The 56394-nt window shown below is 62.1% G+C and carries 53 protein-coding genes (2 of these 53 running past the window's edge); 23 read left to right on the top strand and 30 right to left on the bottom strand.

What is annotated here, in order from left to right:
- The 4 genes from QEO92_RS25450 to QEO92_RS25435 form a co-directional block, all read right to left on the bottom strand.
- On the bottom strand, positions 1 to 119 hold the 5' end (the start) of the coding sequence (locus QEO92_RS25450; protein WP_227704874.1) for a hypothetical protein. 139 nt of this gene lie to the left of the window's left edge; 119 of the gene's 258 nt are visible here — the first part of the coding sequence; the start codon lies at positions 117 to 119; the stop codon falls past the left edge of the window.
- Positions 120 to 196: 77 nt separating this feature from the next.
- Positions 197 to 1027 (bottom strand): DMT family transporter, encoded by an 831-nt coding sequence (locus QEO92_RS25445; protein ID WP_152601138.1) that lies wholly within the window; start codon positions 1025 to 1027, stop codon positions 197 to 199.
- A 77-nt stretch (positions 1028 to 1104) separates the two neighbouring features.
- Positions 1105 to 3507, bottom strand: a complete 2403-nt coding sequence (locus tag QEO92_RS25440; RefSeq protein WP_227704873.1) for a PIG-L family deacetylase — start codon at positions 3505 to 3507, stop codon at positions 1105 to 1107.
- Positions 3508 to 3526: 19 nt separating this feature from the next.
- Positions 3527 to 4756, bottom strand: coding sequence for an ROK family protein (locus QEO92_RS25435; protein WP_227704872.1), 1230 nt, complete (start codon positions 4754 to 4756; stop codon positions 3527 to 3529).
- A 259-nt stretch (positions 4757 to 5015) separates the two neighbouring features.
- Here QEO92_RS25435 and QEO92_RS25430 point away from each other — a divergent pair, with 259 nt between their 5' ends.
- Genes QEO92_RS25430 through QEO92_RS25405 form a run of 6 tightly spaced genes read left to right on the top strand, consistent with a single transcriptional unit; the run spans position 5016 to position 11550 of the window.
- On the top strand, positions 5016 to 6281 hold the full coding sequence (locus QEO92_RS25430) for an extracellular solute-binding protein (protein ID WP_227704871.1): 1266 nt from the start codon (positions 5016 to 5018) through the stop codon (positions 6279 to 6281).
- Positions 6282 to 6296: 15 nt separating this feature from the next.
- Positions 6297 to 7250, top strand: coding sequence for a carbohydrate ABC transporter permease (locus QEO92_RS25425; protein WP_227704870.1), 954 nt, complete (start codon positions 6297 to 6299; stop codon positions 7248 to 7250).
- Positions 7247 to 8101 carry a carbohydrate ABC transporter permease gene (locus QEO92_RS25420; protein ID WP_227704869.1) on the top strand — a complete coding sequence of 285 codons (855 nt, stop codon included), beginning with the start codon at positions 7247 to 7249 and terminating at the stop codon, positions 8099 to 8101. The genes QEO92_RS25425 and QEO92_RS25420 overlap by 4 nt, the downstream gene beginning before the upstream one ends.
- Before the next feature lie 4 nt (positions 8102 to 8105).
- Complete coding sequence (gene argH / locus QEO92_RS25415) at positions 8106 to 9614, top strand: argininosuccinate lyase (protein WP_227704868.1); 1509 nt, start codon at positions 8106 to 8108, stop codon at positions 9612 to 9614.
- Entirely contained in the window at positions 9614 to 10654 is a 1041-nt protein-coding gene (locus QEO92_RS25410; RefSeq protein WP_227704867.1) for an ABC transporter ATP-binding protein, read from the top strand. Before argH ends, QEO92_RS25410 begins: the two co-directional genes overlap by 1 nt.
- Complete coding sequence (locus QEO92_RS25405) at positions 10651 to 11550, top strand: carbohydrate kinase family protein (RefSeq protein WP_227704866.1); 900 nt, start codon at positions 10651 to 10653, stop codon at positions 11548 to 11550. The genes QEO92_RS25410 and QEO92_RS25405 overlap by 4 nt, the downstream gene beginning before the upstream one ends.
- A gap of 2 nt (positions 11551 to 11552) precedes the next feature.
- Here QEO92_RS25405 and QEO92_RS25400 read toward each other — a convergent pair whose 3' ends face one another.
- The 6 genes from QEO92_RS25400 to QEO92_RS25375 all read right to left on the bottom strand — a co-directional run bounded on the left by QEO92_RS25400 (position 11553) and on the right by QEO92_RS25375 (position 17843).
- Entirely contained in the window at positions 11553 to 12554 is a 1002-nt protein-coding gene (locus tag QEO92_RS25400) for an ABC transporter ATP-binding protein (protein WP_227704865.1), read from the bottom strand.
- Between the two features lie 11 nt (positions 12555 to 12565).
- Positions 12566 to 13579 carry a Gfo/Idh/MocA family protein gene (locus QEO92_RS25395; RefSeq protein WP_244446894.1) on the bottom strand — a complete coding sequence of 338 codons (1014 nt, stop codon included), beginning with the start codon at positions 13577 to 13579 and terminating at the stop codon, positions 12566 to 12568.
- A 47-nt stretch (positions 13580 to 13626) separates the two neighbouring features.
- Complete coding sequence (locus QEO92_RS25390) at positions 13627 to 14466, bottom strand: carbohydrate ABC transporter permease (protein ID WP_037151726.1); 840 nt, start codon at positions 14464 to 14466, stop codon at positions 13627 to 13629.
- A 10-nt stretch (positions 14467 to 14476) separates the two neighbouring features.
- The gene (locus tag QEO92_RS25385) at positions 14477 to 15427 is read right to left on the bottom strand and encodes a carbohydrate ABC transporter permease (protein WP_227704864.1); all 951 of its coding nucleotides are present in this window, start codon (positions 15425 to 15427) and stop codon (positions 14477 to 14479) included.
- 208 nt (positions 15428 to 15635) lie between these two features.
- A complete protein-coding gene (locus tag QEO92_RS25380; RefSeq protein WP_227704863.1) occupies positions 15636 to 16904 on the bottom strand; it encodes an ABC transporter substrate-binding protein in 1269 nt (422 codons plus the stop codon).
- Positions 16905 to 16928: 24 nt separating this feature from the next.
- Positions 16929 to 17843 (bottom strand): N-acetylmuramic acid 6-phosphate etherase, encoded by a 915-nt coding sequence (locus QEO92_RS25375; protein WP_227704862.1) that lies wholly within the window; start codon positions 17841 to 17843, stop codon positions 16929 to 16931.
- 208 nt (positions 17844 to 18051) lie between these two features.
- Between QEO92_RS25375 and QEO92_RS25370 the strand changes: the two genes are divergently transcribed.
- Genes QEO92_RS25370 through nagA form a run of 4 tightly spaced genes read left to right on the top strand, consistent with a single transcriptional unit; the run spans position 18052 to position 21893 of the window.
- A complete protein-coding gene (locus QEO92_RS25370) occupies positions 18052 to 18939 on the top strand; it encodes a glucosamine kinase nucleotide-binding domain-containing protein (protein WP_227704861.1) in 888 nt (295 codons plus the stop codon).
- Positions 18936 to 19700: a GntR family transcriptional regulator gene (locus tag QEO92_RS25365; RefSeq protein ID WP_037151742.1), complete on the top strand. Its 765-nt coding sequence runs from the start codon at positions 18936 to 18938 to the stop codon at positions 19698 to 19700. Before QEO92_RS25370 ends, QEO92_RS25365 begins: the two co-directional genes overlap by 4 nt.
- 13 nt (positions 19701 to 19713) lie before the next feature.
- Entirely contained in the window at positions 19714 to 20736 is a 1023-nt protein-coding gene (locus tag QEO92_RS25360) for an SIS domain-containing protein (protein WP_227704860.1), read from the top strand.
- A complete protein-coding gene (gene nagA / locus QEO92_RS25355) occupies positions 20733 to 21893 on the top strand; it encodes an N-acetylglucosamine-6-phosphate deacetylase (protein ID WP_227704859.1) in 1161 nt (386 codons plus the stop codon). The genes QEO92_RS25360 and nagA overlap by 4 nt, the downstream gene beginning before the upstream one ends.
- Before the next feature lies 1 nt (position 21894).
- Here nagA and QEO92_RS25350 read toward each other — a convergent pair whose 3' ends face one another.
- The 3 genes from QEO92_RS25350 to QEO92_RS25340 all read right to left on the bottom strand — a co-directional run bounded on the left by QEO92_RS25350 (position 21895) and on the right by QEO92_RS25340 (position 24543).
- Positions 21895 to 23277, bottom strand: coding sequence for a sensor histidine kinase (locus QEO92_RS25350; RefSeq protein ID WP_227704858.1), 1383 nt, complete (start codon positions 23275 to 23277; stop codon positions 21895 to 21897).
- Positions 23278 to 23285: 8 nt separating this feature from the next.
- The gene (locus tag QEO92_RS25345; protein ID WP_227704857.1) at positions 23286 to 23963 is read right to left on the bottom strand and encodes a response regulator; all 678 of its coding nucleotides are present in this window, start codon (positions 23961 to 23963) and stop codon (positions 23286 to 23288) included.
- A gap of 70 nt (positions 23964 to 24033) precedes the next feature.
- A complete protein-coding gene (locus tag QEO92_RS25340) occupies positions 24034 to 24543 on the bottom strand; it encodes a DUF1993 domain-containing protein (RefSeq protein WP_227704856.1) in 510 nt (169 codons plus the stop codon).
- 181 nt (positions 24544 to 24724) lie between these two features.
- Between QEO92_RS25340 and QEO92_RS25335 the strand changes: the two genes are divergently transcribed.
- The 4 genes from QEO92_RS25335 (at position 24725) to QEO92_RS25320 (ending at position 29000) form a co-directional block, all read left to right on the top strand.
- Positions 24725 to 25795 carry an ABC transporter substrate-binding protein gene (locus tag QEO92_RS25335; RefSeq protein WP_037151754.1) on the top strand — a complete coding sequence of 357 codons (1071 nt, stop codon included), beginning with the start codon at positions 24725 to 24727 and terminating at the stop codon, positions 25793 to 25795.
- A gap of 236 nt (positions 25796 to 26031) precedes the next feature.
- Positions 26032 to 26976: a Bug family tripartite tricarboxylate transporter substrate binding protein gene (locus tag QEO92_RS25330; RefSeq protein WP_227704855.1), complete on the top strand. Its 945-nt coding sequence runs from the start codon at positions 26032 to 26034 to the stop codon at positions 26974 to 26976.
- Entirely contained in the window at positions 26973 to 27461 is a 489-nt protein-coding gene (locus QEO92_RS25325) for a tripartite tricarboxylate transporter TctB family protein (RefSeq protein WP_227704854.1), read from the top strand. Before QEO92_RS25330 ends, QEO92_RS25325 begins: the two co-directional genes overlap by 4 nt.
- Positions 27462 to 27482: 21 nt before the next feature.
- On the top strand, positions 27483 to 29000 hold the full coding sequence (locus QEO92_RS25320) for a tripartite tricarboxylate transporter permease (RefSeq protein ID WP_227704853.1): 1518 nt from the start codon (positions 27483 to 27485) through the stop codon (positions 28998 to 29000).
- Between the two features lie 63 nt (positions 29001 to 29063).
- Here QEO92_RS25320 and QEO92_RS25315 read toward each other — a convergent pair whose 3' ends face one another.
- The 8 genes from QEO92_RS25315 to QEO92_RS25280 all read right to left on the bottom strand — a co-directional run bounded on the left by QEO92_RS25315 (position 29064) and on the right by QEO92_RS25280 (position 36794).
- Positions 29064 to 29993 carry a glutaminase gene (locus tag QEO92_RS25315; protein ID WP_227704852.1) on the bottom strand — a complete coding sequence of 310 codons (930 nt, stop codon included), beginning with the start codon at positions 29991 to 29993 and terminating at the stop codon, positions 29064 to 29066.
- A 32-nt stretch (positions 29994 to 30025) separates the two neighbouring features.
- Positions 30026 to 30541 (bottom strand): MarR family winged helix-turn-helix transcriptional regulator, encoded by a 516-nt coding sequence (locus tag QEO92_RS25310; protein WP_037151768.1) that lies wholly within the window; start codon positions 30539 to 30541, stop codon positions 30026 to 30028.
- A 3-nt stretch (positions 30542 to 30544) separates the two neighbouring features.
- Positions 30545 to 31228 (bottom strand): ABC transporter ATP-binding protein, encoded by a 684-nt coding sequence (locus QEO92_RS25305; RefSeq protein ID WP_407721935.1) that lies wholly within the window; start codon positions 31226 to 31228, stop codon positions 30545 to 30547.
- Complete coding sequence (locus QEO92_RS25300; protein ID WP_227704850.1) at positions 31228 to 31977, bottom strand: ABC transporter ATP-binding protein; 750 nt, start codon at positions 31975 to 31977, stop codon at positions 31228 to 31230. The genes QEO92_RS25305 and QEO92_RS25300 overlap by 1 nt, the downstream gene beginning before the upstream one ends.
- Positions 31970 to 32959: a branched-chain amino acid ABC transporter permease gene (locus QEO92_RS25295; protein WP_037151772.1), complete on the bottom strand. Its 990-nt coding sequence runs from the start codon at positions 32957 to 32959 to the stop codon at positions 31970 to 31972. The genes QEO92_RS25300 and QEO92_RS25295 overlap by 8 nt, the downstream gene beginning before the upstream one ends.
- Complete coding sequence (locus tag QEO92_RS25290) at positions 32952 to 33875, bottom strand: branched-chain amino acid ABC transporter permease (RefSeq protein ID WP_037151775.1); 924 nt, start codon at positions 33873 to 33875, stop codon at positions 32952 to 32954. Before QEO92_RS25290 ends, QEO92_RS25295 begins: the two co-directional genes overlap by 8 nt.
- A 9-nt stretch (positions 33876 to 33884) precedes the next feature.
- On the bottom strand, positions 33885 to 35021 hold the full coding sequence (locus QEO92_RS25285; protein WP_037151779.1) for an ABC transporter substrate-binding protein: 1137 nt from the start codon (positions 35019 to 35021) through the stop codon (positions 33885 to 33887).
- Between the two features lie 147 nt (positions 35022 to 35168).
- Complete coding sequence (locus QEO92_RS25280) at positions 35169 to 36794, bottom strand: AMP-binding protein (RefSeq protein ID WP_037151782.1); 1626 nt, start codon at positions 36792 to 36794, stop codon at positions 35169 to 35171.
- Between the two features lie 206 nt (positions 36795 to 37000).
- Here QEO92_RS25280 and QEO92_RS25275 point away from each other — a divergent pair, with 206 nt between their 5' ends.
- Complete coding sequence (locus QEO92_RS25275) at positions 37001 to 37825, top strand: alpha/beta hydrolase (RefSeq protein ID WP_227704849.1); 825 nt, start codon at positions 37001 to 37003, stop codon at positions 37823 to 37825.
- Here the strand turns inward: QEO92_RS25275 and QEO92_RS25270 are convergent.
- From QEO92_RS25270 to QEO92_RS25255, 4 genes are read right to left on the bottom strand one after another with little or no spacing between them, the layout of a single operon-like run.
- A complete protein-coding gene (locus tag QEO92_RS25270; protein WP_227704848.1) occupies positions 37822 to 38343 on the bottom strand; it encodes a winged helix DNA-binding protein in 522 nt (173 codons plus the stop codon). The two genes, QEO92_RS25275 and QEO92_RS25270, sit on opposite strands and share 4 nt — an antisense overlap.
- Before the next feature lie 57 nt (positions 38344 to 38400).
- Positions 38401 to 39390 (bottom strand): TRAP transporter substrate-binding protein, encoded by a 990-nt coding sequence (locus tag QEO92_RS25265; RefSeq protein ID WP_227704847.1) that lies wholly within the window; start codon positions 39388 to 39390, stop codon positions 38401 to 38403.
- Between the two features lie 24 nt (positions 39391 to 39414).
- Entirely contained in the window at positions 39415 to 40731 is a 1317-nt protein-coding gene (locus QEO92_RS25260; RefSeq protein ID WP_227704846.1) for a TRAP transporter large permease, read from the bottom strand.
- Between the two features lie 2 nt (positions 40732 to 40733).
- Positions 40734 to 41318, bottom strand: a complete 585-nt coding sequence (locus QEO92_RS25255; protein WP_227704845.1) for a TRAP transporter small permease — start codon at positions 41316 to 41318, stop codon at positions 40734 to 40736.
- A 207-nt stretch (positions 41319 to 41525) separates the two neighbouring features.
- On the opposite strand from QEO92_RS25255, the gene QEO92_RS25250 reads away from it, so the two are divergent.
- From QEO92_RS25250 to QEO92_RS25235, 4 genes are all read left to right on the top strand, one after another.
- Complete coding sequence (locus QEO92_RS25250; RefSeq protein ID WP_227704844.1) at positions 41526 to 45182, top strand: hydantoinase B/oxoprolinase family protein; 3657 nt, start codon at positions 41526 to 41528, stop codon at positions 45180 to 45182.
- Between the two features lie 20 nt (positions 45183 to 45202).
- A complete protein-coding gene (locus tag QEO92_RS25245) occupies positions 45203 to 46417 on the top strand; it encodes a TIGR03862 family flavoprotein (protein WP_227704843.1) in 1215 nt (404 codons plus the stop codon).
- Positions 46418 to 46517: 100 nt separating this feature from the next.
- Entirely contained in the window at positions 46518 to 47237 is a 720-nt protein-coding gene (locus QEO92_RS25240; RefSeq protein WP_037151799.1) for a YoaK family protein, read from the top strand.
- A gap of 34 nt (positions 47238 to 47271) precedes the next feature.
- The gene (locus QEO92_RS25235; protein ID WP_227704842.1) at positions 47272 to 48060 is read left to right on the top strand and encodes a YdcF family protein; all 789 of its coding nucleotides are present in this window, start codon (positions 47272 to 47274) and stop codon (positions 48058 to 48060) included.
- Here the strand turns inward: QEO92_RS25235 and QEO92_RS25230 are convergent, their stop codons facing one another.
- On the bottom strand, positions 48061 to 48534 hold the full coding sequence (locus QEO92_RS25230; RefSeq protein WP_037151804.1) for a hypothetical protein: 474 nt from the start codon (positions 48532 to 48534) through the stop codon (positions 48061 to 48063).
- A 131-nt stretch (positions 48535 to 48665) separates the two neighbouring features.
- Between QEO92_RS25230 and QEO92_RS25225 the strand changes: the two genes are divergently transcribed.
- Positions 48666 to 49319 (top strand): trimeric intracellular cation channel family protein, encoded by a 654-nt coding sequence (locus tag QEO92_RS25225; RefSeq protein ID WP_227704841.1) that lies wholly within the window; start codon positions 48666 to 48668, stop codon positions 49317 to 49319.
- Between the two features lie 6 nt (positions 49320 to 49325).
- Here the strand turns inward: QEO92_RS25225 and irrA are convergent, their stop codons facing one another.
- Positions 49326 to 49742 (bottom strand): iron response transcriptional regulator IrrA, encoded by a 417-nt coding sequence (gene irrA, locus QEO92_RS25220; RefSeq protein ID WP_227704840.1) that lies wholly within the window; start codon positions 49740 to 49742, stop codon positions 49326 to 49328.
- Positions 49743 to 50048: 306 nt separating this feature from the next.
- Between irrA and fabA the strand changes: the two genes are divergently transcribed.
- Genes fabA through fabI form a run of 3 tightly spaced genes read left to right on the top strand, consistent with a single transcriptional unit; the run spans position 50049 to position 52646 of the window.
- On the top strand, positions 50049 to 50564 hold the full coding sequence (fabA, locus tag QEO92_RS25215; RefSeq protein WP_227704839.1) for a 3-hydroxyacyl-[acyl-carrier-protein] dehydratase FabA: 516 nt from the start codon (positions 50049 to 50051) through the stop codon (positions 50562 to 50564).
- Positions 50565 to 50611: 47 nt separating this feature from the next.
- On the top strand, positions 50612 to 51835 hold the full coding sequence (fabB, locus tag QEO92_RS25210) for a beta-ketoacyl-ACP synthase I (RefSeq protein ID WP_227704838.1): 1224 nt from the start codon (positions 50612 to 50614) through the stop codon (positions 51833 to 51835).
- Between the two features lie 4 nt (positions 51836 to 51839).
- On the top strand, positions 51840 to 52646 hold the full coding sequence (fabI, locus tag QEO92_RS25205) for an enoyl-ACP reductase FabI (RefSeq protein WP_227704837.1): 807 nt from the start codon (positions 51840 to 51842) through the stop codon (positions 52644 to 52646).
- Positions 52647 to 52712: 66 nt separating this feature from the next.
- Here fabI and QEO92_RS25200 read toward each other — a convergent pair whose 3' ends face one another.
- The 3 genes from QEO92_RS25200 to rpsO all read right to left on the bottom strand — a co-directional run.
- On the bottom strand, positions 52713 to 53720 hold the full coding sequence (locus QEO92_RS25200) for a class I SAM-dependent methyltransferase (protein WP_227704836.1): 1008 nt from the start codon (positions 53718 to 53720) through the stop codon (positions 52713 to 52715).
- 90 nt (positions 53721 to 53810) lie between these two features.
- Entirely contained in the window at positions 53811 to 55964 is a 2154-nt protein-coding gene (gene pnp, locus QEO92_RS25195) for a polyribonucleotide nucleotidyltransferase (RefSeq protein ID WP_227704835.1), read from the bottom strand.
- A gap of 337 nt (positions 55965 to 56301) precedes the next feature.
- On the bottom strand, positions 56302 to 56394 hold the final stretch of the coding sequence (gene rpsO / locus QEO92_RS25190) for a 30S ribosomal protein S15 (RefSeq protein ID WP_037151827.1). Its footprint extends 177 nt past the window's final position; only the last 93 of its 270 coding nucleotides appear in the window; the start codon falls outside the window, past its right edge — the gene reads right to left on this strand; it ends in the stop codon at positions 56302 to 56304.

Here is a 56394-nt window from a genome sequence, read left to right as displayed (position 1 = left end):
TTGGCTGCCATTTCATCGCGATAATGCTGCCGATGGGCATCAGCCACCTGCCTGATGACGACCGTAAATACGCCGGCCAGAACCGTGACGCAGGAAAGAATGACGAATAGAGCGGCCATAGGCGCCTCCTTGTCTCTTTGTAACGACAAGGCCGGCAGAAAGTTCGACAACGCGGTCTGATCCCGCTCACATTGGTTCACATCATCTTGCGCACAGCACGAGCGCGGCGCTGCTCAAGCCAAGCTGCTCCTTGAAGCGAGGCAAGTATGATGACCACTCCGGCCACCACCCGAACCTCCGGCACCTCGCCGAAGAAGACGTAACCGACGACCGTCACGAATACGATCGAGAGGTAGCCGACCGGCGCCAGCACGCTGGCATCGGCGATGCGGTAGGCCCGCAGGAAGCAGTATTGTCCCAATTGGGCGAGAAAGCCGATGCCGAGCAGCGGAAGCCAGTCGAACCGAGCCACCGGCTGCCATGTGAAGATGGCCGGCACGGCGGTGATGACGGCAAGGCCGACCGTGTAGAAAACCATCATCACGGTGGTATTCTCATCCTTCAGCGCGCGGGTCTGGATAATTGCCAGCGAACCGAAGACGACAGAGATCAGGACAACCAGGACCTCGATATCAAAGCTCTCGGTGCCCGGCGCCATGACGATCAATACGCCACCAAAGGCTACGGCCGCGCCAAGCCAGCGGATACGGCTCACCGTCTCGCCAAGCAAGGCGACCGCCATGGCCATGGTAATCAATGGCCGCGAAAAGCCGACGGCATTGACCGTGGCGAGCGGCAGCATGGTGATCGCCAGGAAATTGCTGGTGAGCGCGATCGCATTGCATGAGATGCGGAGAATATTCCGCCATGGGTGCTTGATGCGGACCATCTCCTCCCGATGGTGCCAGATGAGCGGCAGGATGAAGAGAAGTCCGATCATCGCCCGGATAAAGACGAGCTGGAACGCCGGGTAGGTTGCCCCTTGCGCCTTGACCAATGCCGTCATGCCGCCGGAAACCAGTGTCATGTCGAGCAGCAGCCAGCCGATCCCGATGCGGGCGTTTGATGCCTGCTCCTGGTCTGTTTCTATCGCCCCTTCCGTGCTCACGCCGGCTGCACGAGGTTCGCCATCAGCCGGAAGGCGCCGGGGACCAGCTTGTCGAGCTGGTGATGCAGCACGAGGCTAGTATGAGTGTGACGCCCCCTGCCGATCGCACCGGAGATCAGCGCGCCCTTCAGCGGCTGTTCGTTGACGTCATGCATGGCGAGCAGCGGTTCGTAGGCGTCATCCCAGCGGGAGACGAAATAGAGCCCGCGCTCCTTGTCCCATCCCTGCCAGTCTTCCGGGCCGATGACGTTGGGTCCTTTCAGGAGGACATGTTCCGGCGCAAGCACAGCAACTTCGGCGCGCGGATCGGTGACGCGCCAACGCAGCGAGGGCGAGCCGATATCGATGCGGCGGACCGGCGTTTCCTCCGGATTCCAGCCGTCGGTCGGCCGGTGATAGAGAGTGACGAGATGGCCGCCCTCTTCCACGAAGCGATGCAGGCGGCCAGTCGCGGCGGCGAGATCCTTGCGGATGCCGAAGGCGAAGATGCCGACGACGATGGTGGTGAACCGCGAAAGATCGCCGGACAGCGCCTGCGCATCGAGTTCGGTGACGTCGAGCCCCATGCGGGCGAGCCACAGGCCGGCGCGATCCGCTCCGCCGCCCACGTAGCCGACGCGGGCGCCTTCCGGTAGCTTCAAGTCGAGCGAGAGGATTTTCAGCATCGCCGGGGCGCGGAAGCTCGCGCGGCCGATATGCCTGTAGGCGATCGGCGTGACTTGGAAGGCAGGGCGGCCATCGACCTGCGGTTCGATTTCGACGAGGCCGGGCCTGACGGCATCGGTCGCGGACGCGATCCAGTCGCCGTCGGCCTTCTTTATCGTCCAGCCGGCCGGCGTCCTGAAGGAGACCGGCGCGTCGACGCCGGAGATATCCGCCTTGACCAGCCATTCGGTCTGCTTCGTGCCGAGCGGAACCACCAGCGCATCGGGCAGCAGGGTCAGCGACTGAGCAGGTGCGACCGCGAACGGTTCTTCCAGATCGAAGGTGCCGGTAACGGTCCGGCCGGCGATTTCGGCCGAGACCTTTACATGCGCATGGCCATTGCCGCCCATCGCCGACCAGGCGGGAAGGTAAAGATCGGAAAGCGGCGCGTCGGAGGCGGCGGTCAGCGCGAAAAGCCGGTCATGGGTGAACGACTGAACGGACGACGAGACACCGGCCGGCAGAACCGGAACGACATCGACCTTGTGATCCGAAGCGCCTTCCCCGAGTTCGACGGTGAGTATCGCTGCACCGCCGGGCGATATGACGGAAGGCACGGCATAGGCGCGCTCGAAGACTGCAGCCGCATCCAGGATCGCCGCATCGACTTCCATCTGCTTGCGCGCGATACGGTGGCCATGCAGGGCCATGAATTCTTCCGGCGCGGAGGAAGCAACAATGTCAAGCCAGCCGGCCGCTTCGGCCAGCGCCTTGATGATCGCCTCGCGATCCGGAAAGGCCGAAATGGCCACCGCAATCGCACTATCCGCCGATCGCAACGCATTCGCTGCATCGCTCGGAAGATCGGAAAAATCGGCAAGCGCTGAAAGCGAAGTCGGCAGGTTTTCAAGAACGGAATGTTCAGCCACCGAACCGACGGCGGAGAGCTTCAGATGCAGCTCCCATTGCCGCTCCGGCCGTTTCGGCCAATGCCCCATGCCCTGGGAGGCATGATAATAGCGCGACCATTCGCCGATCCGGTCGTATTCAGCACCTGTCGCAGGCTCGCGGCCTTCCGCCAGCACCGTCACGGTCGTATCCGGCGGCGGCACCTCGTCGTCGTAAGTGTCACCGCCTCCCGACCACGCCGGCAGGTAATATTTCGCGACCTGCCAGGGCCTCAGGCCCTCGGCGAAATGCTCCGGATAGGCATTGGGGTCGGCGGCGAGTGCAATCGCCGCCTCGGCGGCCCGCGTCATGGCACGGTGATGGCCGTGCTGGCCCGGCACATCGAGGAATGTCGGAATGACAATATCCGGCCGCTCCATGCGGTAGGCGCGCACCAGACGCTCCACCGTGCGGGCTTCGCCCCAGCGGATGAACGTGGCGTCGCCATCCTTGGAGAAGCCGAAATCGTGGACCGGATCGGATGGACCATGGCCAAGCCAGGAAACATCCGAGTCAATCGCGCGGGCCGCTTCCTCAAGTTCGCGGGAGCGCAGCACGCCGAGCGGGCCGAGCCGCTCAGGACCCAGCGCATTCTGGCCGCCCTCGCCGCGGGTCGAACAGGCGATGATGACGCGCATGCCGAGGCCGAGGCGAAACCAGGCGAGCATGCCGTTCTGCTCGTCGTCCGGATGCGCCCCCGTGTTCATCATCGTGACCGTCGCTTTCAGCCGCGAAAGCTTGCGATGGAGCCGGACGAGCGAGGGATCGGCCATCTGCCGTTCAATGCGTTCGCGGGCGGTCAGCATGAAATCTTCTCCCAATATGTCAGACAGGAATATCGGCAAGCCCCGCAAGCGAAGTCTCGAGCTTGGGTGTCACCATGTCGAAAAGCGGAAGGGCCGCAGCGCCGAGCGCGGCCGTCAACTGGCCCGTCTTTCCGCGCAGCACGCGCGGCAGGGCGCGCTGGCGGCGGCTGGCGACCGAGGTGGGCAGGTTGTTGCCCAGGCGGGTGATGATATCGTCAATGACGGCGTCCGGAAGCGCGCCGCCCAGGATCACCGTCTGCGGGTCAAGGATGTTTTCGAGCATCGCCACCATCGGGCCGAGATAGGTGGCAGCCTCGTCCACCCACTCCTCCACGATCGGATGATTTGCGGCATGAAGCCTCTCGATATCGGCGAACTCGCATTCCGGGATACCGGCGCAGCCAAGTTTCTCCTTCAGCACATAGACGGAGGCGTAACCTTCCAGGCAGCCGAGCTGACCGCAGGAAGGGCAGGGTCGTCCCTTGGGAACGACGGTCACGTGGCCGATTTCGCCGGCATTGCCGAAGGCACCGCGATAGGGCGCGCCGTCCTGAATGATCCCCAGCCCGATGCCGACGCCGAAATAGATCATGCAGAAATTGGATATCGTCAGCCCCGCGCCAAACAGGCGTTCGCCGACGGCGGCGGCGGTCGCATCGTTTTCGACCACGACCGTATGTCCGCAGGCCTCGCCCAGCGCCTGCGCCGCATCGAGGCCGGCCCAGCCGGGAAGCGTGGTCGGACCGACCGACGTCATGCCGTCGATCTCGAAGGGGCCCGGCATGACGACGCCGGTGCCAAGCAATTTCGACCCCACAGATTTCTCGACGGTCGAAAGTTCCGACGTAAAGGCCGAAAGAATATGCTCCGGTGTCGTGTCCTTAAGGGAAGTGATCCGCTTCTCCCTTAGCCTGCCGGACAGATCGAGGGCGACAGTCACCATGCGGTCGGCAGCGATTTCCACGCCGATCGTCGCGCCACCCTCCGGATTCACCGCAAACTGGATGGGCGGTTGGCCGCGCCCGGAACGCAGGCGTCCCATTTCCATCAGCAGCCCCTCGCCCACCAGCTCGTCGACGATATTGGCAACGGCCTGGGGGGTGAGCTGCGTGATCTTGGCGATATGGGCGCGTCCAAGCGAACCGTGCCGGCGCACCACATCCAGCACGACGCGGCGGTTGTGATCGCGGCTTCGTTCGGGGTTCTTGCCGATGGCCACCGGGTGCGTGCCGATCGTGTGTATCGTCATGTCGCCGACCTTCCGTTCCAGGCGATTCATAGCGCCGGAAATCGGTTTCCGGCAATAGAATAATTCAAGTAAATTATCTTATTGACAAACGGCCTCAGTCGGGGAACCGTAAGGAGAGGCTGGGGCAAAGGGGTCGCAGCACTTCAAACGGGAGGCATCGAAGCGATCCTTCCGGAAACCAAAAAACGCATCGGATCGCGCAATGCGGCCGAATGCAGGGAACAATCAAACCCCAAGACCGGCGGACCCGGCGGGGCAAATGGAGGCTCACATGCGCAAGGCAGCCTTGTTCGCCGGTCTCGTCGCCGGCTTCAGCACGTTCGCATTCAACGCCGCGCAGGCGGTCGAAATCGAATACTGGCAATATGTGTTCGATACGCGCGTGAAGGCGATGGACCAGCTTATCGCCGAGTTCCAGAAGGCCAATCCGGATATCACCGTCAAGCAGGTCACCTTCCCCTATGCCGATTACCAGACCCGCGTGATCGCCGCCAACATGTCCGGCAACGGCCCGGACGTCATGCAGCTCTTCTATGGCTGGCTCGACAAGTTTGCGGCCGGCGGCATCCTGCAGCCGCTGCCGACCGACGCCTTCCCGCATGACAAGATCGAGAGCGAGTTCTTCCCGATCGTGACCGCGATGAAGCGCGGCGACGACTATTACGGACTGCCGACGGCCGTTCGCTCGCTCGCCCTTTTCTACAACAAGAAGCTCTTCACAGAGGCCGGCCTCGACCCGAACAACCCGCCGAAAACGCTCGATGAATATGTCGCCGCGGCCGAGAAGATCGCCAAGCACGATGCCGCGGGCAACCTGACGGTGGCCGGCTCCACGCTCGACATGGGCGGCCAGGACCACCAATGGTGGCGCGAGGTGCTGATCCGCCAGTTCGGCGGCGTTCCCTATACCGACAACGACCAGAAGGTTGCCTATGACAGTGAGGCTGGCATCAAGGCGCTGAAATTCTACACGAGCCTGCAGCTTGAAAAGAAGATCGGTCAGGCCGGTTTCATGGACGAAGGCCAGGCCGCCTTCCGCGGCGGCAAGGCCGGCATGACGATCGACGGCACGTTCCGCCTCGGCTCCTTCCGGACCATCAAGGATTTCGAATGGGGCGTGACCGAACTGCCCGCCAATGCCGAGGGCGTGCGCTTCAATTATGCCAGCTATTTCGCAAACGGCATCGGCGCCAAGACCACGGGCGAGGAACTCGAAGCCTCCAAGAAATTCCTGGCCTATATCTCCTCTCCGGCAGCCATGGACATCTGGCTGAAGACGGTCGGCGAACTGCCGGCACGCCGTTCCGCCGCTCTCACCGAAGCGAACCTCAAGGACCCGATCTACGGACCATTCCTGAAGGGCCTGGAATACGCCCATACCACGCTGTTCCTGGATGAAGCCGCCCAGCGCCAGAATGCCATCGACATGGCAAACCGCGTGCTGCTCGAAGGCCAATCCGTCGAGGATTCCATCAGCCAAGCGGCGCAGGCCGAGCAGGAAATCATCGACTCGGCCAAGCCGTAATCCCTGGAGCCGGTCATGGCATCGATCGAACAGCAGGGGACGGCATCCGGCCGTCCCGGCGGATCTCCAGGGATATCCTTTGGGGACCGCCTTTCCATACGGACGAAGCGGCTTCTCTGGGTCTGGGGATTCCTGGTTCTGCCGATCCTCTTCTATGCGGTCATCCGCTTCTATCCCACCGCGCAAGCCTTCTGGCTGTCCTTCACCAACTGGGACCTGCTCCGGCCGGCGAAATTCATCGGGATCGCCAATTATACCAAGCTGTTCAAGGACCCGCAGTTCTGGAAGGTGTTCCGGAATACCTTCACCTACCTGATCATCGGTATGCCGATCAGCCTCGTGCTCTCCTTCACGATCGCCTTCTTTCTCGACCGCGTGCGCTTCATGCACGGCTTCATCCGGGCGCTCTATTTCCTGCCCTATCTCACGACCGCCGCGGCGATGGCCTGGGTCTGGCGCTGGTTCTACCAGCCGCCGCCGATCGGCATCATCAACGACGTGTTCGGCATGCTCGGCATTCCGCAGCAGCCCTTCATCCGCTCCGTGGACCAGGCGCTTTATTCGATCATGGTCACCGCCATCTGGGCGGGTCTCGGCTTCCAGATCATCATCTTCATGGCCGGGCTTCGCGCCATCCCGACCACCTTCTACGAGGCCGCCCGTATCGACGGCCTCGGCGAATGGGCGATCCTGCGCAAGATCACCCTGCCGCTCCTCAAACCCACGACCGTATTCCTGGTGGTCTTCTCGTCGATCGGCTTCCTGCGCATCTTCGACCAGGTCTACAACATGACCACCAACGACCCCGGCGGGCCGCTCGGGTCGACCAAGCCGCTGGTGCTGATGATCTACCAGACAGCCTTCAACTCCTATGCCATGGGCTATGCCGCGGCGCAGACGGTGGTGCTCTTCTCCATCCTGCTCGTCGTATCGCTGCTGCAGCTCTTCATCCTGAGGGAAAAGAAATGAGCGACGCTGCACCCGTCTCCCCGCCGCTCTACAAGGCCGATGTCCGCCCCGGCAGGATCATTGCCTGGACACTGCTCTTCATCGGCGGGCTGATCATGGTCTCGCCACTCGCCTTCATGTTCTCCACCTCGCTGAAGACGGCCGACCAGGTCTACGACCTGCGCCTCATCCCCGCCGCTCCGACGCTCGCCAACTATATTGCCGTGCTGGCGGACGGGCGCTTCATGCGCTGGTTCTTCAACTCGATGCTGGTCGCGACGATCGTCACGTTGTCCAACTGCTTCTTCGACAGCCTGGTCGGCTACACGCTCGCCAAGTTCGAGTTCCGCGGCCGCTATTTCATCTTTCTCGCCATCCTCTCGACGCTGATGATCCCGACCGAGATGCTGGTCATCCCGTGGTACCTGATGTCGAGCCAGCTCGGGTGGCTCGACAGCTACTGGGGCATCATGTTCCCCGGCATGATGACCGCCTTCGGCACCTTCCTGATGAAGCAGTTCTTCGAGACGGTGCCGAACGACTTCATCGAGGCGGCCCGCGTCGACGGTCTCAACGAATTCCAGATCTGGTGGAAGGTCGCCATGCCGCTCGTCACGCCGGCGCTCTCGGCGCTCGCCATCTTCACCTTCCTCGGCAACTGGACGGCCTTCTTCTGGCCGCTGATCGTCACCACCAGCAAGGAACTCTATACGTTGCCGGTCGGGCTTTCGAGCTTTGCCGTGGAGCAGCAGATCCAGTGGGAAATGATCATGACGGGGGCGGCGATCGCCACCATTCCCACGCTCATCGTCTTCCTCGTCCTGCAGCGCTACATCGTCCGCGGCGTCATGCTGGCGGGCCTGAAAGGATAAAGCCATGGCGGACCCGCGCCTTTCCGACACCAGCAAATTCCCCGATCCAGTCTACAAGGAGACCGTGCTCAAGCCCCTCTTCGATGGCGCCAGGAGCCATCATGTCGACGGTTTCCGCCGCATCGATCGCGCCCATCTCGTCATGCTCGTCGAGACCGGCATCCTTGATCGGGATCTGGCTTCCAGGATCGCGGATGCACTGGAAGCGATCGACCGGGAGATCGATCCCTCGACACTCGTCTATACCGGCGAGGTGGAGGACTTCTTCTTCCTGATCGAGAAGGAATTGAAGGCGCGCATCGGCGTCGACACCGCTGGCCGGCTGCACACCGCCCGCTCCCGCAACGACATCGACCACACGCTCTTCAAGCTCGGGCTGAAGGACAAGATCGACGCGCTGATGGGCAAGGCCAGGCTGTTGCTTGCGGCGATGATCGATGCGGCCGATCGGGAGAAATCCACGCTGATCGTCGCCTATACGCATGGCCAGCCCGCCCAGCCGACGACCTTCGGCCACTATCTCTCGGCCGCAATCGAAGTGCTGATCCGCGATATCGAGCGCTTTGCCGAGGCCCGCCGCATCGTCGACCTCTCGCCTATGGGGGCTGCGGCGATCACCACGTCGGGCTTTCCGATCGACCGCGCTCGCGTCGCCGAACTGCTCGGCTTTTCCGCGCCGCTGCGCAACTCCTATTCCTGCATCGCGGCGGTCGACTATACGACCGCCACCTATTCGGCCATCGAGCTGATGTTCCTGCATCTCGGCCGCCTCATCCAGGACTTCCAGTTCTGGACGAGCTTCGAAGTGGGCCAGATCTACGTGCCGAACGCGCTGGTGCAGATTTCCTCGATCATGCCGCAGAAGCGCAATCCGGTGCCGATCGAGCATCTGCGCCACCTTGCCAGCCAGACTTTTGGCCGGGCGCGGACCGTGCTCGACGTGATGCACAACACCCCTTTCACCGACATGAATGACAGCGAAGGCGAGACGCAGGGCATGGGCTACGAGGCCTTCGCCTCCGCCTCGCGCGTGCTCGATCTGCTGGCAGCCCTGATCAGCCAGATCAGCATCGACCCGGAGCGCGTCGACCAGAACATCCGCCGATCCTGCATCACCATCACCGAGCTTGCCGACTCGCTGGTGCGGATCGAAGGCCTCTCCTTCCGCGAGGCGCACGAGATTGCCGCAGCGACGGCGAAACGCGTCGTCGCCGCCAAGGGCGATCTTACCAATGACGGTTACGAGCCCTTTCTCAAGGCCTTCGAACATTCGGTAGGCCGCAAGCCTTCGGTCGATCTCGCGAAGTTCAGGGAGATCGTCTCGCCGGAACATTTCGTCGCCGTGCGCGCCCGATTCGGCGGCCCGGCACTCGAGCCGATGCAGGATGCGCTCAAGGCCTATCGCGAAAAGCTCGCGCTCTTCGAAGCTGCGGCGAAGGAAGCTGCCGATCATGAGGCCGCTGCTGCTGCGGAATTGAAAGAAAAGTTCACCGCGCTTACGGGAGCCCGCTGATGGCGACGATAGAACTTGAAAAACTCGTAAAGCGCTACGGCAAGGTCGAAGCCGTCAAGGGCATCGATCTTTCGATCGCCGATGGCGAATTCGTCGTCTTCGTCGGCCCGTCCGGCTGCGGCAAATCGACAACGCTCAGGATGATCGCCGGCCTTGAGGAGATTTCGGACGGCACGCTGAAGATCGGCGATGCGGTGGTCAACCAGCGCGAGCCGAAACAACGCAACATCGCCATGGTGTTCCAGAACTATGCGATCTATCCGCATATGACGGTGCGTCAGAATATCGACTTCGGCCTCTACACGTCGAAGCTCAGCAAGGCCGAGAAAGACAAGCGGATCGAGGAAGCGGGCAAGATCCTCGGGTTGGAAGCCCTGCTCGACCGCCGGCCGGCCGCGCTTTCCGGCGGCCAGCGCCAGCGCGTCGCGATCGGCCGCGCCATGGTGCGCGATCCAGCCGCCTTCCTGTTCGACGAGCCCCTGTCCAACCTCGACGCTCAGCTTCGCTCGCAGATGCGCATCGAGATCAAGCGCCTGCACCAACGGCTGAAGACCACCACCGTCTATGTCACCCACGACCAGATCGAAGCCATGACCATGGCCGACCGGATCGTGGTGATGAAGGACGGTAATATCCTGCAGGTCGGCACGCCGTCGGAACTCTATGAAAGCCCGGTGGACGTCTTCACCGCCCGCTTTATCGGCAGCCCGTCGATGAACCTCGTGCGCGGCAGGCGCAACGGCTCCGGCGTGGACATGGCTTCCGCAGGCGATATCCTGATCGGGGTCAGGCCGCACGACCTGATCGCCCATGCCAAGACAGTAGACAGCGATGGCTTCAGACTGACGGGAACGGTAACCGCCGTGGAGCCACTGGGACCTGAAACACTGGTTCATCTGGACATTGCCGGCGCCTCGGTGATAGCGACGGCGCGGGACAAATCCATACCGGCCGTCGGCAGCGAGTTCACCTGCGAAGCCGCGCCCGGCAGCCTTTACCTCTTCGATGCCAGCACAGAGAAATTTCTGGGCCGTTCATGATGACGCATACAGAGACTAGATCCGCGGTGCTCAGCATCGGGCGGGTCTATTGCGACCTTATTTTCACGGGCCTCGATCACCTGCCGGTGTTGGGGCGCGAGCTTTTTGCAAGTGGCATGGAGATCGCGGCGGGCGGCGGCGCCTTCATCGCCGCAGCGCATATGGCGCATGCCGGGCGCAAGGTGGCGCTCGCCGCACGGATCGGCATGGATTCACTGTCAGCCGGCGTCGAGGCACAGCTCCGTGAAAGCGGGGTCGACCTGCGTTTCGTCGAACATGCCGGGGATGCCGGCCCGCAGATTACCGTGGCCGCCGTCGTCGGGCAGGACCGGGCCTTCCTCACCCGCCGGGCCGGGCCGGCACTGCCCGCGACGCTTGATGCCGCGCTCGATTGGGAGGAGGCATGCCATCTTCACATTGCCGAGTATGCGACTCTGCACGAAATCCCCGACCTCGTGTCCCGCGCCAAGGAGAAGGGGCTGACCGTCTCGCTCGACCCGAGCTGGGATGCGACCCTGATCTACGACCGCGGCCTGCTTCGCGCCTGCGAGGGCGTCGATCTCTTCCTGCCGAACCTGGAGGAAGCGGAGGCGATCACCGGTTCGGCCGATCCCCAGGTTGCGATCCGCAAGCTGTCGCTCGCCTTTCCGCTGGTGGTGCTGAAGGGGGGCGCTGAGGGCGCCTGGGTCATGTCGAGCGGCCGGATGCTGCATGCGCCGGCGGAAACCGTGCCGGTGATCGATACGACCGGTGCCGGCGACGCCTTCAATGCCGGGTTCATCAACGCCTGGCTGAATGGAGCCTCGGAAGAGATGTGCCTTCGGGCCGGCATCCGTTTCGGCAGCCTGGCGGTCCAGGCGGCCGGCGGCGCCAGGCTGCTCACGACCGCGGAATAAACTCAGGCGATTGCGCGGTCGTTTGCGTCGAAGCGATGCAGGCTTGCCTTGTCGGGCGTGGCGAACACCACGTCGTCCGGCATGTGGCGATGTTCCCCGAACAGGCGGACGGTCAAGAGGCCAGTCGCCTCGGTCTCCAGATAGACGATCGTATCGGCGCCCAAGTGTTCCACATGGATGACCTTGCCCTTCCAGTCGCCGTTTTCACGCGAGAGGGCTATATGCTCCGGGCGGATGCCGATGGTCTTGGCGCCGGCGTCGCCCAGCTTTTCGGCCGGGATGAAGTTCATCTGCGGTGAACCGATGAAGCCGGCCACGAAAATATTAGCCGGCTTATTATAAAGCTCCATGGGTGAGCCAACCTGCTCGATCGTGCCGGCATTCAGCACGACGATCTTGTCCGCCAGCGTCATCGCCTCGACCTGGTCGTGGGTGACGTAGATCATCGTCGCTTTCAGCCGCCGGTGCAGGCCGGCGATCTCCAGGCGCGTCTGCACACGCAGCGCCGCATCGAGGTTCGAGAGCGGCTCGTCGAACAGGAAAAGTTTCGGTTCGCGCACGATAGCGCGGCCGATCGCGACGCGCTGGCGCTGACCGCCGGACAATTCGGCAGGGCGGCGAGTGAGATAGGGATCGAGCGACAGCATGGAGGACGCCTTGGCGACACGCTTGTCGATCTCTGCCTTTTCTGTGCCGGCCTGTTTCAGGCCAAGGCCCATATTGTCCTTGACCGTCAGGTGCGGATAGAGCGCATAGGACTGGAACACCATGGCAATGCCGCGTTTGGCTGGCGGTACGCTGATGACCTCGGCGCCATCGATCCTCACGCTGCCCGATGTCGCGTCCTCAAGGCCGGCTATCACTCGCAGCAACGTAGACTTGCCGCAGCCGGAGGGGCCGACGAAGATGACGAATTCTCCGTCCTTCACCTCGAGATCGATGCCCTTCAGCACCTCGTGGGTGCCGAAGGCCTTGCGGATGGATTTCAGTTCAAGGGAACCCAAGGGCTTTTTCCTTAAAGTTTCACGGGCCTGCCGGTGCGCACGCTTTCATCCGCAGCAAGGCAGATGCGCAGCGACTGCACGGCATCATCCATGTGGCGGGTGAGATCGATATCCTCGCGGATGGCTTTCAGCACATAGGCCTGTTCGAGATCGCAGAGTTTCTGGTGATCCGGTTCGCCGGTCATCGACAGATCCTCGTCGGGGCGGATGAACAGGCCGTCCGGGCCGGTCTCGGCCGAATGGACGCGGATCACCGAGGTTTTCGTATGTGTATCGATGTCGTCGGATTTCGCCTTCGCGTCGACGAGGATCGAGACCGAGCCCTTGGGCGACATGACGTCCTTCACGAAGAAGGCCATTTCCGACATCATCGGGCCCCAACCCGCCTCGTACCAGCCGACCGAGCCGTCCTCGAACAACACTTGCATGTGGCCGTAGTTGTACATATCCGGCGCGACCTCTTCGGTCATGCGCAGCCCCATGCCGCGCACTTCGACCGCTTTGGCATCGGTAATCTGGCACCAGACGTCGACATAATGCACGCCGCAATCGACGATCGGCGGGGTCGTCTGCATCAGCGCCTTATGCACGTCCCACTTGTCGCCGGAGGACTGCTGGTTGAGGTTCATGCGGAACACGTAGGGAGGCCCGAGCTTGCGGGCCTCCGCGATCAGCCGCATCCAGGACGGATGATGGCGGAGGATATAGCCGACCACCAGCTTGCGGTCATGCTTCCTGGCGGCCGCAACGACGCGCTCGGCATCGGCAACGGTGGTCGCCAGCGGCTTTTCGACGAAGACGTGGCAGCCGGCCTCGAAAGCCATGACGGCATAGTCCGCGTGGCTGTCGGAATAGGTGTTGATCGAGCAGAGATCCGGCTTCGTCTCCCGCAATGCCCGCTCGAAGTCCGTAAAGAGCGGATAGGCATCGAGTTCGCCCGGCAGGTCGCGCTTGGTGCGATTGACGAGACCGACGATCTCGAAGCCCGCATTGTCGTAATAGGCCAGTGCATGGCTCCTGCCCATATTGCCGAGGCCGGCGACAAGGACACGGATGGGACGATTGGACGGGTTCACTTGACGGCTCCGGAGGTAATGCCGCGGATCAATTGCCGCGAGAAGATGACGTATAGAACCATGACCGGCAGAATGGCGAGCGACAGCGCCGAGAGGACCGCATTCCAGTTGGTGACGAACTGGCCGATGAACATCTGCGCACCAAGCGTGACCGTCTTGGTGCTTTCGCCGGGGGCGAGGATCAGCGGGAACCAGAGGTCGTTCCAGATCGGGATCATGGTGAAGACTGCGACCGTCGCCATGGCCGGACGCACCAGCGGCAGGACGAGGCGGAAGAAGATCGCGTATTCCGAAAGCCCGTCGATCCGGCCGGCATTCTTCAGGTCGTCCGAGACGGTGCGCATGAATTCCGACAGGATGAAGATGGCAAGCGGCAGGCCCTGCGCTGTGTAGACGAGGATCAGCGATGTCAGCGTGTTGACGAGGCCGGCCGCCACCATGCCCTGCAGGATCGCCACCGTGCCGAGGCGGATCGGGATCATGATGCCGAGCGCCAGGTAAAGCCCCATCAGCGTATTGCCGCGGAAGCGGTATTCGGAGAGCGCGAAGGCGGCCATGGCGCCGGTGAGCAGAACCAGCGCGATCGACACGACCGTGACGATCAGGCTGTTCTGGAAATAGCCGACGAAATCGCCCTGGTTCAGCACGGTCTGGTAGCCGATCAGGCTGAAGGTCGACGGCGTCGGTAGCGCCATCGGCTCTCGGAAGATGGCATTGCGGCTCTTGAACGAATTGACCAGCGTCAGGAAGACCGGGAAAAGCGCCACCAGCGTATAGGCGATCAGCGCCAGGTGAATGAGCGCAGTGCGCAGCGGAGCGGAGCGGGCTTTCGACATGTCCGTCTCCTCAGAACTGATAGCGGCGCATGCGCCGCTGGATGACGAAGAGATAGAGCGAGACGCCGGCGAGGATGATGAGGAACATCACGGCAGCGATGGTGGCGCCCATCGAGCGGTCGCCCATCTGGTTCTGGAACCCGAAGAAGGTGCGGTAGAGCAGCGTGCCCAGGATATCCGTCGAGCCGTTCGGGCCGGCGAGTGCCCCCTGCACCGTGTAGATCAGGTCGAAGGCGTTGAAATTGCCGACGAAGGTCAGTACCGAGACGATGCCGATCGAGGGCAGGATGAGCGGCAGCTTGATCTTCCAGAACTGGCTCCAGCCGGTAATGCCGTCGCACTCGGCGGCTTCCAGCACCTCGTCGGGAATGTTCAAGAGCGCCGCATAGATCAGCATCATCGGAATGCCGACATATTGCCAGACCGAGATCAGCGAGACGGTGACGAGCGCCGTTTCCGGCTTGCCGAGCCAGGGCGCGAAGGCCCATTTCAGTCCCACCCAATCCATCATGCCGGGCGCAATGCCCCAGATCGGCGAAAGGATGAGCTTCCAGATGAAGCCGACGATGACGAAGGAAAGCAGTGTCGGCACAAAGATCGCCGAACGGTAGAAGGCGGCGAAGCGCAGGTTCGGCGCCGACAGCATGGCGGCGATGGCAATGCCGACCGGGTTCTGCACAAGCATATGGATGATGAAGAAGATGACGTTGTTGCCAAGCGCATTCCAGAAATCGGCGGAAAGCCTCGGATCGCTGAAGAGGACGCGGAAATTGTTGAAGCCGACGAAAGCAAGCTGGCCTACGACCATGTTGAAGAGCGAGAGCCTCAGCGTTTCGATGAGCGGCAGGATCATCACCGCCGTATAGACGAGGAAGGCCGGCGCCAGGAAGACGAGGATATGCCAGCGAGCGGGCCGCTTCACCGGGACGATCTCGGTATCGGTCATGTCGGTATCGCTCATGGCGCGGGTTCCGGTCTTTAGTTACGGCGTGTGCAGGATGTTACGGCAATGCTCCTCATCCGGCTACCGCCACCTTCTCCCCGTTTTGACGGGGAGAAGGAATATGCCGCAAGGGTTTCCTCCATCTCGAAGGTCGAGCGAGGCAGGTCCCCTCTCCCCGCAAGCGGGGAGAGGGTTAGGGTGAGGGGCAGATGGTGGGCGTGAGGCGTTACTTCGCCGGCTTGTACCAGCTGTCGAGGCCTTTCTGAGTCTCGGCGGCAGCTTGCTCAGGCGTTTGCGTGCCGTTGATGACGTTTGCCGAAACGCGCCACATTTCGAGGTCGAGGTTCGGCTGGCCGCGGCCGACGATCGCAGCACTCGGACGGATCGTCGTCTTGCAGTTCTCGCGCCAGGACACGAATTCCTGGGCAAGATCATCCGTCATTTTCACCGGCGTCGAGTTCAGGCTGAAGAAGCCCGGAAGCGCATTGGCGTAAAGCTCGGCGAATTCCGGCGAGGCGACCCAAGCGAGGAATTTCTTCGCCGCTTCCGGATTCTTGCCCTTGGCGTTGAGGCCGAGACCGATGTCGTTATGGTCGGAGATGTAGCAGGCGTCGCCCGCCTTCTTCACCGGCGGCGGGAAAGCGCCCATTTCGAAATCGGCCTGAGCCTTGAACGGCGCGATTTCCCACGAACCGGCCGGATAGATCGCGGCGCGGCCGAGCGTGAAGAGGTTTTGGCTGTCCGGATAGGTCTGGGCCTCGAAACCATCGCCGAGATAAGGCTTCCACTTGGCAAGCGTTGCATAGGGCTCGACCCATTGCGGATCGGTGAGCTTCTCGGTGCCTGCGATCAGCGCCTTGCGGCCCTCCTCGCCCTTCCAGTAGTTCGGGCCGATGTTGTAGTAGCCCATCGTGGCGGCTTCCCACTGGTCCTTGGTGCCCATGGCGAGCGGGATGTAATTGCCATCCTTCTTGAACTTCTCGAGCACGGCGAAGAATTCATCCTCGGTCTTCGGAACCTCAACGCCGGCTTCCTCGAAAGCCTTCTTGTTGTAGATGAAACCGTGAATGACCGATGCCATCGGCACGCAGAAGGTGGTCTTGCCGTCATCAGTGGTCCAGGCGGACTTGGCGACGTCGGAGAAGTTCGAAATGCCGGGCAGGTCGTTCAGCGCCGCGAGCTGGCCTTTCTGGAACATGGCAAGCGACAGGTCGAACGGACGGCAGGTGATGAGGTCTCCGGCCGTGCCTGCCTCCAGCTTGGCGTTGACGGCGGAATTGTATTCCGTCGGCGCCATCGGCGCGAAGGTTACCTTGATGTCGGGGTTTTTCGCTTCGAAGGCCGGAATGATCTTCTCCTGCCAGATCGGCAGGTCGTCGTTGCGCCAGCTCTCGATGGTGAGCTGGGCGGTCTGCGCGGACGCGTCGGTGGCGACAAGGCCCGCAGGCGCGAGCACGGTCGTTGCGAAAAGCATGCCTTTCAAAATGCGGGTCATGATGTTCTCCCTCTTTTTGCGCCGTCAAGCGCGCTTCATGGAACTTTTGCCTGCGTGCAGCTCATCAAGTGCGACACGCAGCACCTCGCCGGACCTGGCCAGCAGCGCCTTCGCCGCTTCCGCATCGGCCGCACCGGCCGCAAGCAGAACCGCCACCTTCACCGAACCATCGGCAGCGCCGAACCAGGCGCGCGCTTCTTCGAAATCGATCCCTGCAATATCCGCCACCATGCGGGCGGCGCGGGCCCGCAGCTTGTCGTTATCGGCGCGCAGGCTGACCATATGGCCGTCATGCACGTGGCCAAGCTTCACCGCGGCCAGCGTCGAGAGCATGTTGAACGCCATCTTCTGCGCCGTGCCGGCCCCCATGCGGGTGGAGCCCGCCACCACTTCCGGCGGCGTTTCAAGCAGGATCGCCACATCGGCGCCATCGAACAGTCTTGCGCCGGCATTGTTGGCGATCGCCACCAGTTTCGCGCCGCGTGCCCTGGCCACTTCGGCGACGGCGACCGTATAGGGCGTCGAACCGCTGGCCGAGACACAGAGGACGCAGTCTTCTCCGGAGATGACATCCGCATCGTGCCGCCCGAGCACCGGATCGTCTTCCGGTCCGCCGGGCAGATCGGTGACCGGGGAAAGGCCGCCGGCGAACAGGACAACCAGCTTCTCCGGCGCGATCCCGTAAGTCCCGGGCAATTCAAGAGCATCGGTCATGGCGACCAGACCGGCGCTGCCGGCACCGACGTAAACGAGCTTGCCGCCGGACTTCAACGTTGCAGCCATAAGATCAGCAGCTTCGGCGATAGCCGGGATGGCGCGATCGACCGCTTTCGCAGCCTCCTGCTGGGCCGCTGCCAGAAGCTCAAGGATTTCGGCGGGCGCGCGCATGTCGAGCCCTTCCGCTTTCCCATGTCTTGCTTCGGTGGCGTTTTTGCTCATCCGATTTCTCCCTCTGACCAAAATGATGCCAAAAAAATACCAATTGTCCAGAAGGAAAATTAACTTTTATCACCAAATCAATAACGCACTTTGGGGAAAATGAAAATAATCCAATCATTTCAGCGCAATATCGCAGAGCATTTCGAAAATCGGAAATCTCTCTTGGTTATTGGTATTTTTTTGGTATTATCAATTTCTGGAGGTATCCATGGTCGATTATTTCATCGGAATCGATGGCGGGGGAACCAGCTGCCGCGCAGCATTGGCTGACGGAAATGGCACTATTCTCGGCCGCGGCAAGAGCGGCGCGTCCAATATCCTCACTGATCCGGATACCGCGTTGAAACATATCGCCGAGGCGGCACGGCTGGCCTTTGAGGAAGCCGGGATCACGCCCGATCTCCCATCCGCGCCCGCCGTCCTTGGCCTTGCCGGCAACAACGTCGGAGACGCCGTGAACTACGTTCAGGCGCGGCTGCCCTTCAAGCAGTCGGAAATCGTCTCCGACGGCGTGATCGCGCTGCAAGGCGCGATCGGCGACGAGGACGGCGCGATCGGCATCGTCGGCACGGGAACGGTCTATATTGCGCGACATGACGGCGAACTTCATTCGATCGCAGGCTGGGGATTCCAGGTGAGCGATCTCGGCAGCGGCGCGCGACTCGGCCAGCTCGCACTGCAGGAAAGCCTGCTCGCCTACGACGCTATCCGCCCGATGACCGGGCTCTCGAAAGCCATTCTTGCGGAGTTCGGGAACAATCCGGAAAACGTGGTCGATTTCGCCCGGCTGGCGAAACCGGGCGACTACGGACGTTATACGCCGAAGGTTTTCGAATTTGCCCGGCAAGGCGACGAAGCGGCGATCCGCATCCTGAAAACCGGCGCGGACGGCATCAACGAAGCACTTGACGCAGTGAACGCCATCACCAGGGGTAAAGGCCGACTCTGCCTGCTCGGGGGCCTCGCACCGCTCTATCCCGAATATCTCGCAGAACGGCATCGCAGCCGGCTTTCCGAGCCGCTTGCCGACGCGCTGACGGGTGCCGTGGCGCTCGCGGTCAAGGCCTATGGCTCACCTTCGGAGGCGCGTGCATGAACGAGACGCTTGCCGCCATCCTTCCCCTCGACGGCCTGCAGAATGCCGGAACCGGGCCGCTCTACAGGAAATTGCGCCAGAGCTTGGAAGATGCGATCCGCTCCGGCAAGCTCGGCCACGGCGACGCGCTGCCGGCCGAACGCGACCTTGCGGATTACGCCAATGTCAGCCGCGTCACCGTGCGCAAGGCGGTCGACGATCTCGTCAAGGATGGACTGCTTACCCGCAGGCATGGTTCCGGTACCTTCGTGGTCAAGCCGCTGTCACGCGTCGAGCAGCCGCTGACCCGGCTCACGTCCTTTACAGAGGACATGGCGCGGCGCGGGCTGGTGACCAAGTCCGAATGGCTGGAACGGGGCCTGTTCCACCCTTCCCCTGAAGAAATGATGATGCTGGGCCTCGCCCCGGGGACGAAGGTGGCCCGCCTCGGACGCCTGCGCATCGCCAACGACATGCCGCTTGCCATCGAACGCGCCAGCATTTCCGCCGAATTCCTGCCGGACCCTTCCGCCGTCACCAATTCGCTCTACGCGGAGCTGGAAAAAAAGGATGCCCGGCCCGTGCGCGCCATACAACGGATATCCGCCTGCAATATGAAGAACCCGGATGCCGGATTGCTGGCAGTGCCCGTGGGCTCCGCCGGGCTTTCGATCGAACGCGTATCCTATCTGGCATCCGGCCGCGTGGTGGAACTCACCCGCTCGCTCTATCGCGGCGACGCCTACGATTTCGTGGCCGAGCTCTCGCTCGGCGAAAACTGACAAGGACTGAACCATGCAAACCCATATGCGGCAAGAGATCAACGAGATACCGGAGGCGACGGCCCGGTTGCTTGACAGGTCGGCAGCGGAGATCGTTGCCGCCGGCCGGGCGCTCCGGGAGAAGGACCCCGCGTTCCTGATCACCATCGCCCGCGGCTCTTCCGACCACGCGGCGACCTTCATCAAATACGCGATCGAGCTTACCGCCGGCCGGCCCGTCGCTTCGCTCGGCCCCTCGCTTGCCTCGATCTACGGCGCGAAGCTGAGGCTCGAGGGCGGCGCGGCGATCGCGATTTCCCAATCCGGCAAAAGCCCGGATATCGTCGCCATGGCGGAAGCCGCAACCAGATCCGGCGCCGTCACGATCGCGCTCACCAATACGCTGCCGTCGCCGATTGCCAGCGCTTCGAACCATGCGATCAACATCAATGCCGGACCGGAACTTGCGGTCGCGGCAACAAAATCCTTCGTCAATTCGATTGTCGCGGGCCTTGCGCTGCTTTCCGAGTGGGTGGACGACGAGGACCTGAAGGCCGCCATTCGCAACCTGCCGTCGCATTTCGAAAAGGCGGTCAAGCTCGACTGGAATGAACTCGCCAAAGAGCTCGGCGACGCGGAATCGCTCTACATGCTCGGTCGCGGACCGGCGCTCTCGATCGCCAGCGAGGCGGCGCTGAAATTCAAGGAAACCTCCAACATGCATGCGGAGGCCTATTCGGCTGCTGAAGTGCTGCACGGCCCCGTGGCGCTGGTGGAAAAGCGGTTTCCGGTCGTCACCTTCGCGGCGCGCGACGCGGCCGAGGCCTCGGCCGTCGAGATTGCCGAGAACCTCGCCGCCAAGGGGGCGCTTGCCTTCGCGACCTCCGACAAGGTCAAGGCCGCGCGAAAGCTGCCTTTCGTCGCGACCGGCCATCCGCTCACCGATGCGCTGGCGCTCATCCTGCCCTTCTACGGGTTCGTGGAAGCCTGGTCGCGCGCGAAAGGCTTCAACCCGGATGCGCCAGTTGCATTGAAGAAGGTGACTGAAACACTATGAGTACAGCCAAGGCCATCACCGGCGCCCGCATCTTCGACGGCGCTTCCTGGCATGAGAATGCCGCGCTCGTTTTCGGCAACGGCCGGGTCGAGGCGATCCGGCCTGTCGCGGCCCTGCCGGAAGGCATCGAGACGATCGATGCCGGCGGCGGTCTGATCGTGCCCGGCTTCATCGACCTGCAGGTGAACGGCGGCGGCGGCGTGCTGCTCAACGAGGAGCCGACTGTCGAGGGTCTCAAGCAGATCTGCGCGGCGCACGCCAAGTTCGGCACGACCGGCCTGCTGCCGACCCTCATCACCGACACATTCGAGATCACGGCAAAAACCGTCGAGGCCGGCAAGCAAGCGAAGCAACAGGGCGTGCCGGGTTTCCTCGGCCTGCATCTCGAAGGTCCGCATCTTTCCATCGCCCGCAAGGGGGCGCATGACCCGAAGCTGATCCGGCCGATGGAGGAGAAGGACATCGAACTCATGCTCTCCTGCCAGGGCATATTCGATGCGATGATGATCACCGTCGCGCCGGAGAACGTCACCCCGGAACAGGCGAAGCGGCTTGCGGAGGCCGGCTTGATGGTGAGCCTCGGCCACACAGACACGACCTATGAAACAGCCAGGGCCTATTCCGAGGCGGGCGTGCGCACCGTCACGCATCTCTTCAACGCCATGAGCCCGCTCGGCCATCGCCAGCCGGGCGTCGTCGGTGCAGCGCTGGGCATCGGCTCGCTCTACGCCGGGCTGATCGCCGACGGCATCCATGTCCATCCCGCCGCGATGGGCATTGCTCTGCGGGCAAAGAACGGACCGGGCAAAATCTTCATCGTCACCGATGCCATGTCGCCGATCGGTACGGAGATGAAGAGCTTTACCCTCAACGGACGCGAGATCCTGCGGCAGGACGGCCGGCTGACGCTTGCCGATGGGACGCTTGCAGGGGCTGACATCGACATGATCTCGTCGGTGCGCTTCGTGCATGAAAGGCTCGGCCTACCACTCGAAGAAGCATTGCGGATGGCATCAGCCTATCCGGCGGAAGCGGCATGGCTCTCCGGCCGCAAGGGCGCACTGAAACCCGGCTTCGATGCGGATTTCGTTATTCTCGCCGAGGATCTCGGCATGAAGAGCACCTGGATCGGCGGCATCATGGCTCATCAGGAATGAATTAGCCGGCTACCGGAAAGCGGATTTCCACCGTCAGCCCTCTGCCCTCGCGGCCGCCCGCGAGGGTCATTGCCGCGCCGTGGAGCCGGGCAATCTCCTCGATGATCGGCAGGCCGAGACCGCTGCCCGCCTTGTCCGTTTGCTCGCCACGCTCGAAGCGCTTCAATACGGAAGCCCGTTTCTCCGGCGGAATGCCGGGACCGTTGTCCTCGACTTCCAGCACGGCCGTATCGCCGTCCTGTCTCACGCGGACTGTCACCTCCGCGCCGTCCCCGGCATAAAGCAAAGCATTGCCGATCAGGTTCTTCAGGAGCTCGCCGATCAGCAGCGGCTCCGCGAAGATCGCAACGCCGCACCCGCCTTCGAACCCGAGATCGATGCCGGCTTCGGCGGCAAGCGGCACATGGTCCGCCGTCGCGCCCTGCGCCAGGGTCGCCAGATCGACCTTCCGCATCGAAGCGGAGCGCTTCGATGCATCAATCTTCGCCATCAGCAGGAGCTGGGCCAGGATGCGTTCGGCATCGGCAACCGCCTCATCCGCCTTGCGGACCGCTTCCTTCGCCCCGTCCAGCCCGGCAGCGCGGCCGGCCAGCGCAAGCTGCGTGCGGATGATGGCAAGCGGCGTTCGGAGCTGGTGGCTGGCATTACCGGTGAAATGCCTGAGAGCCTCCAGTGCCCCCTCGAGCCGCACCATGAAGGAGTTGACCGTATCGACAAGCCCCTGGACCTCGCTCGGCACCCGTTCGCTGATCGGATGCAGGTCGTCCGGGCTGCGCTCGGCGATCGCTTCACTGAAGCGGTAGAGCGGGCGGAGCGACAGGCTGACAGCAACCCAGACGATGACCGCTGCGCCGGCGATCATGAAAAGCAGGCGCAATGCCGACCGGATCAGAATGGTCCGAGTCAATTGCTGGCGGGCGATTGTGGTTTCCGCCACGGTGACGATGAAGGGCACCGAATTGATGCCGGTCGAGGCGGACCGGGCGAGTGCCGCCACACGGATCGGCTCACCGCGGAAGGTGGCGTTCTCGAACGCCGCCGCCTGGCCCTCCCGGCGGGGGATCGAGGGCAGGTTCTGATAACCGGTGATGAAGGTTCCCGGCGGGCCGTCGACCCGGTAGAAGACGCGATCCTGTGCCGCCGACGTCAGCATCTCCAGCGCCACATAGGGGATATCGACTTCCAGCGAGCCGTCTTCGGCAACGATCACCCGTTCCGCGATCGCCAGCGCCGAGCCGGCCAGAACGCGATCGGAAACCTCGTTCGCCGTATCGACGGCCTCGTCCCATGTGTCGACCATGGCGACCGTGCCGATCACCGCCGTCGAGATGAGGAGCCAGGCGAGCAGCCGCCGGCGCAGCGAGTAGGCGGCAGTTTGCGTCATTGGCGGCGTCATGGTACGGGCGCCACCGTATCGAGATAGTAACCGATGCCACGGGCAGTCTTCACCGTCAGCCCATGCGACGCAAGACGACGGCGCAGACGGCTCACATATTGCTCGATCGCATTGGCCGAAAGATCGTCGTCGAAACCAGTCAGCGAGCGCATGATCGCGTCCTTGGAGACGACCTTGCCAGCGCGCAGGAAAAGGAGTTCCAGGAGCGCCACTTCGCGTGCAGGAATATCGAGCGGAGCGCCATGGCTGGAGAATGTCCGGGAATTCAGGTCGAAGGTGACGCCGCCATAATTGACGATCGAGCTTCTCAGGCCCGCGTGACGGCGCAGAAGCACACGGATGCGCGCCTCGAATTCCGAGATATCGAAAGGCTTGATCATGTAGTCATCGGCGCCGAGATCGAGCCCCTTCACCCGCTCCTCCGGCGTGCCGCGGGCCGTCAGGATCATGACGGCGGCCTTGTTCTGCCTGGCCCGCATCGCGCGCAGCACGTCGAGCCCATCCATCTCGGGCAGATTCAGGTCGAGGATGACGAGGTCGTATGTCTCCGCAGCGGCAACCGCTTCCGCAGAAGCGCCGTCCGCCACAGTATCGACGGCATAGCCGCTGCCGCGCAGGATCGTCGACAGCCCCTCGGCCAACGCCTGATTGTCCTCGACCAGAAGGATACGCACCCGTTGTTCCCCTTTTTCTTCCAGTTTACAGGCGCAGGTCAGGGAAGTCACGGAAGCGTTGGGAGCATGGTTATTGGCTCCGGCCGATATAGTCCATCTTGCCGATCGGCACGCCCTTGTGGCGCAGGATCGCGTAGGCCGTTGTGACGTGGAAATAGAAATTCGGGATGGCAAAGCCCAGGACATAATTACGGCCGGTGAAGGTCGTCGATCCGCTGCGGGTCTTCAGCACCACCTCGGCCTCTTCACGGTCGGCCATCACGGCCGGATCGACACTTTTAAGAAAAGTCACGGTCCTTTCGATGCGGGCATGCAGGTCGGCAAAAGTCGCTTCGTTGTCGTCCATCGGCACGTTTTCCACCTGTCCGAGCCGGACGGGCACGAACTTGGCCGCGTCGCTGGCGCGCTGGATCTGCGCGATCAGCGGATACATGTCCTCGATCAGCCGGGCATTGAGAAGCTCCTTGTGCGCCAGGCCCTTTTCGTCGGCATAGGCCTCGCCCTTCTTCAAGATTTCGGTGAGATTGCCGAAGGCGCGGATGAAGACCGGTACGGTGATATCGTAGAGTGAGAGCGACATGGTTCTGACCTCTGTTTGCGGCAAGGCACCGGATCTTCCGGCGTAAAAAGAACCGCCCACAGGTAATGAGGCCTGTGGGGAAAACAAGCCGGATAAAGGCTGCAATCGGTGACCGTGACGCGAAAGCCACGCGGCCACCGGTCTACTTGTCCCTGGAACCTCTGTAAGGCATTGTGGTCGTATGAAAAGGCTCCTTCTCGTTTCGCTCTGCCTTGTCCTTTCGCCGGGTCTTGCGGCTGCCGGCATAACGCTGTTTCCCGCCCTTTCCGGCCGTAGCGACGCCCGGGTGCTGAGCGTCTATTCCTCCCTCGACGAACCGCTTGCCAAGCCGATGATTACCGGCTTCCAGCAGGCAAACCCGGATGTGACGGTGCGCTACGAGGACATGCTGACCGGTGAAATCTACGACCGGATCGTCCGCGAGACGGATGCCGGCCAGAAAACCGCCGATTTCGCATTCTCTTCCGCTATGGACCTGCAGGTGAAGCTCGCCAATGACGGGTATGCGCAGCCGAGCGAGCTGCCGATGAGCGGCCAGTGGCCGGCCTGGGCGAACTGGCGCAACACGGCCTACGCGCTGACCTTCGAGCCGGCCGTCTTCGTCTATCACAAGCCGAGCTTCAAGGATGCTCCGCCCCCGTCGACCCGGGCGGAGTTCGTCGAGTTCCTGCACAAGCAGGGCGACGCCATCTATGGAAGGATCGGTACCTATGACATCGAGCGCTCCGGTGTCGGCTTTCTGTTCATGGCGCGCGACCAGGAACAGTTCGGCGATATCTGGTCGGTGATCCGGGCCATGGGTGCGGCGGGCGTCAAGCTCTACTCCACGAGCCAGGCGATTCTGGAGCGCATCGCGGACGGGCGCTTCCTGCTCGGATACAACATCCTCGGTTCCTATGCCGCCGACTGGGCCTCGCGCCATCCCGACGTCGGCATCGTATTGCCGAAGGACTATACCGTCGTCATGTCGCGGATCGGCCTCGTGCCGCAGGCCGCCGCTGCGCCGGATCTCGGAAAGCGATATCTGCAGTTCTTCATGTCGAAGGAAGGCCAGACAATCATGGCCCGCGAACTGCAGATCCCGGCCGTCAGCCCCGAAGTCGCCGGCAACAATACCGCAACCACATTGCGGGAGATGCTGGGCGGGCAGTTGAAGCCCGTTCCCGTCAGCCTCGGGTTGATGGTCTATCTCGACCAGGTGAAGCGGGCGCGACTGATTTCCCGCTGGAACGAGGCTCTCAGGCTGCAATAGCCACAAAATTCGACGCGGCACGGCGGATACCCCTTGCCAAACGTCAAACCCGCGAAAAATGTCAGGTAGATGTCAGCTTCATATGCTGGCTTATGTCTAATCGGCCCCCGTTTGGAGGCGGGGCTCCGATCAACGACGGGAGGGCGTCGGTAGCGGTTCTTGCTCACCGTCCCATCTTTTCGTTTCGACAGAAGAAACATTTGCGTCCACTTCGGGCGCCAACGGAGGATCAACCCTTGAAACATTTCTTTCTCGCTTCCATTCTCGCGGGCGCGCTTGCCTTGCCGGCCGCTGCGGCCGACTACACGATCATGGCTCCAGCCGCGCCGGGCGGCGGATGGGACCAGACGGCCCGCACCATGCAGACGGCGCTCCAGCAGGAAAAGATCGCCGGCAACGTGCAGGTCGTCAACGTACCGGGCGCCGGCGGCACGATCGGCATCGCCCAGTTCGCCAGCCAGCAGAAGGGCAACCCGAATGCACTCCTGGTCGGCGGCTACGTCATGGTCGGCGCGATCCTGACCAACAAATCGCCCGTCACGCTCAAGGACGTCACCCCGATCGCCCGCCTGACCGGCGAATATGAAGCAATCGTCGTTCCGGCCTCTTCCGACATTAAGACGATCGGCGATCTCGTCGCCAAGCTGAAAGAAAACCCAGGCGCCGTTTCCTGGGGCGGCGGCTCGGCCGGCGGCACCGACCATATCCTCGTCGGCCTGCTTGCCAAGGCGGCCGGTGTCGACCCGACCAAGATCAACTACATCGCGTTTTCGGGCGGCGGCGAAGCCCTTGCCGCCATTCTCGGCGCCCAGGTGACCGCCGGCGTTTCGTCCTACGGCGAGTTCGAATCGCAGATCAAGGCCGGCACGTTGCGCCTCTTGGCCGTTTCCTCCGACAAGAAGATCGAAGGCGCCGACGCCCCGACGCTGAAGGAATCCGGCTTCGACGTGGTTGTCCAGAACTGGCGCATGGTCGCCGCCGCTCCCGGCCTTTCCGATGAACAAAAGAAGGCCGTGGCAGCCGACATCGAGAAGCTCGCCCAGTCCAAAACCTGGCAGGAAGCCCTGAAGACCAAGGGCTGGACCGATACCTATCTCGCCGGCTCGGCCTTCGATGAACAGCTCGCCAAGGACATTTCCGCCACGGAAGTGGTCCTCAAGGACATCGGGCTGGTCAAATGAGCCCCGACCGCAACAAGACCGAACAGCGCCGCCCCGATTGGGCGGCGCTTGCCGTTGCCGTAGTCCTGGCGGCAATAGCCGCCGTGATTTTCATCGATGTGTCACGGTTGAAGGGTACGGGCGGCTATTCGCAGGTCGGTCCGGCGACGGTGCCCGACTGGATCGGCTTTGCGCTGATCGGACTTGCGATCTGGACGGTGATCGAGGCTTTCCGCGGCGATTTTCCGACGCGCGACAAGCAGGAGATCGGTCCGGTCGTGTGGATCGTCGCGGGACTTGTCGCGCAGATGCTGCTTCTTCGCGTTGCCGGCTTCTCGATCGCGACCGGCGTCCTGTTCGGCCTCACTGCCGCGGGCTTCGGCAAACGCAAACTGTGGATCACGATCCCGCTCGGCATCGTCGTCTGTCTTTTCATCTGGCTGATCTTCGCAGGCCTCCTGCAGCTTGCGCTGCCCGCCGGCCCGCTGGAACGGCTTTTTTGGTGATCGGGCCCGGAAAGTAGGACCATGAGCACATTCGAATTTCTCCTGCAGGGGCTTGCCTCCGCAGCGCAACCCATCAACCTGCTCTATGCGCTGATCGGCGTGACGCTCGGCACCGCAGTCGGTGTTCTGCCCGGCATCGGGCCGGCGCTGACCGTCGCGTTGCTTCTGCCCGTCACTTATCGCCTTGATCCGACCGGTTCGCTGATCATGTTTGCGGGCATCTATTACGGCGGCATGTATGGCGGTTCGACCACCTCCATCCTGCTCAACACACCGGGCGAGAGCTCATCGATCGTCACCGCGCTCGAAGGCAACAAGATGGCCAGGGCGGGACGTGGCGGACCGGCACTGGCGACGGCGGCGATCGGCTCCTTCGTCGCAGGCCTGATCGCCACGATGGCGCTTGCCTTCATCGCGCCGTATATCGTCAAGCTGGCGCTGGTCTTCGGACCGCGCGAATATTTCGCGCTGATGGTGCTCGCCTTCGTGACGGTATCCTCCGCCTTCGGCGATTCCACTTTGCGAGGCCTCACCTCGCTGTTCATCGGTCTTGCCTTCTCCGTCGTCGGCATCGACCAGCTCACCGGCCAGAACCGGCTGTCCTTCGGCATCCCCGACCTTCTCGACGGGATCGAAGTCACGACCATGGCGGTCGCCATGTTCGCGATCGGCGAAACCCTGTTCATCGCTGCCCAGGGAAACAAGGGGCCGGAAACGGTGGAAGCCGTCAAGGGCTCCGTCTGGATGAGCGCTCAGGATTGGGCGCGGTCCTGGAAAGCCTGGCTGCGCGGCACGGTCATCGGCTTCCCGATCGGCGCCATGCCGGCGGGCGGAGCCGAAATCGGCACCTTCCTCTCCTACGCGGCCGAAAAGCGCCTCAGCAAGCATCCGGAAGAATTCGGCAACGGCGCGATCGAGGGGGTTGCCGGTCCGGAAGCCGCCAACAATGCGTCTGCCGCCGGCACGCTTGTGCCGTTGCTGACGCTCGGCCTGCCGACGTCCGCGACCGCGGCGATCATGCTTGCCGGCTTCCAGCAATACGGTCTGCAGCCGGGCCCGCTGCTCTTCGTGACCAATCCCCAGCTCGTCTGGGGCCTGATCGCGTCGCTGCTCATCGCCAACCTGATGCTGCTGGTCCTCAACCTGCCACTCGTCGGCCTTTGGGTGAAGCTGCTGACCATTCCGAAGCCATGGCTTTATGCCGGCATCCTGCTGTTTGCGACGCTCGGGACGATCGGTGCCAATCCGTCGGTTTTCGAACTCGGCATGCTTCTGACCTTCGGATTCCTCGGCTATGTCATGCGTGTCCTGGGTTACCCGATCGCGCCGGTCGTCGTCGGCCTGATCCTGGGGCCGCTTGCCGAACAGCAGCTCCGCCGCGCGCTGGCGATCAGCCAGGGCGATGTCACGACACTGGTCCAGTCGCCGATCGCGGCCGTTCTGCTCATCCTGGCAGCACTGGCTTTCATTATACCGCTGATCCTGCGCATACGCGGACGCGGCGAAGTGCTCTCGCAGATGGCAGCCAGCGAGGACTGATCACAACACGCTGCCACTACATTCAACCCGGCTTCGGCCGGGTTTTTTATGCCGTATGCGGGATCAATGGCCGAAGACCGACCAGCCCGTGCGGGTCGTCAGCATTTCCAAAGCCAACGAACCAAGAAGCGAATTGCCATTGTGATTAAGCCCCGGCGACCAGACGGCAACCGAGGCCCTGCCCGGTGCGACCGCGAGAATGCCGCCGCCGACACCGCTCTTGCCCGGCAGGCCCACCCGATAGGCAAAATCTCCCGAACCGTCGTAATGCCCGCAGGTGAGCATGAGCGCATTGATGCGCCTTGCCCGCTGTTTGGAGACGACCGTGTGTCCCGTCAGCGGATTGCGGCCGGAAGCAGCGAGGAAAAGGCCGGACTTCGCAAGCTGCGTGCAGGTCATGGCGAGTGCGCAGTGATGGAAATAAACGCCGAGCACATGCTCGACCGGATGGTCCAGCTTGCCGAAGGAGCGCATGAAATTGGCAAGCGCGAAATTGCGGTAACCTGTCGCCTGCTCCGATTTCGCTACCTCCGGATCGATGGCGATCGAATCGTCGTCCGCCAGATAGCGTACAAAACGGACGATCTCGCCGATCGCCTCGCGCGGCGTATGCCCGGCAAGAACGAGATCGCTGACGGCGATCGCGCCGGCATTGATAAATGGATTACGTGGCTTACCCTCTTCGTGTTCCAGCTGGACGATCGAATTGAAGGCAGAGCCAGACGGCTCGCGTCCGACACGGTTCCAGGTCGTCTCGCCATGCTTGCCGAGCGCCAGCGTCAGCGTAAAGACCTTGGAAATGCTCTGGATCGAGAAGGGGGTGTCGGCATCGCCAACTTTGAAGGTCTCCCCGTCCACGGTCACGATCGCCATGCCGAATTTCTTCGGATCGACATGGGCGAGCTGCGGAATGTAGTCGGCGACCTTGCCCTCGCCGAGACGCGGCGCCAGCTTGTCGTGAATCTCGTCGACGATCGCCTGGAGGTCTGCCATCTATCACCCCGAATTCGTTACCAGCACAGGGTCTACTGATCGAAAGCGCTGCTGGAAAGGTGATTGCTGGCAGAAATTTTCACGGCCCCAATCTCCGACCACAGCGATGCGATCGTGGCCGGAGCGACATCTGCCATGATATCCCGCAGCCAGCCTTCATGGGCAGCGGCCATGGCAACGAAAAGCTTCGTACCCTCCGGCGTCAGCCTGGCGACCGTAACGCGCCGGTCACCGTCCGGCGTTACCCGCTTAACGAAGCCATCGGCCTCCAGTCGCTCGACAAGACCGGTCACGTTGCCATTCGTCACCATGGTTCGCTTCGAAAGCTCGCCCAGGCGCAGGCCGTCGCTTTCGCGATAGAGCTGGGCCATCAGGTCGAATTGCGGCAGCGTTGCACCGAATTCGGTCCTGAGCCGTCGGCGGATTTCGTTGGTGATCAGCTTTGTGGTGGAAAGCATACGCAACCAGAGCCGCGTTTCCGGCTTGTTGCGCCCATGCGGACCGTGGGCGATCAATTCCAGATCGGCGCTTCCCGCTTCACCATCCATCGCTTACACTCCGAGATATCGATCCTGCAGTTCCGTCGTCAGTTCCTCAGCCTTGCCGCTCCAGGCGCTTCTTCCGTTTTCCAGGATGACACAGCGATCCGCAACCGGCAAAAGCTCGGAAAGCGTCTTATCCACCACAAGGATCGAAAGCCCTTCCGCCTTCAGCCTCCGTATGGCTCTCCAGATATCCTGGCGTATGACCGGAGCAAGCCCCTCCGTCGCCTCATCGAGGATCAGGATGCGCGGATTGGTCATCAGAGCCCTGCCGATCGCCAGCATCTGCTGCTCACCACCGGAAAGCGAACGCGCCATCTGCGCATGCCGTTCCTGCAGCCGGGGAAAAAGCGCATTGACCTCGTCCAATGTCCATCTGCCTGGCCGTGCGGCCGCGATCAGGTTCTCATGCACCGTCAGGTTCGGAAAGCAGCGGCGACCTTCCGGCACGAGGCCGATGCCGAGCTTCGCCACATGATGCGGTCGCCTGCCCTTGAGGTCCGCGCCGCCGAGCCGGACCGCGCCGGCGCGCGGCGGATTGAGGTTGCAGATGGCGCGTATGGTCGTGGTCTTGCCCATGCCGTTGCGGCCCATCAGCGCCACGGCCTCGCCCTCCGCCACGGACAGGTCAACGCCGAACAGCGCCTGGCTGGCACCATAAAATGCTTCGATCCGGGAGACGTCGAGCAGCATCAAACATGATCTCCGAGATAGGCGGTGCGCACGGCCGGGTCGCGACGGATTTCCTCAACCGTGCCGGTGGCAATAATGCGGCCGTAGACCAGCACGGAAATCCGGTCGGCGAGGGCAAATACTGCATCCATATCATGCTCGACCAGCAGGATCGGCGCTTCCTGCCTGAGCGCATCCAGGAAACGGGTGAGCGATTTCGAGCCTTCCGGCCCCATGCCGGCCATCGGCTCATCAAGCAGGAAGGCTTTCGATCGAAGCGCCAGCGCCATGGCGATTTCGAGCTGCCGGCGTTCGCCATGGGAGAGTTCGGCGGCGGGGATGCGGGCCCGCGCCGTCAGGCCAACACGCTCCAGCATGGCCATGGCCGTGTCGATCAAGGATCCGTCGCGCATCACCGGCTTGAAAAAACGGAAGCTCGTACCCTCCCTCGCCTGCACCGCCAGCATGACATTGCGGAGCGCCGAAAATTCCGGCGCCAGCGAAGAGACCTGAAAGGTACGCCCCAGGCCCAGCCGGGCACGGCCTGCAACACCAAGGCCGCCAATATCCTGCCCCGCGAAGCGGATCGTGCCGCTATCCTGCCGGAGCGTGCCGCAGATCTGGTGAATGAGCGTCGACTTGCCGGCGCCGTTCGGGCCGATCAGCGCATGGATTTCGCCCGGCCTGAGATCGAGCGTGACGCCGTCGGTCGCACGCAGCGCTCCAAAATTCTTGACCAGGTCGGAGATTTCGAGGACCGGCTCAACCATGTCTGGCCTTTCCGGCGAGAAGTCCCAGCAGGCCGCCGCGGGCGAAGAGTACCACGACCAGCAAAATAAGCCCCAGGAAGAACTGCCAGCGTTCCGTGATGCCGCCGAGCGCATATTCGAAGGCGACGTAGAGCGCCGCACCCGCCAGCGGACCGAACAGCCGGCCAGTTCCACCGAGCACGATCAGCACGATCAGCTCCCCCGACATGTGCCAGGAGAGCATGGAGGGACTGACGAAACGGTTGAGATCGGCAAACAGCGCGCCGGCAAGGCCGGTCATCATTGCCGAAATGGCAAAGCCCGTGAGCCTGATACGGTACGGCTGGATCCCGACCGTCGCGACGCGCACCTCATTCTGCCGCGCCGCCTGCAATGCGGTGCCGAAACGCGAGGCGCGGATCAGCGCGAAAAGGCCTATTGCGACCAGCAGCACCACGTAACAGATCAGGAAGAAGCTCAAGGGCCGCATCGTCATGACGCCCGGAAACTGGTTCCGGACGAGGATCGACAGCCCGTCCTCCCCGCCATAGGCCGGCCAGGAGACCGCGAAATAGTAGACCATCTGCGCAAAGGCGAGCGTGATCATGATGAAATAGACGCCTGACGTCCTGAGGCTGATCGCGCCGATCGCAAGGCCCAGGAGACCCGCGAGCAGGACCGCGACAATCCAGATCACCCACATCTGATTGGTGCCCGGCAGACCGAAGAGCAGAGGTTCACCTGAGAAGCTGTGTGTCGCGAGGATGCCGGCAACATAGCCTCCGATACCGAAGAAGGCCGCATGACCGAAGGAGACGAGGCCGCCCAGGCCCAATGCCAGATTGAGGCCGGTCGCGGCAAGAGCAAGAATCGCAACACGGGTTGCCAGCGTGACGTAGAAGGGCTGGCCGACAGCGTTCGCCGCAAACGGCACGGCAAGCAAAGCCAAGGCCAGGATGAGGTTGACGAGGTTTTCGCGGCTCACGATCCGGACCTCACGCATGCGCTGCCGGGAAGAGCCCGCGCGGCTTCACCGCGAGGATGACCGCCATGACGATATAGATGAGCATCGAGGCCACGGCGCCGCCGATCATGCCCGCCTGGGCCGGCGGCGCGAAGAATGCGAATATCTGCGGCAGCAGGAAACGGCCCATCGTGTCCGTGACGCCGACCAGAAGCGCGCCCAGGAGCGCCCCCTTGATCGAGCCGATGCCGCCGATGACGATCACCACGAAGGCGAGGATGAGCACCGGCTCGCCCATGCCGACCTGCACCGATTGCAAGGCGCCGACCATGGCACCGGCGAACCCGGCCAGCGCCGCACCAAGGGCGAAAACGACCGTATAGAGCGTGCGGATATCGACGCCGAGCGCCCCGATCATCTCCCGGTCGCTTTCGCCGGCCCGGATACGCATGCCGAGCCGCGTCTTCGAGATCAGCATATATAGCCCGAAAGCGACAACCGCGCCGGCGGCGATGATGGCCAGACGATAGACCGGATATTGCGTGCCGCCGGGCAGTGTCACCGCCCCCTGCAGGAGCGGCGGGATATCGAGATAAAGCGGAAACGAGCCGAAGAGCCAGCGCGTGCCTTCGGAGAACATCAGGATCAGCGCGAAGGTGGCAAGCACCTGATCGAGATGGTCGCGATCGTAAAGCCTGCGGATCACCACGAGCTCGACGATCGCACCGGCCGCCGCTGCGGCGACGAGGCTAGCGATGAGCCCGATCCAGAACGAGCCGGTCCAGGCCGCCACGGCGGCGCAGGCGAATGCGCCGACCATGTAGAGCGAGCCGTGAGCAAGATTGATCAGGCCCATGACGCCGAAGATCAGCGTCAGCCCGGCGGCCATCAGGAACAACATGACGCCGAGCTGCAGGCCGTTCAGCAACTGCTCGAGAGCAAGCGCAACGGTCACGGGGAGACCTTAGATCTTGCAGTCTTTGGCATAGGCGTCCTTATGATCGGTGAAGATCTTTTCCACCGTCTTGTTGGTGAGGACGCCATCCTGCTTCACCACTTCCGTGAGGTAGATGTCCTGGATCGGATGCTGGTTCGTGTTAAACTTGAACTTGCCACGCGGCGACTGGATATCCGCCTTCAGAAGTTCGGCGCGGAAAGCATCCGCATCCTTCACATCCGCCTTCGCAGCAGCAGACAGGATGAGCTGCGCGGCGTCATAGGCCTGGACGGCATAGATCGACGGCAAGCGGTTATATTCCTTCTGGAAGTCGGCGAGGAACTTCTTGCTGGCTTCGTTGTCGAAATCCGGAGCCCACTGGCCGGACGCCTTGGCGCCAAGCGCCGCATCGCCGATTGCCGGAAGCACGTCCTGGCTGAAAGAGAAGCCCGGCCCCATGACCGGAATCTTCACGCCCGACTGGGCAAATTGCTTCATGAACGCGATGCCCATGCCGCCGGGAAGGAAGACGAAGATGCCATCAGCGCCGGAAGCGCGCATCTGGGCAATTTCCGCCGCGTAATCCGTCTGACCGACCTGAGTATAAACCTCGGCAGCGAGTTCGCCCTTGTAATAGCGCTTGAAGCCCGTCAGCGAATCCTTGCCGGCCGGATAGTTCGGGGCAAGGATGAACATCTTCTTGTAGCCCTTATTGGCATATTCGCCCATCGCCTCGTGAAGATTGTCGTTCTGATAGGCCGCATTGAAATAGAGCTTGTTGCAGTTCGCACCTGCAAGTGCAGCGGGAGCGGCATTCGTAGAGACGTAGAACTTGCCTTGCGCAACAGCACTCGGAGCAACCGCCATCAGCAGGTTCGACCAGACGATACCGGTCAAAATATCCACCTGGTCGCTCTGGATCATTTTGTCGGCGATCTGCACTGCAAGTTCCGGCTTCTGCGCATCGTCCTCGGTGACGACGGTAATGTCCTTGTTGCCGGAATTCTTGATCGCCAGCATGAAGCCGTCGCGTGTATCGATGCCGAGACCGGCGCCGCCGCCCGAAAGCGTGGTAATCATGCCGATCTTCAACGGCTCGGCAAAAGCAAGGCCCGAGGCGCTCATGCTCAGGGTCAGCGTGGCTGCGGCAAGCAGTTTCTTCATGTGACGAACTCCCGTTTGTTGTTGTATGTCGTTCCCAGATATTCCGGCAGCGGGGCAGCAGCCCGCCGAACGTTTCATTACCTTCCACATTTGCGCGGAAACTTCCACTCTGCATACGCAGTGAAACGCAACCACCACGAAGTACGGTTAAGCTGAAAGTTTCCGCTTCAACCGGAAGCGCTGGATCTTACCGGATTCGGTCTTCGGCAGCGCGTCGGTGAAAACGATCGAACGCGGATATTTGTAAGGCGCAATGACGCTCTTCACATGCTCCTGCAGCAGCTTCACCATCGCGTCGCAAGCCTCACTGCCGGGAACAAGCACGACATGCGCCTCGACGATCATGCCACGTCCGTCGTCCGGCACGCCGATCACGGCGCATTCCAGCACTGCCTCGTGCTTCAGGAGAGCCGCCTCCACTTCCGGGCCGGCGATATTGTAGCCGGCCGAGATGATCATATCGTCCGAACGCGCAGCGAAATGGAAATAGCCGTCCTCGTCCTGCACGAAAGAATCGCCGGTGAGGTTCCAGCCGTTGCGGACATAATCCTTTTGCCGCTCGTCGGCGAGGTAACGGCAGCCGATCGGGCCTTTGACTGCGAGCCGGCCGATCGTGCCACGCGGCACCTCGCTCATATCGTCGTCGACAACGATCGCCTCATAGCCGGCGAGCGGCTTGCCGGTGCAGGCGGGCCTGGCATCGCCCAAGTGGTTCGAGATGAAGATATGCAGCATCTCAGTCGCACCGATGCCGTCCAGAATGGGTTTGCCCGTCTTTCTCACCCATTCTTCGAAAACGGGGCCCGGTAAGGTCTCGCCGGCCGAAACGGCGATGCGCAGAGAAGAAAGGTCCGCACCTTCGTCCATCGCGGCCAGCATGGCGCGGTAGGCGGTGGGCGCGGTGAAGCTGATCGTCGCCTTGTAGGTCTCGATGATCTCGATCATCTTCGGCGGCGTCGCCTGCTCCAGAAGCGTCGCAGAGGCGCCGAAGCGCAATGGAAAGACCGCAAGTCCACCGAGGCCGAAGGTGAAGGCAAGCGGTGGCGAACCGACGAAAACATCGTCCGGCGTGACGTCCAGCACCTCCTTGGCATAGGCATCGGCGATGATCAGGAGATCGCGATGGAAATGCATGGTAGCCTTCGGCACACCGGTGGAACCGGAGGTGAAACCGAGCAGGGCCACATCGTCCCGACCTGTCTTCACCGCATCATAGAGCACCGGCTTGTTCAGCGCCGCGCGATCGAGTTCCGCATCATGGTTGGCAGTGCCATCAAAACCGATCACCTGCTTGAGGAACCGGCTTTCCTTGGCGCAAGCGACCAGTTCGTCCATCAGGCGCGTATCGCAGAGCGCCAGGGAAATCTCCGCCTTGTCGATGATCTTGGCGAGCTCGCCGGCACGCAGCATCGGCATCGTGTTGACCACGACAGCGCCGGCCTTCGTCGCCGCCAGCCAGCAGGCGACCATGGCCGGATTGTTGGCGGAGCGAATCAGCACCCGATTTCCGGGTTTCAGGCCATAATCCTCCGTGAGCGCCAGGGCGATGCGGTTCGTCCAGTCGGAGAGCTCCTTGTAGGTGCGACGGCGGCCATTGCCGATCAGGGCGGTATGATCGCCAAAACCCTTTTCCACCATACGATCGGTGAGCTCAACCGCTGCGTTCATCCATTCCGGATACTCAAAGCCGTCGAGCTTGATTTCCGGCCAAAGATCCGGCGGTGGAAGGTTGTCGCGGGCAAACGTATCCAGATGGCCTGACGGTCCCAGCATTTTTCAGTTCCCAAGTTTTTTATCCATGCGGCTTTTTGCCTTTTGTTCAGAATTGCACCGCTTCCTTCCGGTTGCAAGAGAGAAATTTTAAGTTTGTAATAATTTTCTATGGCTGCCATTTTCCGCTTCGGACGGGTTCCAAGCAGGCGATGGCGATGCCAATATGCGGCCGGGGACCATAACCGCATTGAGGGGAGAAAACGAAGATGCGCCACTGGATCAGCGACTGGGACAATGCCTATGCCAACGGCATCAACATTCCCCAGGGCGACCGCTGGCCGGCGGCATGGGTGGAGCCTGCACAGCAATATCGTGAAGCGCTTTCCGCCGAAGGGCGTGCGAAACTCGGCCTTGTCTATGGCGGAAAGCCTCGCAACCGCTTCGATCTTTTCCTGCCGGAGTCCAGGCCTGCCGGCCTGATGGTCTTTGTCCATGGCGGCTTCTGGATCGGGCTCGACAATAGCTACTGGTCGCATTTCGCCAGGGGCGCGTTGGAACGCGGTTATGCCGTCGCCATGCCGTCCTACACACTTGCCCCCGAAAGCCGCATCGCCGACATCACGATTGAAATCGGCAGGGCGATCGAAGCTGCCGCCGAAGAGGTCGAGGGGCCGATCCGACTGATCGGCCACTCCGCCGGAGGCCAACTGGTGACGAGAATGATTTCCGCGACGTCACCGCTGCCGGAAACGGTTCGAGGCCGCATCGCCAATGTTGTTTCACTCTCCGGCGTGCACGACCTGCGCCCGCTCATGAACACGAAGATGAACGAAAAGCAGCGGATAGACCGGGACGAAGCCTATCGCGAAAGCCCTGCCCTTCTGGAGCCGATGCCAAACGCAAGGGTAACCTGCTGGGTGGGCGCTGCGGAACGTTCTGAATTCGTCCGCCAGAATGCACTGCTCGCAAGCATCTGGAAGGGCCTGGGCGCTGAGACCGAAGCCGTCGAGGAACCGGACAAGCACCATTTCAACGTGCTGGACGGAATGACGGATCCTAATCATCCGCTGATGGAAGCGCTTTTCTCCTAGAGGGATGCGGCGGCGCGAGCCGCCTGATCGTAGTGGCCGGAAAGCGCGCGAAGGCGGGCTGCCACTTCCGAAAGCGATTCCGCCGAGACTTCCGTGGCAAGTACCGAACGGACCAGCAGGCTTTCGCGCATCGCCTTGTAGCGGGCGCAGGCCTCGGCACCTGCTTCCGTCGCCATGACCAGCTTTTCCTTGCCGCGGCGCCCGGATTTGATCAGCTTGAGCCGCTCAAGCTTCTTTAACGCGTAAGTGACGACATGCGTATCCTCGATGTTGAGGACCAGTGCGATGTCGGCCAGTGTCTTAGGCTTGTTGCGGCTGTTGATATTGTGCAGCACGAGGATGTCGATCGGGGAAAGATCCGGCACGCCGGCTGCCGCCATGCAACGAACCATCCAGCGATTGAAGGCATGATTCAGCATGATCATGCCGAACTCGATCTCGGAAAGCGCCGGCAGGGCGCCACTCGCCAGATGCCCGGAGGAAACGATCGGGCCTAAATAGTCCTTTTCCGATGGCATGACTTCTCCTCCCGGCAAATGAAAACGCCGCAAGCGACTGCTTGCGGCGCCCTCAAATCACATCTTCTTGTAGGCGTCCAGAATGGCGGCGCCGTCGGCGTCGGCTTTCTTCGACCAGTCTTCGGTCAGCTTGCTACCAACATCGGCGAGACCCTTCTTGAGCTCGTCGCTGGGTTCGATCACCTGCATGCCGTTCTGCTTCAGTGTGTCCATGTAGCTCTTGGTTTTTTCGACTGCGAGGGACCAGCCGCGGGTTTCGGCCGCTGCCGCCGCATCGGCAACTGCCTTCTGCACGGCCGGATCGAGTGCTTCGAACGCAGCCTTGTTGACGAAGATGATGTTCTTCGGAATCCAGGCCTGGGTGTCGTAGTAATGGGTGAGCGATTCCCAGATCTTCGAATCGACGCCGGTCGCGCTGGACGTCATCAGCCCGTCGACGACGCCGGTTGCGAGCGCCTGCGGCAGCTCAGCGGCCTGGACGGTGACCGGCTGGGCGCCGACAAGCTCGGCGATGCGCGACGTGCCGACATTGTAGGCGCGCCATTTGAGGCCCTTGAGGTCAGCGGTGCTGTTGACGTCCTTCTTGGTGTAGATGCCCTGCGGCGGCCATGGCGTCGAGTACAGAAGCTTCAGCCCCTGCGCATCGAGCGCCTTTTCGACGGTCGGCTTGGAAGCCTCCCAGAGCTTTTTCGCCTGATCGAAGCTGGTGGCCAGGAAGGGCACGACATCGATGCCGAAGACCGGATTCTCGTTCTCGTGCAGGGAAATCAGCACTTCGCCTGCCTGGGTCTGGCCGGTCTGGACCGCGCGCTTGATATCCGGAGCCTTGAAGAGCGCTGCACTCGGATGAACGGTGATCTTCAGCGCGCCATTGGTTGCCGTTTCGACGTCCTTGGAAAACTGCATCAGGTTTTCGACGTGGTAATTGGCCGGCGGATAGGCCGAGGGCAGGACCCAGGCAGTCTGAGCCAGAGCCGAGCCGGCACAGGCGATTAAGGCAGCAGCCGTGAGGCCGACGCGGGCGATGCCCTTGAAATGCATTGTCATGTTTTCATTCCCCTTTTTAAGAAATTAACCCGGAAAAGCCATTTTCGGCAGGACCAGCACGATATCCGGGAAGATCGTGAGGATGGCGACCGTCGCCAAAAGCAGGAAGAAGAACGGCAGTGCGGCGCGCGCAACCGTCAGGCTGTCTCTACCGCTCATCGTCTGGAGCACGAAGAGATTGAAGCCGACCGGCGGGGTGATCTGAGCCATCTCCACCATCAACACCAGGAAGACGCCGAACCAGATCAGATCGAAGCCGGCCTGCTGGATCATCGGCAGCACCACCACAGTCGTCAGGACGATCATCGAAAGACCGTCGATCGCGCAGCCGAGCAGCACATACATGACGGTGAGCACCGCAATCAGCGCATAAGGGCTCAGGTGGAAGCTATCGACCCAGGAGGCCAGCGCATTCGGAATCCCCGTATAGCCCATGGCGATCGACATGTATCCGGCACCCGTCAGGATCAGCATGATCATCGCCGTCATGCGCGCAGCACCCATGACGCTTTCCCAAAAGCTCTTCCAGGTGAGCGCCCGTTGCCAGAGCGCGATCACGAGCGAGCCGAGCACGCCCCAGGCCGCACATTCGGTGGCTGTCGCCCAGCCGAGTACCAGTGTTGTGAAAATGACGCCGATGAGAAGCGCAAGCGGGATGAGATTGAGTGTCTCCTTCAGCTTCTGCCGGAAGCTCAGGCCGGGCGCCGGAGGCGGAGACTTGTCAGGGTTCATCAGCGACCAGATGACGATCGCTCCCATATAGAGCGCCATGACGATGACCGCCGGGAGCAGGCCGGCCAGGAACATCTGGATGATAGAAACGTTCGCGGCGACGGCATAGACGATCATGGTGATCGACGGCGGCACGAGAAAGCCGAGCGTACCGGCGCCTGCCAGCGAACCGAGACTGATCATCTCGTCATAGCCGCGCCTCTTCAATTCTGGCAGAGTGATCTTCGCGACCATGGCTGTCGTGGCGGCGGACGACCCGGAGACTGCGCCGAAAAGCCCGCACCCGAGAACATTGACATGTACCAATCTTCCCGGAATCCGGTTCAGCCAGGGGGAAAGCCCTCTAAACATTTCGTCAGATAATCTCGTCCTGTAGAGGATCTCCCCCATCCAGACAAAAAGCGGTAGAGCGGCGAGAGACCAGGAGGCGCTGCCCGCCCAGGCATTGGTCGCAAGTGCCGCGCCGATCTGTATTCCCGCCGGCGCGAACTGCATGGCGATGAAACCGCAGATCAGCAGCGAAATCCCGATCCAGACGCCACCGACGAGGAAGAGCAGGAGGGCGCCAAGGATGAGGCCCGATATTTCGACAAGGTTCGAGGCATCCATGGTCAGGCTCCGCTTTCCATGATCCGCTCGATCATCTCTTCCTCGGATTTCGGGGCCGGCTTTTCGTAGCGAGGCACGCCGCCAAAAAGCAGGTGGAGCAGTTCATCCACGAAAGCGATTGCCAGGACGACCACGCCGACAGCCATGCCGAGCTGCGGTATCCATAACGGCACGGGTATGACCCCCTGAGAGATGTCGTTGAATTTCCAGGACGTCCAGACCATGTCCACCGCGTACCAGGCGAAATAGAGCATGGCGGCCGCGCCGATCGCCGCGCAGGCGATCTCGATGACCTTGCGCACGACACCGCTGAACCTGTCGATGAAAAGGCCCATGCGAATGAGCTCTCCGGAGCGGAACGTGTGGGCAAGGCCCAGGAAGGCCGTGGCCGCCATGCACCAGGAGGCGAAGTCGTCGCCGGCTGGAACATCCAAGCCGATTGGCCGGCCGGCCGACAGTGATAGCATGATGACGAAAATAGCGATCAGAAAAAGCCCGGCCAGCCAGCCGGAAACGAGATAGAGCCCGTCAAGCGTTTGACGGAGCCATTCGGGAAAGATGCTGTGGCGAGCATTAGCGGTGGACACGTGACGTCCTCCCCGCTGCGCGGTGGCAAAGGATCATGGTCGGCTCCCCTCGGTTGCCGGTTTTGCAGGTGGAGCTCTTTGCTGGCTTCCTTGCCTGTTGGAAAGGCATGATGCTTCAAAAGATATTTTCCTGTCAACTAATCATTGACGTTTTATCGACGAAATGTTTTCGTTATTGCAGATCAAGCTTTCAACGAGGGGCAGAACATGGCCGATGGCAAGTGGGACTTCTGGATCGACCGCGGCGGCACCTTCACCGACATTGTCGGGCGCAGACCTGACGGATCGCTGATCGCCCACAAGGTGCTATCGGAAAATCCTGAGGCCTATCACGACGCAGCCGTGCAGGGTATCCGCGAGCTCCTGGGTATTCCGGCCGGCGTTCCGATCCCCTCGGAGGTGATCGGCGCGGTGAAGATGGGCACCACCGTCGCCACCAATGCGCTGCTCGAACGCAAGGGCGAACAGACCCTGCTCGTCACCACGCGCGGCTTCCGCGATGCCCTGGCGATCGGCTACCAGGCCCGCGCCGACATCTTTGCAAAGAAGATCATCAAACCTGAACTGCTCTATTCGGCCGTCGTCGAGGTCGACGAACGCGTCCGTGCCGACGGGCTCGTCGAAGCGGAGCCGGAGGAAGGCGCGATCCGCGCCGAATTACAGGGCCAATTCGACGCCGGTTTCCGCGCCGTCGCGATCGTCTTCATGCACGCCTATCGTTACCCGGCTCACGAACAGCTTGCCGCACGGATCGCCCGCGAGATCGGCTTCACCCAGGTTTCCGTCAGTCACGAGGTCTCGCCGCTCATCAAGCTGGTCGGGCGCGGCGATACGACGGTGGTCGATGCCTATCTGTCGCCGATCCTGCGCCGTTATGTCGACCAGGTGGCGGGCGAGCTTGGCGCCAACGAGGAAACCGGCCCGCAGCTCATGTTCATGCAATCCTCCGGCGGGTTGACTGCCGCCCGGCTCTTCCAGGGCAAGGATGCGATCCTCTCCGGTCCTGCCGGCGGCGTGGTCGGCGCAGTCGAAACCTCGCGGCTTGCCGGTTTCGAGCGCATGGTCGGCTTCGACATGGGCGGCACGTCCACCGACGTCTCGCATTATGACGGAGAGCTCGAACGCTCCTTCGAGACGGAAGTGGCCGGCGTGCGCATGCGCGCGCCGATGATGTCGATCCATACGGTCGCGGCCGGCGGCGGCTCGATCCTGCATTTCGAGAGCGGCCGCTTCCGCGTCGGGCCGGATTCGGCGGGCGCCAATCCCGGCCCCAAGGCCTATCGGCGCGGTGGGCCGCTCACCGTTACCGACGCGAACGTCATGCTCGGCAAGCTTTCACCCAAACTCTTCCCGGCGATCTTCGGGCCGAACCGCGACCAGCCGCTCGACGCCGACGCAGTGCGCGCCGCCTTCGAGGAGATGGCCAAGGTGATTGGCGATGGCCGCTCGCCGGAGGAAGTGGCCGACGGTTTCCTGTCGATCGCGGTCGAGAACATGGCGAATGCGGTCAAGAAGATCAGCGTCCAGCGCGGCTACGACGTCACCCACTATGTGCTGACCTGCTTTGGCGGCGCCGGCGGCCAGCATGCCTGCCTGACGGCCGACGCGCTCAGCATTTCCACCGTTCTGATCCACCCCTTCTCCGGTATCCTTTCCGCCTATGGCATGGGGCTTGCCGATATACGCGCCACCCGCCAGCGGACGATTTCGCTCGGGCTTTCGGCAGCACTCGAAACGCTTTCTCCGATCCGCGAGGAACTTACGGCAAGCGTGCTTGAGGAAATGGCCTCGCAGGGCGTCGCTCGCTCCGAAACGGACGTGCTGCATCGCGCCCATCTACGCTACCAGGGAACGGATACGACGTTAGCCGTAACTCTCGATGGAGCGACCGCGATGGTCGCCGCTTTCGAGACGGCGCACAAGAAGCAATTCGGCTTCATCTTCGAGAATCGCGAGATCATTTTCGAAGCCTATGAAGTGGAAGCGATCGGCGGCGGCGCCTCTTCCGCCGAGCCGGAATTTTCACTCGAAAGCTCCATGCCGACTGCGAGCGAGAAGACGAGATTCTTTTCGGGCGGCGCATGGCGTGAGGCTCCCGTCTATCGCCGATCCGACATCAAGCCGGGCGCCAAAGCGAACGGCCCCTGCCTCGTCGTGGAGCCGCACCAGACGATCGTCATCGAAGACGGCTGGGCCTTCGAGATCACCAAATTGAACCATGTCGTCCTGAAGCGCGTCGCGGCCCTTTCCCGCGCCTTGCCGATCGGCACGCAGGCCGATCCGGTGCTGCTCGAAGTGTTCAACAATCTCTTCATGTCAATCGCCGAGCAGATGGGCGTCACGCTGCAGAACACGGCCTCTTCGGTCAATATCAAGGAACGGCTCGACTTCTCCTGCGCCGTCTTCGACGAAAACGGCGCGCTGGTCGCGAACGCCCCGCACATGCCGGTGCATCTCGGCTCCATGGACCGATCCGTCGAGACGGTGATCGCTGCAAACAAGGGGAAAATCCGCCCCGGCGACGTCTTCGCCCTCAACGCGCCCTATAACGGCGGCACGCATCTGCCGGATATCACCGTCGTCACGCCGGTTTTTGACGAGAAGGCGCAAGAGGCGGGGAGCGCCGAAGGCGCGACAGGGAACAAAGAACCGAAGATTCTCTTCTACGTCGCTTCGCGCGGCCACCATGCGGATGTCGGTGGCACCGCGCCGGGCTCGATGACGCCGCTTGCGACGACGGTGGACGAGGAAGGCGTTCTCTTCGACAACGTTCTCCTGGTCGACCGTGGCCGCTTCGACGAGGCGGGCATCACCAGGCTCCTCTCCGACCACCCCTACCCCGCCCGCAACGTCGCCCAGAACGTCGCGGACCTGCGCGCCCAGATCGCAGCCAACGAAAAGGGCGTGCATGAGATGCGCAAGATGATCGCGCAATTCGGCCTCGACGTGGTCAAAGCCTATATGGGCCATGTGCAGGACAATGCGGAAGAAAGTGTCCGCCGGGTCGTCGCAAAGCTCAGCGACGCGGAGTTCTCCTATGCGACCGACCAGGGCAGCGTCATCAAGGTCAAGGTCACGGTGGACCGGGACAAGCGCGAAGCGACCGTCGATTTCACCGGCACCAGCCCGCAGAAAAAGAACAATTTCAACGCCCCGGAGCCGGTGACGCGCGCCGCCGTGCTCTATGTCTTCCGGGTGATGGTGGAGAGCGCGATCCCGATGAATGCCGGCTGCCTCAGGCCGATCCGCATCGTCGTGCCGGAAGGCTCGATGCTGAAACCGCAATATCCGGCCGCCGTCGTCGCCGGCAATGTGGAAACCAGCCAGCACGTCACCAATGCGCTCTTCGGCGCACTGGGAGCGATGGCCGCGAGCCAGGGCACGATGAACAACCTCACCTTCGGCAATGCGACCTACCAGTATTACGAGACGCTGTGCTCCGGCTCGCCCGCCGGCCGCTTCAACGACGACACCGGGTTTGCCGGCACGGACGCCGTGCATGTGCACATGACCAATTCGCGCCTCACCGATCCGGAAATCCTGGAAACCCGCTATCCGGTGCTGCTCGAAGACTTCCACATCCGGCCGGATTCCGGCGGCAAGGGCAGGTTTTCCGCCGGCAACGGCACGAAGCGCACCATCCGCTTCCTGGAGAGAATGGATTGCGCCATGCTTTCCTCACACCGGACGATCCGGCCGCACGGGCTTGACGGCGGCGAGGCCGGCGAACTCGGCCAGACCCTGGTGCGGCGCCTCGATGGAACGATGGAAGAGCTCGCCGGCTGCGACCAGACGGTGATCGAGGCCGGCGAAGCGGTGATCGTCGTCACGCCGACCGCCGGGGGCTATGGCAAAGCGGATTGATTTGTCCTAACCCGCAAGGGATGACGAAACAGATCGCGATTATCGGCGGCGGACCGGCAGGGCTGATGGCGGCGGAAGTTCTTTCCGCCGCCCATTATGCTGTGACTGTTTATGATGCCATGCCGACCTTCGGCCGGAAATTCCTGCTGGCCGGCAAGTCCGGGCTCAACATCGCCCATTCGGAGGATTTTTCGCGGTTCGCGGAGCGTTTCGGCGCGGCGTCCGCTCGCCTGCGGCCTGCCCTTGAAGCCTTCAAGCCGGTCGATATCCGGGCCTGGGCGCTCGGCCTTGGCACAGAGACCTTCGTCGGCACGTCCGGCCGTGTCTTTCCCAAGGTCATGAAGGCCTCGCCGCTTCTGCGCGCCTGGATAAGGCGCCTGGAAGCGCAGGGCGTCCAATTGAAGACGCGGCACCGCTGGACAGGCTTTGCGGACGACGGCTATCGCTTCGAAACCCCGGAAGGAGTGACGGTGATCCGCCCGGATGCGGTGCTGCTGGCGCTCGGCGGCGCAAGCTGGCCGCGCCTCGGGTCCGATGCGGCCTGGCTGCCCTGGCTCGGGCAGAAAGGCGTTACGGTCGCCGCTTTCCAGCCCGCCAATTGCGGGTTCGACGTCGCTTGGAGCGAGCCGTTTCGAGAGCGTTTTGCCGGTGTGCCGCTGAAATCCGTTTCCGCATCATCCGATGCCGGCACGATACAAGGTGAGTTTATCATTTCCAGGCATGGGATAGAAGGCAGCCTTGTCTATGCTCACGCAGCAGCACTGCGCGACCGCCTCGAACGGGAGAGCCATGCCGCGCTGACGGTCGACCTGGCACCCGGACGTTCGGCCGAGCGCCTGACCATGGACCTTGCCCGGCTTAATTCCAAAATGAGCTTCTCCAACCGGCTACGCAAGGGCGCGGGGCTCGAAGGCGTGAAGGCCGCCCTGGTGCGTGAGCTCGCGCCGGAAGCGAACCGCATGGCGCCAAAAGAACTGGCCCTATTCATCAAGGCCCTGCCCATTCCGCTCGTCCGACCGCGTCCGATTGCCGAGGCCATATCCTCAGCGGGCGGCATCGCGTGGAGCAATCTTGATGAAAACTACATGCTGAAGCCCCTACCGGGTCTTTTTGTCGCAGGCGAGATGCTTGATTGGGAGGCCCCGACTGGTGGTTATCTACTGACCGCCTGTTTCGCCACGGGCCGCGCCGCAGCAAAGGGTATCGAAGCCTGGCTTCGCTTGCGACTGAGCTGACGCACCGGGCAGATTTGCGATTTTTCAATTTGTCCACGACCATGCCGGGTAACACCATCCGGCATGGGTTCACTCCTGCTTTCGAGGCGAGAGGGCCTCCATGTCCAGAACCAGACGACGCCACATCATCAAACGAAGACGGACAATCACAGGCCTTGCGCTTGTCGCGGCAATTTCCTTCGTCGCCGGTATGACGGATGCGATCGGCCTGCTTCTTTCCGGCGACTTCGTGTCGTTCATGACCGGCAACACCACGCGCGCCGCGCTCTCCTTCGCGGACGGCAACTATTCCCATGCGCTCATCCTCTTCTGCGCGCTTTGGGTCTTCATCGCCGGCAATGCATTCGGTATCGTGCTGGCGCATACCGTCTCGGCCCGCCGCACTTTCGTGGTGCTGTCTGGCGTCGCAATCATCCTGGCTACCGCGTCGGTGCTGCCCGAGACAAGTTTCCCGCGGCTGCAATTCTATCTGGTCGTGCTTTCCATGGGCATGATCAATGCGACGGTAGAACATATCGAGGGATTGCCGATCGGCCTCACCTATGTCACCGGGGCGCTTTCCCGCTTCGGCCGGGGCATCGGCCGATGGCTCGTTGGCGACCGCAACCCCGCCGGCTGGCTGATCCAGACGGTGCCCTGGACGGGCATGGCCTGCGGCGCAGTGACGGGCGCCCTGCTGACGAAATATGTCGGTAACCACGCGCTCTGGATCGTCGCCATGCTGACCGTGGCGATCGCCCTGACAACGGTGCTCATGCCCCGCCCCCTGCATCTCCATTTTCACCAGCAGCCGATGGTGCCGGCCAGGCGCCGCTCTTGACGGGCGAGCCGGCCCGCCGCCATAAGATGTGCCGATGTTCCTGATTTCCAAATTCTTCTGGCTGGCGGCGCAGCCCTTGTCGATCGCCTTCGGCCTGGCTGCGCTTGCAACCCTGCTGGCCTTTGCCGGCCGGCCAAAGCTCGCGGGCACATTCTCGCTTCTCGCAGCCCTCGTGCTGTTCGTCACGCTCTACACGACGACAGGCACCGCTGCGCTGCAGATCCTGGAGGCGCGGTTTCCGAAACCCCGGCAGGAGCCTGCCGATCTCACCTGCATGATCGTGCTCGGCGGCGCGCTTGAGACCGAGGTGACGACCAGCCGCGGCGGCATGGAATTCAACCAGGCAGCCGATCGCTTTGTCGAGACCTTGCGGCTCGCCTTGCGCCATCCGCAGGCGCGCATCCTGATTTCCGGCGGCGACGGCTCCATCAGCGGTGTCTATGAGGGGGAGGCAGAAGCTTCGGAACGGTTCTTCTCCGCTTTCGGCATCCCGGCCGACCGGCTCGTGAAGGAGAATACGTCCCGGACAACCTATGAGAACACAGTCAATACCGCCGAACTCCTGAAGAGCCGGGGGCTCGAAAACTGCCTGTTGATCACATCGGCCTATCACATGCCGCGTTCGGTCGGCCTGTTCCGCAAGGCAGGAATTCAGGTCATGCCCTGGCCGGTGGATTATCGGACGAGCGGCATTGCCGGCCTGTCGCTGGATTTCACCCAGCCTTCGCTCAACGCCCAGCTCACCACCACCGCCGCACGGGAATGGATGAGCCTGACGGCCTATTATCTGACCGGACGCATCGGCGATGTGTTTCCGCAGTGATCACTTCTTGGAGATCGTGACGAAGCGACCGCCGCGCACGCGCACGCGCATCTCGCAGGGCACCGCATCGGTGCGCTCGCAGAAGCGCGGATGCATCTTCAGCAAAAACACCATGTTGCCGAAATATTTGACGAAGTCATAGCTGTAGATTTGTGCCGTGGCGATCATGAAATAACCGCCCTCCCTGGCTTGCAGATAGAAGTTATAGGGGCAGCCATCGCTGTTGCAGCCCGGTCCTCTTTTTCCGTCGCAGACCAATTTACTGTGGTCGGAGACCAGATCGATGATCCCATCGTTGTTGATGTCGAACCGTTCGATGAAGTCCGGTTCGAACTGCGCCATCTTGCACTCGCTCCGGAAGTGATCCTTCTCGTAGATCTCCGGATCGCTGATGAGCTGCTGCTGCGCGAAGGCAAGGGTCGGCACCAGGATCAGCACAACAACCCGGACCCATACGATCAAGAACCTTTTCACGGGATCACCTCCGCAAATTCATCTGTTCACGGCGCACGCGCACCGGTGACGGGTGCGATCGCCGGTGATTATGCTAAGGAGGAGCACTTGCGCGACGCTGACCACACGGGCCGCAACGCTGGGGAATTTGCATGTCCTTGCTGATGATTCTCGACTATGCCGGCATCGCGCTTTTCGCGGCGACAGGCGCGCTTGCCGCCTCGAGAAAAGAGCTCGATCTGATCGGCTTCCTGTTCTTCGCGGCCGTTACCGGGCTTGGAGGCGGCACGCTGCGGGACATCATCCTCGACCGCATGCCGGTCTTCTGGGTTCTCGATCCGACTTATATCCTGATATGCGTGATTGTGGGCGCTTTTCTGTTCAGCACGGCGCACCGGGTGGGATGGCGCTATCGTCTGCTGATCTGGCTCGATGCAATCGGGCTTGCCGCCTACAGCGTGCTGGGAGCGGCAAAAGGGCTCGCCGCCACAGGGTCGCCAACGATCGCAATCGTCGCCGGCACATTGACCGCCACCTTCGGCGGCATCCTGCGTGACCTGCTTGCCAACGAACCTTCCGTCCTGCTTCGGCCGGAAATCTATATCACCGCTGCACTTGCCGGCGCCGGCGGCTTTACCGCGGCTGACGCATTTGGCCTGCCTCTTTATGCCAGCTCCGGCCTCGGCGTGGCAATCGCCTTCGGGCTGCGCGGCGGCGCCATCCATTACGGCTGGACCCTGCCGCGTTACAAGCCCCGGCCCGGCCGGCCTCCGGACGAAGCTATCAAAGGGAAAAAGACGAAATAACCCGTATCAGGACTTCTTTTCGCGCAGGCGGATGATCACATCCACATGAGCAACTTCCATGCCTTCCGGCGCTTCGGGGAGATTGCCGATTTCCAGATTGCTGACCGGAATATCGAGCACCTCGTTGCGGCCTTCCACGAAAAAGTGATGATGATCGGAGATATTGGTGTCGAAGTAAGTCTTGGTGCTTTCGACCGCGAGTACGCGAATAAGACCGGCCTCGGTGAACTGATGCAGCGTGTTGTAGACGGTTGCCAGCGAGACGAGAACGCCGGCCGCAGCCGCTTCCTCGTGCAGTTCCTCGACTGTCAGATGACGGTCGCCCTTGGCGAATAACAGATCGGCAAGCGCGACGCGCTGTCGCGTCGGACGCAGGCCGCAATGGCGCAGTCTCGTCTCGATATCGATCATGGCTTCTGCCATATTGCCTGTCAGCTCCCACCGTTCACGCGCATGTCAGGTATCTTGACTTTCGCATATAACTTTTACGGCCAGCACTTTCAATAGTTTCCGGAGGATACCGGCCGGGAGATCGGCAAAAACGCGCAAATTCCCTCACAAGCCTCTGGTTTGCGCCCATAGCTTCCTATATGCGGACCTAAACAGACGAATGTTCCCACGCTTGGCTATCCCCAGGGCAAAGTGAAAGGTCATCGTCACGCTTCAATTTGGACCGATCTTGCAATAGTGGTTCTGAAACAGAAGGTTCAACGGGGGAAACGGAATTTTATGATAACCAGACAGTCCAGCTTCTCTTACGAAGAAATCCTCACCTGCGCCCATGGCCAGATGTTCGGCCCGGGCAATGCGCAGCTTCCGCTGCCGCCCATGCTGATGTTCCACCGCATCACCGAGATATCGGAAACCGGCGGCCCCAACGACAAGGGTTTCATCCGTGCTGAGTTCGACATAACGCCGGATCTCTGGTTCTTCCCCTGCCATTTCGAAGGCGACCCCGTCATGCCGGGCTGCCTCGGGCTCGACGCCATGTGGCAGTTGACCGGCTTTTATCTTGGCTGGCTCGGCGAACCCGGCAAGGGGCGCGCCATATCTACCGGCGAAGTGAAGTTCACCGGCATGGTTACTCCCTCAACCAAGCTGGTGGAATATGGCATCGATTTCAAACGCGTCATGCGCGGCCGTCTCGTGCTCGGAATTGCCGACGGCTGGATGAAGGCGGACGGCGAGGTGATCTACCGCGCCAGCGATCTGAGGGTCGGCCTGTTCCAGGAAAAGGCGGCCTGACACAGGCCTCGCGCCAAGGCAGAACAGAGAGAAAAGGTTTTGATGAGATGAGACGGGTAGTTGTCACGGGTCTCGGTATCGTATCCTCGATCGGGAGCGATGCCGCCGAAGTCACCGAATCGTTGCGCCAGGCGAAATCCGGCATTTCATTCTCCCCCGATTTTGCCGAGCATGGCTTCAAGTGCCAGGTCTGGGGCAGACCGACGCTTGATCCGACGGACCTCGTCGATCGCCGCGCCATGCGCTTCCTTTCCCAGGGAGGCGCCTGGAACCATGTGGCCATGAAACAGGCGATCGCCGATTCCGGCCTGGAAGACAAGGATATCGGCGAAAACGAACGCACCGGCATCATCATGGGATCGGGTGGCCCGTCCACCCGGACGCTGATCGAGGCGGCCGAAATCACCATCAAGAACAACAGCCCCAAGCGCATCGGCCCCTTTGCCGTGCCGAAGGCCATGTCCTCGACGGCATCCGCCACGCTTGCCACCTGGTTCAAGATTCACGGCGTGAACTATTCGATCTCGTCCGCCTGCTCCACCTCCGCGCACTGCATCGGCAATGCGGCGGAGATGATCCAATGGGGCAAGCAGGACGTGATGTTCGCCGGCGGCCACGAGGACCTCGACTGGACCATGTCGAACCTGTTCGACGCCATGGGCGCCATGACGACCAAGTTCAACAACCGGCCGGAAAGCGCCTCGCGCGCCTATGACGTCGACCGCGACGGCTTCGTCATCGCCGGCGGCGCGGGCGTTCTGGTCCTGGAGGAGCTGGAACACGCAAAGGCCCGCGGGGCGAAGATCTATGCCGAACTTGTCGGTTACGGCGCAACCTCGGACGGCTACGACATGGTCGCGCCGTCGGGCGAAGGCGCGGTGCGGTGCATGCGGCAGGCGCTTGCGACGGTGAAGGGCGACGTGGACTATATCAACACCCACGGCACCTCGACGCCGGTTGGCGACAGCAAGGAGATCGGCGCGATCCGCGAAGTCTTCGGCGACAAGATCCCTCATGTCCAGTCGACCAAGTCGCTCACCGGGCATTCGCTCGGCGCCGCCGGCGCGCAGGAATCGATCTACAGCCTTCTGATGATGCAGGAAGGCTTCATCGGCGAAAGCGCCCATATCGAAAACCTGGATCCGGAATTCGAGGGCGTGCCGATCGTGCGCAAGCGCATCGACAATGCCAAAATCGACATTGCTCTTTCCAATTCATTCGGGTTCGGCGGCACCAACGCCACGCTCGTCTTCCAGCGCTATAATGGATAATTCCATGACGGGAATCATGCAGGGGAAACGCGGCCTGATCATGGGGGTCGCCAACAATCACTCGATCGCCTGGGGGATATCCAAGGCGGTTGCCGCACAGGGCGCGGAACTCGCCTTCACATATCAGGGCGAAGCTCTCGGCAAGCGCGTGAAGCCGCTTGCCGCCGAACTCGGCTCTGATTTCGTCGTCCCGTGCGATGTCGAGGATATCGCCTCGGTCGATGCCACCTTCGCGGCGATCAAGGAGCGCTGGGGCACGCTGGATTTCCTCGTCCACGCCATCGGCTTTTCCGACAAGAACGAGCTCAAGGGTCTTTACGCCGACACGACGCGTGAAAACTTCAGCCGCACCATGATCATTTCCTGCTTCTCGTTCACCGAAGTCGCCAAGCGTGCCGCCGAATTGATGCCGAATGGCGGCTCGATGCTGACGCTGACCTATAACGGGTCCCAGCGCGTCATCCCGAACTACAATGTCATGGGCGTCGCCAAGGCGGCTCTCGAAGCATCGGTTCGCTATCTTGCTGCCGATTACGGCCCGCGCGACATCCGCGTCAACACGATCTCGGCTGGCCCTGTCCGGACGCTGGCGGGTGCCGGAATTTCCGATGCGCGCGCCATCTATTCCTGGAACCAGCAGAACGCGCCGCTACGCCGCACAGCGACCATCGAGGATATCGGTGGCTCAGCTCTCTATCTTCTGTCCGATCTCTCCCGCGGCGTTACCGGTGAAGTTCACTACGTCGACGCCGGCTACAGCATCACGTCGCTTCCGACGCTCGACAAACTGCGCAAGGCGGATGCGGAATAGGACTTTCGGACTTTCCGACTATCAAGAAAAAGACCCTGCCGGCATCGGCGGGGTCTTTTTTTGCGTTTATTTCTTCGCCCAGAGAACCTTGAAGCGGGCGTTGCGGCAGGTTTCGCCATGCTCGCGGAATTCCGATGCGAGAACCGGTTCATAGGGCAGGCCGCGATTGGCGACCAGCATCAGCCGGCCGCCAAGCTTCAGCGCCGATGCGGCACTGCGGATCATCGCCTTGCCGAGCTCCGGATCGGCCGCCTGCGCTTCATGGAACGGCGGATTCATGACGACAAGGTCGTATTTCTCCTTCACCGGCTCGCCGCCGAGATCCTGCCAATAGAAGCGGGCGTTGAGGTTCGGGCAGTTGCGCGCGAGGTTGTGTTTGGCGAATTCCAGCGCCCTGTGATCAGCCTCGTAGAGATCGATGCGGTTCAGGCGCGGCGATCTCGCCGCCAGCATCACGGAGAGATAACCCCAGCCGGCGCCGAAATCGGCGGCATTGCCGTCGAAATCCGTCGGCAAGCGGCCGGCCAGCAGTTCCGAGCCTGCATCGACACGATCGTGGGAGAACATGCCGGGTGCCGCCTCGAAGCGATCCTCGACCGTCGCCGGCATTTTCTTCAGGGCCGTGATCGCGGCATCGGCACTCTGCGGACGGGCAAGCCAGATCGCGACGCCATGGTATTTCGGCGTGTAGTCGATTTGCAGCCCGAGCTTCAGCAGCGTGTTGCGGAGCGGCTGGATGCCATCCTCCTTGCTGCCGGCAATGACGATGACGCCGCCTGGCTTCACGCGTTGCAGGGCTTCTGCCACGCGATCCTCGTTTTCGCTGCGATGCTTGCCGCAGAGCACCAGCGCCCCGTCGTAATTCTCACCCTCCGGCTCCGGAACCGCGCCTTCTCCCAGGGCTCGGAAGAGCGGCCGGAACGGCTGCACGGCAGTGATTTGGGCGCCAAACCCCTCCGGCAGGGCATTGCCGGCTTCCGCGCCGAGAAAAATCACGCGCGCGCCCTCGCCCGGCATGGGCACGGCTTCAGTTGCGAAGGGATGGAACAGGGTTTTCAAGGCGTCGCGGCTCATGTCGGTTCTCTCGGCAATTCCCGGATATCGGATACAGAAAAGGCGCGGAAGAGCTTCCGCGCCTCGATTTTTTCCTGAGCGGAAGGAAGCTTACTCGGCGGCTTCGCCGTCAGCCTTCTTTTCCTTCTTCTCCTGCGGGAGTTCCTGGCCCGTCGCCTGGTCGACAACCTTCATCGACAGGCGAACCTTGCCACGTTCATCGAAGCCCATCAGCTTGACCCAGACCTTGTCGCCTTCCTTGACGACATCGGTCGTCTTGGCGACCCGATCAACGGCAAGCTGCGAGATGTGAACGAGGCCGTCGCGGGCGCCGAAGAAGTTCACGAACGCACCGAAATCGGCAGTCTTGACGACCGTGCCCTCATAGATCTGGCCGACCTCCGGCTCGGCAACGATCGAGTGGATCCACTTGCGGGCAGCTTCGATTTCCTTGCCCGAGGACGAGGCGATCTTCACGGTGCCGTCGTCTTCGATGTTGATCTTCGCGCCGGTCTTTTCGACGATTTCGCGGATGACCTTGCCGCCGGAGCCGATGACTTCACGGATCTTGTCGACCGGGATGTTCATCACTTCGATGCGCGGGGCGAATTCGCCGAGCTGGCCGCGGCTCTCGGTGATGGCCTTGGCCATCTCGCCGAGGATGTGCTTGCGGCCGCCCTGGGCCTGGCTGAGCGCGACCTTCATGATCTCTTCGGTGATGCCGGCGATCTTGATGTCCATCTGCAGCGAGGTGATGCCGTTTTCCGTTCCGGCGACCTTGAAGTCCATGTCGCCGAGATGGTCTTCGTCACCCAGGATGTCGGAGAGGACCGCGAAACGGTCGCCTTCGAGGATGAGGCCCATGGCGATACCGGCAACCGGCTTGGCGAGCGGAACGCCGGCATCCATCAGTGCGAGCGAGGTGCCGCAGACGGTCGCCATCGAGGACGAGCCATTGGACTCGGTGATCTCGGAGACAACGCGCAGCGTGTACGGGAACTGCTCGGGCGTCGGCAGCATCGGATGGATGGCGCGCCAGGCAAGCTTGCCATGGCCGATTTCACGGCGGCCCGGAGAACCCATGCGGCCCGTTTCGCCGACCGAATAGGGCGGGAAGTTGTAATGGAGCATGAACTGCTCCTTGTACATGCCCGTCAGGCTGTCGACATACTGCTCGTCTTCGCCGGTTCCGAGGGTCGCGACGACGATCGCCTGCGTCTCGCCGCGGGTGAAGAGAGCCGACCCATGGGTACGCGGCAGGAGGCCGACTTCGGCGACGATCGGGCGGACCGTCTCGAGATCGCGGCCATCGATGCGGCTCTTGGTATCGAGAATGTTCCAGCGGACGATCTTGGCCTGCAGGTGCTTGAAGATCGCGCCAACCTCTTCAGCCGTGTACTTCAGTTCCGCGGCGCCTTCAGGCAGGAAGTGGGCCTTGACCTTCGCCTTGACGGCGTCGACGGCGGCATAGCGGTCGGCCTTCTGGGTGATCTTGTAGGCTTCGCGCAGTTCGGCCTCGAAGTGCTGCAGCATTTCGGCTTCAAGTTCGGAATAGTCTTCCGGCTGGAAGTCGCGGGGTTCCTTGGCGGCAACTTCGGCGAGTTTGATGATCGCGTCGATGACCGGCTGGAAACCGCGATGGCCGAACATGACGGCCCCGAGCATGACTTCTTCGTTAAGTTCCTTGGCTTCCGATTCGACCATCAGAACGGCATCGGACGTGCCGGCGACGACAAGGTCGAGGCTCGACTCGTCCATCTCGTCGAGATGCGGGTTCAGAACGTATTCACCGTTGATGTAACCGACGCGGGCGCCGCCGATCGGGCCCATGAACGGGATGCCGGAAAGCGTCAGGGCCGCGGAGGTCGCCACCATGGAGAGTACGTCCGGGTTGTTTTCGAGGTCGTGCTGAACGACGGTCACGACGACCTGCGTATCGTTCTTGTAGCCTTCCGGGAAGAGCGGGCGGATCGGGCGGTCGATCAGGCGGGAAACCAGGGTTTCATTCTCGCTCGGACGGCCTTCACGCTTGAAATAGCCGCCGGGGATCTTGCCAGCGGCGTAGGTCTTTTCCTGATAGTTGACGGTGAGAGGGAAGAAATCCTGGCCCGGCTTCGGTGCCTTGGCGGAAACGACGGTCGCGAGAACCACGGTCTCGCCATAGGTCGCGAGGACTGCGCCGTCAGCCTGGCGGGCGATCTTGCCGGTTTCCAGCTTCAGCGGGCGACCTGCCCATTCGATTTCGACAGAGTGAGTATTGAACATGTCTTGTCCTTCAATGCGGAAACATGCGCATCGCAACATCCGGCGCAGCGCATGATCAACCGCAATCAATGTGACGCATCATGGGCAAGACAACGGGAGGCTTTGCAGCGACAGTTTCCCTTTTGGAGAAACTTGGCCAAAGCCACTATGGACTTCGGCCGAAAGCATCCGGCAATCCTGCCCCATGACAGGTCAACGGTTGGTTGGCAGATCCGGCCCATCCGGGTCCGCCGTCGCCTCGTACCGCGTCAATCTGGTGCGCGGCTTGAGTATTTCATCGGGCAAAGCCCGAAAAGACAACCGGCGGGCACTGTTTCCAGGCCCGCCGGAGGATTTCTTAGCGGCGGATACCCAGGCTGCCGATCAGCTTGGTGTAGCGCGCTTCGTCCTTCTTCTTGAGGTAGTCAAGAAGCGAGCGGCGGCTCGAAAC

Origin of the sequence: Neorhizobium petrolearium (assembly GCF_029854435.1) — a bacterium.
In the GTDB taxonomy this organism is placed as follows: Bacteria; Pseudomonadota; Alphaproteobacteria; order Rhizobiales; family Rhizobiaceae; genus Neorhizobium; species Neorhizobium petrolearium.
Note: the sequence above shows the minus strand (reverse complement) of the source record. Positions and strands in the feature narration are given on the sequence as shown.

Excerpts from the sequence above, each read along its gene's own strand:
- QEO92_RS25265 (WP_227704847.1), bottom strand. The coding sequence starts at position 39,390 with ATGACAATGCATTTCAAGGGCATCGCCCGCGTCGGCCTCACGGCTGCT.
- nagA (WP_227704859.1), top strand. The coding sequence starts at position 20,733 with ATGAGTACAGCCAAGGCCATCACCGGCGCCCGCATCTTCGACGGCGCT.
- QEO92_RS25280 (WP_037151782.1), bottom strand. The coding sequence starts at position 36,794 with ATGCTGGGACCGTCAGGCCATCTGGATACGTTTGCCCGCGACAACCTT.
- QEO92_RS25315 (WP_227704852.1), bottom strand. The coding sequence starts at position 29,993 with ATGGCAGACCTCCAGGCGATCGTCGACGAGATTCACGACAAGCTGGCG.
- fabB (WP_227704838.1), top strand. The coding sequence starts at position 50,612 with ATGAGACGGGTAGTTGTCACGGGTCTCGGTATCGTATCCTCGATCGGG.
- QEO92_RS25335 (WP_037151754.1), top strand. The coding sequence starts at position 24,725 with ATGAAAAGGCTCCTTCTCGTTTCGCTCTGCCTTGTCCTTTCGCCGGGT.
- QEO92_RS25420 (WP_227704869.1), top strand. The coding sequence starts at position 7,247 with ATGAGCGACGCTGCACCCGTCTCCCCGCCGCTCTACAAGGCCGATGTC.
- QEO92_RS25435 (WP_227704872.1), bottom strand. The coding sequence starts at position 4,756 with ATGACGATACACACGATCGGCACGCACCCGGTGGCCATCGGCAAGAAC.
- fabA (WP_227704839.1), top strand. The coding sequence starts at position 50,049 with ATGATAACCAGACAGTCCAGCTTCTCTTACGAAGAAATCCTCACCTGC.
- QEO92_RS25405 (WP_227704866.1), top strand. The coding sequence starts at position 10,651 with ATGATGACGCATACAGAGACTAGATCCGCGGTGCTCAGCATCGGGCGG.
- QEO92_RS25340 (WP_227704856.1), bottom strand. The coding sequence starts at position 24,543 with ATGTCGCTCTCACTCTACGATATCACCGTACCGGTCTTCATCCGCGCC.
- QEO92_RS25360 (WP_227704860.1), top strand. The coding sequence starts at position 19,714 with ATGCAAACCCATATGCGGCAAGAGATCAACGAGATACCGGAGGCGACG.
- QEO92_RS25445 (WP_152601138.1), bottom strand. The coding sequence starts at position 1,027 with ATGACACTGGTTTCCGGCGGCATGACGGCATTGGTCAAGGCGCAAGGG.
- QEO92_RS25440 (WP_227704873.1), bottom strand. The coding sequence starts at position 3,507 with ATGCTGACCGCCCGCGAACGCATTGAACGGCAGATGGCCGATCCCTCG.
- QEO92_RS25395 (WP_244446894.1), bottom strand. The coding sequence starts at position 13,579 with ATGGGCAGGAGCCATGCACTGGCCTATTACGACAATGCGGGCTTCGAG.
- irrA (WP_227704840.1), bottom strand. The coding sequence starts at position 49,742 with ATGGCAGAAGCCATGATCGATATCGAGACGAGACTGCGCCATTGCGGC.
- QEO92_RS25275 (WP_227704849.1), top strand. The coding sequence starts at position 37,001 with ATGCGCCACTGGATCAGCGACTGGGACAATGCCTATGCCAACGGCATC.
- QEO92_RS25425 (WP_227704870.1), top strand. The coding sequence starts at position 6,297 with ATGGCATCGATCGAACAGCAGGGGACGGCATCCGGCCGTCCCGGCGGA.
- QEO92_RS25235 (WP_227704842.1), top strand. The coding sequence starts at position 47,272 with ATGTTCCTGATTTCCAAATTCTTCTGGCTGGCGGCGCAGCCCTTGTCG.
- QEO92_RS25270 (WP_227704848.1), bottom strand. The coding sequence starts at position 38,343 with ATGCCATCGGAAAAGGACTATTTAGGCCCGATCGTTTCCTCCGGGCAT.
- fabI (WP_227704837.1), top strand. The coding sequence starts at position 51,840 with ATGACGGGAATCATGCAGGGGAAACGCGGCCTGATCATGGGGGTCGCC.
- QEO92_RS25310 (WP_037151768.1), bottom strand. The coding sequence starts at position 30,541 with ATGGATGGTGAAGCGGGAAGCGCCGATCTGGAATTGATCGCCCACGGT.
- QEO92_RS25245 (WP_227704843.1), top strand. The coding sequence starts at position 45,203 with ATGACGAAACAGATCGCGATTATCGGCGGCGGACCGGCAGGGCTGATG.
- QEO92_RS25430 (WP_227704871.1), top strand. The coding sequence starts at position 5,016 with ATGGAGGCTCACATGCGCAAGGCAGCCTTGTTCGCCGGTCTCGTCGCC.
- QEO92_RS25370 (WP_227704861.1), top strand. The coding sequence starts at position 18,052 with ATGGTCGATTATTTCATCGGAATCGATGGCGGGGGAACCAGCTGCCGC.
- QEO92_RS25320 (WP_227704853.1), top strand. The coding sequence starts at position 27,483 with ATGAGCACATTCGAATTTCTCCTGCAGGGGCTTGCCTCCGCAGCGCAA.
- QEO92_RS25365 (WP_037151742.1), top strand. The coding sequence starts at position 18,936 with ATGAACGAGACGCTTGCCGCCATCCTTCCCCTCGACGGCCTGCAGAAT.
- QEO92_RS25260 (WP_227704846.1), bottom strand. The coding sequence starts at position 40,731 with ATGGATGCCTCGAACCTTGTCGAAATATCGGGCCTCATCCTTGGCGCC.
- QEO92_RS25350 (WP_227704858.1), bottom strand. The coding sequence starts at position 23,277 with ATGACGCAAACTGCCGCCTACTCGCTGCGCCGGCGGCTGCTCGCCTGG.
- QEO92_RS25325 (WP_227704854.1), top strand. The coding sequence starts at position 26,973 with ATGAGCCCCGACCGCAACAAGACCGAACAGCGCCGCCCCGATTGGGCG.
- QEO92_RS25240 (WP_037151799.1), top strand. The coding sequence starts at position 46,518 with ATGTCCAGAACCAGACGACGCCACATCATCAAACGAAGACGGACAATC.
- QEO92_RS25225 (WP_227704841.1), top strand. The coding sequence starts at position 48,666 with ATGTCCTTGCTGATGATTCTCGACTATGCCGGCATCGCGCTTTTCGCG.
- QEO92_RS25300 (WP_227704850.1), bottom strand. The coding sequence starts at position 31,977 with ATGGTTGAGCCGGTCCTCGAAATCTCCGACCTGGTCAAGAATTTTGGA.
- QEO92_RS25380 (WP_227704863.1), bottom strand. The coding sequence starts at position 16,904 with ATGACCCGCATTTTGAAAGGCATGCTTTTCGCAACGACCGTGCTCGCG.
- QEO92_RS25295 (WP_037151772.1), bottom strand. The coding sequence starts at position 32,959 with ATGCGTGAGGTCCGGATCGTGAGCCGCGAAAACCTCGTCAACCTCATC.
- argH (WP_227704868.1), top strand. The coding sequence starts at position 8,106 with ATGGCGGACCCGCGCCTTTCCGACACCAGCAAATTCCCCGATCCAGTC.
- QEO92_RS25390 (WP_037151726.1), bottom strand. The coding sequence starts at position 14,466 with ATGTCGAAAGCCCGCTCCGCTCCGCTGCGCACTGCGCTCATTCACCTG.
- QEO92_RS25305 (WP_407721935.1), bottom strand. The coding sequence starts at position 31,228 with ATGCTGCTCGACGTCTCCCGGATCGAAGCATTTTATGGTGCCAGCCAG.
- QEO92_RS25375 (WP_227704862.1), bottom strand. The coding sequence starts at position 17,843 with ATGAGCAAAAACGCCACCGAAGCAAGACATGGGAAAGCGGAAGGGCTC.
- QEO92_RS25285 (WP_037151779.1), bottom strand. The coding sequence starts at position 35,021 with ATGAAGAAACTGCTTGCCGCAGCCACGCTGACCCTGAGCATGAGCGCC.
- pnp (WP_227704835.1), bottom strand. The coding sequence starts at position 55,964 with ATGTTCAATACTCACTCTGTCGAAATCGAATGGGCAGGTCGCCCGCTG.
- QEO92_RS25250 (WP_227704844.1), top strand. The coding sequence starts at position 41,526 with ATGGCCGATGGCAAGTGGGACTTCTGGATCGACCGCGGCGGCACCTTC.
- QEO92_RS25385 (WP_227704864.1), bottom strand. The coding sequence starts at position 15,427 with ATGAGCGATACCGACATGACCGATACCGAGATCGTCCCGGTGAAGCGG.
- QEO92_RS25200 (WP_227704836.1), bottom strand. The coding sequence starts at position 53,720 with ATGAGCCGCGACGCCTTGAAAACCCTGTTCCATCCCTTCGCAACTGAA.
- QEO92_RS25410 (WP_227704867.1), top strand. The coding sequence starts at position 9,614 with ATGGCGACGATAGAACTTGAAAAACTCGTAAAGCGCTACGGCAAGGTC.